Annotated in this window: 55 protein-coding genes (2 of these 55 cut by a window edge); 31 read left to right on the top strand and 24 right to left on the bottom strand. The window is 48.5% G+C overall.

The genetic code is table 11. The features are described from left to right. From Q0882_RS14170 to Q0882_RS14140, 7 genes are all read right to left on the bottom strand, one after another. On the bottom strand, window positions 1-1050 hold part of the coding region annotated (locus Q0882_RS14170) for an MMPL family transporter (RefSeq protein ID WP_299182965.1) (this coding region is incomplete at its 3' end). The annotated region extends 989 nt beyond the left edge of the window; 1050 of 2039 annotated nt are visible. A gap of 12 nt (window positions 1051-1062) precedes the next feature. Next, window positions 1063-2064 carry a YCF48-related protein gene (locus Q0882_RS14165; RefSeq protein ID WP_299182964.1) on the bottom strand — a complete coding sequence of 334 codons (1002 nt, stop codon included), beginning with the start codon at window positions 2062-2064 and terminating at the stop codon, window positions 1063-1065. Between the two features lie 72 nt (window positions 2065-2136). Then, entirely contained in the window at window positions 2137-2730 is a 594-nt protein-coding gene (locus tag Q0882_RS14160) for a nucleotidyltransferase family protein (protein ID WP_299182962.1), read from the bottom strand. Then, complete coding sequence (locus Q0882_RS14155) at window positions 2727-3731, bottom strand: XdhC family protein (protein WP_299182960.1); 1005 nt, start codon at window positions 3729-3731, stop codon at window positions 2727-2729. The genes Q0882_RS14160 and Q0882_RS14155 overlap by 4 nt, the downstream gene beginning before the upstream one ends. Window positions 3732-3789: 58 nt before the next feature. Then, a complete protein-coding gene (locus tag Q0882_RS14150) occupies window positions 3790-6150 on the bottom strand; it encodes a molybdopterin cofactor-binding domain-containing protein (protein ID WP_299182958.1) in 2361 nt (786 codons plus the stop codon). After that, entirely contained in the window at window positions 6147-6671 is a 525-nt protein-coding gene (locus Q0882_RS14145) for a (2Fe-2S)-binding protein (protein WP_299182956.1), read from the bottom strand. Before Q0882_RS14145 ends, Q0882_RS14150 begins: the two co-directional genes overlap by 4 nt. Before the next feature lie 10 nt (window positions 6672-6681). Beyond that, a complete protein-coding gene (locus Q0882_RS14140; RefSeq protein ID WP_299182954.1) occupies window positions 6682-7560 on the bottom strand; it encodes an FAD binding domain-containing protein in 879 nt (292 codons plus the stop codon). A gap of 49 nt (window positions 7561-7609) precedes the next feature. Between Q0882_RS14140 and Q0882_RS14135 the strand changes: the two genes are divergently transcribed. From Q0882_RS14135 to Q0882_RS14110, 7 genes are all read left to right on the top strand, one after another. After that, window positions 7610-7843, top strand: a complete 234-nt coding sequence (locus tag Q0882_RS14135; protein ID WP_299182953.1) for a hypothetical protein — start codon at window positions 7610-7612, stop codon at window positions 7841-7843. A 235-nt stretch (window positions 7844-8078) separates the two neighbouring features. Beyond that, window positions 8079-9809 carry a sigma-54-dependent Fis family transcriptional regulator gene (locus Q0882_RS14130; RefSeq protein WP_299182952.1) on the top strand — a complete coding sequence of 577 codons (1731 nt, stop codon included), beginning with the start codon at window positions 8079-8081 and terminating at the stop codon, window positions 9807-9809. Between the two features lie 163 nt (window positions 9810-9972). Further along, window positions 9973-10392, top strand: a complete 420-nt coding sequence (locus Q0882_RS14125) for a cytochrome b562 (RefSeq protein WP_299182951.1) — start codon at window positions 9973-9975, stop codon at window positions 10390-10392. 181 nt (window positions 10393-10573) lie between these two features. After that, entirely contained in the window at window positions 10574-11005 is a 432-nt protein-coding gene (locus tag Q0882_RS16765; RefSeq protein ID WP_366915934.1) for a GFA family protein, read from the top strand. A 98-nt stretch (window positions 11006-11103) separates the two neighbouring features. Beyond that, entirely contained in the window at window positions 11104-11703 is a 600-nt protein-coding gene (locus Q0882_RS14120; RefSeq protein WP_299182949.1) for a trans-aconitate 2-methyltransferase, read from the top strand. A 62-nt stretch (window positions 11704-11765) separates the two neighbouring features. After that, the gene (locus tag Q0882_RS14115; RefSeq protein WP_299182947.1) at window positions 11766-12059 is read left to right on the top strand and encodes a DUF1330 domain-containing protein; all 294 of its coding nucleotides are present in this window, start codon (window positions 11766-11768) and stop codon (window positions 12057-12059) included. An 80-nt stretch (window positions 12060-12139) separates the two neighbouring features. Then, window positions 12140-12550 (top strand): hypothetical protein, encoded by a 411-nt coding sequence (locus tag Q0882_RS14110; protein WP_299182945.1) that lies wholly within the window; start codon window positions 12140-12142, stop codon window positions 12548-12550. Window positions 12551-12590: 40 nt separating this feature from the next. Here the strand turns inward: Q0882_RS14110 and Q0882_RS14105 are convergent, their stop codons facing one another. Next, window positions 12591-12884: a helix-turn-helix transcriptional regulator gene (locus tag Q0882_RS14105; protein ID WP_299182944.1), complete on the bottom strand. Its 294-nt coding sequence runs from the start codon at window positions 12882-12884 to the stop codon at window positions 12591-12593. 108 nt (window positions 12885-12992) lie between these two features. On the opposite strand from Q0882_RS14105, the gene Q0882_RS14100 reads away from it, so the two are divergent. After that, window positions 12993-13904, top strand: coding sequence for a permease (locus Q0882_RS14100; protein WP_299182942.1), 912 nt, complete (start codon window positions 12993-12995; stop codon window positions 13902-13904). Window positions 13905-13970: 66 nt separating this feature from the next. On the opposite strand, the gene Q0882_RS14095 is transcribed toward Q0882_RS14100, so the two are convergent. Both Q0882_RS14095 and Q0882_RS14090 read right to left on the bottom strand, forming a co-directional pair. Further along, complete coding sequence (locus Q0882_RS14095; RefSeq protein ID WP_299182941.1) at window positions 13971-15296, bottom strand: acetylornithine deacetylase; 1326 nt, start codon at window positions 15294-15296, stop codon at window positions 13971-13973. Window positions 15297-15336: 40 nt separating this feature from the next. Beyond that, window positions 15337-16614 carry an amidase gene (locus Q0882_RS14090; RefSeq protein WP_299182940.1) on the bottom strand — a complete coding sequence of 426 codons (1278 nt, stop codon included), beginning with the start codon at window positions 16612-16614 and terminating at the stop codon, window positions 15337-15339. A 360-nt stretch (window positions 16615-16974) separates the two neighbouring features. Here Q0882_RS14090 and Q0882_RS14085 point away from each other — a divergent pair, with 360 nt between their 5' ends. The 14 genes from Q0882_RS14085 to Q0882_RS14020 all read left to right on the top strand — a co-directional run bounded on the left by Q0882_RS14085 (window position 16975) and on the right by Q0882_RS14020 (window position 32714). Then, window positions 16975-18033 (top strand): YCF48-related protein, encoded by a 1059-nt coding sequence (locus Q0882_RS14085; RefSeq protein ID WP_299182967.1) that lies wholly within the window; start codon window positions 16975-16977, stop codon window positions 18031-18033. 48 nt (window positions 18034-18081) lie between these two features. Further along, on the top strand, window positions 18082-20454 hold the full coding sequence (locus tag Q0882_RS14080) for an efflux RND transporter permease subunit (RefSeq protein ID WP_299182939.1): 2373 nt from the start codon (window positions 18082-18084) through the stop codon (window positions 20452-20454). Then, window positions 20447-22000, top strand: coding sequence for a DUF1302 family protein (locus tag Q0882_RS14075; protein ID WP_299182938.1), 1554 nt, complete (start codon window positions 20447-20449; stop codon window positions 21998-22000). Before Q0882_RS14080 ends, Q0882_RS14075 begins: the two co-directional genes overlap by 8 nt. A gap of 21 nt (window positions 22001-22021) precedes the next feature. Continuing rightward, complete coding sequence (locus Q0882_RS14070) at window positions 22022-23287, top strand: DUF1329 domain-containing protein (protein ID WP_299182937.1); 1266 nt, start codon at window positions 22022-22024, stop codon at window positions 23285-23287. 68 nt (window positions 23288-23355) lie between these two features. Further along, a complete protein-coding gene (locus tag Q0882_RS14065) occupies window positions 23356-24189 on the top strand; it encodes an alpha/beta hydrolase (protein ID WP_299182936.1) in 834 nt (277 codons plus the stop codon). 35 nt (window positions 24190-24224) lie between these two features. Beyond that, a complete protein-coding gene (locus Q0882_RS14060) occupies window positions 24225-25052 on the top strand; it encodes an alpha/beta hydrolase (RefSeq protein ID WP_299182935.1) in 828 nt (275 codons plus the stop codon). 20 nt (window positions 25053-25072) lie between these two features. Beyond that, complete coding sequence (locus tag Q0882_RS14055) at window positions 25073-25627, top strand: NifU family protein (RefSeq protein ID WP_299182934.1); 555 nt, start codon at window positions 25073-25075, stop codon at window positions 25625-25627. Window positions 25628-25739: 112 nt separating this feature from the next. Then, window positions 25740-27053 carry a Rieske 2Fe-2S domain-containing protein gene (locus Q0882_RS14050; protein WP_299182933.1) on the top strand — a complete coding sequence of 438 codons (1314 nt, stop codon included), beginning with the start codon at window positions 25740-25742 and terminating at the stop codon, window positions 27051-27053. Window positions 27054-27135: 82 nt separating this feature from the next. Beyond that, on the top strand, window positions 27136-28188 hold the full coding sequence (locus Q0882_RS14045; protein WP_299182932.1) for a 2Fe-2S iron-sulfur cluster binding domain-containing protein: 1053 nt from the start codon (window positions 27136-27138) through the stop codon (window positions 28186-28188). A gap of 93 nt (window positions 28189-28281) precedes the next feature. After that, window positions 28282-29160, top strand: coding sequence for a VOC family protein (locus Q0882_RS14040; RefSeq protein WP_299182931.1), 879 nt, complete (start codon window positions 28282-28284; stop codon window positions 29158-29160). A gap of 69 nt (window positions 29161-29229) precedes the next feature. Then, window positions 29230-30015, top strand: a complete 786-nt coding sequence (gene dmpE, locus Q0882_RS14035; RefSeq protein ID WP_299182930.1) for a 2-oxopent-4-enoate hydratase — start codon at window positions 29230-29232, stop codon at window positions 30013-30015. A 30-nt stretch (window positions 30016-30045) separates the two neighbouring features. Further along, entirely contained in the window at window positions 30046-30954 is a 909-nt protein-coding gene (locus Q0882_RS14030) for an acetaldehyde dehydrogenase (acetylating) (RefSeq protein ID WP_299182929.1), read from the top strand. Window positions 30955-31035: 81 nt separating this feature from the next. Next, window positions 31036-32064 carry a 4-hydroxy-2-oxovalerate aldolase gene (gene dmpG / locus Q0882_RS14025; RefSeq protein ID WP_299182966.1) on the top strand — a complete coding sequence of 343 codons (1029 nt, stop codon included), beginning with the start codon at window positions 31036-31038 and terminating at the stop codon, window positions 32062-32064. Further along, window positions 32064-32714: an NAD(P)H-dependent oxidoreductase gene (locus Q0882_RS14020; protein WP_299182928.1), complete on the top strand. Its 651-nt coding sequence runs from the start codon at window positions 32064-32066 to the stop codon at window positions 32712-32714. Before dmpG ends, Q0882_RS14020 begins: the two co-directional genes overlap by 1 nt. On the opposite strand, the gene Q0882_RS14015 is transcribed toward Q0882_RS14020, so the two are convergent. The 4 genes from Q0882_RS14015 to Q0882_RS14000 all read right to left on the bottom strand — a co-directional run bounded on the left by Q0882_RS14015 (window position 32706) and on the right by Q0882_RS14000 (window position 36595). Then, on the bottom strand, window positions 32706-33251 hold the full coding sequence (locus tag Q0882_RS14015) for a winged helix DNA-binding protein (RefSeq protein WP_299182927.1): 546 nt from the start codon (window positions 33249-33251) through the stop codon (window positions 32706-32708). The two genes, Q0882_RS14020 and Q0882_RS14015, sit on opposite strands and share 9 nt — an antisense overlap. A gap of 203 nt (window positions 33252-33454) precedes the next feature. Next, window positions 33455-34576 carry a hypothetical protein gene (locus tag Q0882_RS14010; protein ID WP_299182926.1) on the bottom strand — a complete coding sequence of 374 codons (1122 nt, stop codon included), beginning with the start codon at window positions 34574-34576 and terminating at the stop codon, window positions 33455-33457. After that, on the bottom strand, window positions 34573-35937 hold the full coding sequence (locus Q0882_RS14005) for a malonyl-CoA decarboxylase family protein (protein ID WP_299182925.1): 1365 nt from the start codon (window positions 35935-35937) through the stop codon (window positions 34573-34575). The genes Q0882_RS14010 and Q0882_RS14005 overlap by 4 nt, the downstream gene beginning before the upstream one ends. Further along, window positions 35924-36595, bottom strand: coding sequence for a GntR family transcriptional regulator (locus Q0882_RS14000; protein ID WP_299182924.1), 672 nt, complete (start codon window positions 36593-36595; stop codon window positions 35924-35926). The genes Q0882_RS14005 and Q0882_RS14000 overlap by 14 nt, the downstream gene beginning before the upstream one ends. Window positions 36596-36699: 104 nt before the next feature. On the opposite strand from Q0882_RS14000, the gene Q0882_RS13995 reads away from it, so the two are divergent. Together Q0882_RS13995 and Q0882_RS13990 are read left to right on the top strand one after the other, a co-directional pair. Beyond that, a complete protein-coding gene (locus tag Q0882_RS13995; RefSeq protein WP_299182923.1) occupies window positions 36700-38211 on the top strand; it encodes a malonyl-CoA synthase in 1512 nt (503 codons plus the stop codon). A 79-nt stretch (window positions 38212-38290) separates the two neighbouring features. Then, complete coding sequence (locus Q0882_RS13990; RefSeq protein WP_299182922.1) at window positions 38291-38743, top strand: PaaI family thioesterase; 453 nt, start codon at window positions 38291-38293, stop codon at window positions 38741-38743. 66 nt (window positions 38744-38809) lie between these two features. Here Q0882_RS13990 and trpB read toward each other — a convergent pair whose 3' ends face one another. Both trpB and Q0882_RS13980 read right to left on the bottom strand, forming a co-directional pair. Further along, complete coding sequence (gene trpB / locus Q0882_RS13985; protein WP_299182921.1) at window positions 38810-40012, bottom strand: tryptophan synthase subunit beta; 1203 nt, start codon at window positions 40010-40012, stop codon at window positions 38810-38812. 211 nt (window positions 40013-40223) lie between these two features. Continuing rightward, window positions 40224-40502, bottom strand: coding sequence for a hypothetical protein (locus tag Q0882_RS13980; RefSeq protein WP_299182920.1), 279 nt, complete (start codon window positions 40500-40502; stop codon window positions 40224-40226). A gap of 104 nt (window positions 40503-40606) precedes the next feature. Here Q0882_RS13980 and pdxB point away from each other — a divergent pair, with 104 nt between their 5' ends. The 5 genes from pdxB to Q0882_RS13955 all read left to right on the top strand — a co-directional run bounded on the left by pdxB (window position 40607) and on the right by Q0882_RS13955 (window position 44549). Then, on the top strand, window positions 40607-41743 hold the full coding sequence (gene pdxB / locus Q0882_RS13975) for a 4-phosphoerythronate dehydrogenase PdxB (protein WP_299182919.1): 1137 nt from the start codon (window positions 40607-40609) through the stop codon (window positions 41741-41743). 55 nt (window positions 41744-41798) lie between these two features. Further along, the gene (locus Q0882_RS13970; RefSeq protein ID WP_299182918.1) at window positions 41799-42506 is read left to right on the top strand and encodes a flagellar brake protein; all 708 of its coding nucleotides are present in this window, start codon (window positions 41799-41801) and stop codon (window positions 42504-42506) included. Then, window positions 42499-43611: an ATP-NAD kinase family protein gene (locus tag Q0882_RS13965; protein ID WP_299182917.1), complete on the top strand. Its 1113-nt coding sequence runs from the start codon at window positions 42499-42501 to the stop codon at window positions 43609-43611. The genes Q0882_RS13970 and Q0882_RS13965 overlap by 8 nt, the downstream gene beginning before the upstream one ends. Window positions 43612-43657: 46 nt before the next feature. Beyond that, window positions 43658-43909, top strand: coding sequence for a hypothetical protein (locus Q0882_RS13960; RefSeq protein ID WP_299182916.1), 252 nt, complete (start codon window positions 43658-43660; stop codon window positions 43907-43909). A gap of 70 nt (window positions 43910-43979) precedes the next feature. After that, on the top strand, window positions 43980-44549 hold the full coding sequence (locus tag Q0882_RS13955; RefSeq protein WP_299182915.1) for a hypothetical protein: 570 nt from the start codon (window positions 43980-43982) through the stop codon (window positions 44547-44549). 58 nt (window positions 44550-44607) lie between these two features. Here the strand turns inward: Q0882_RS13955 and Q0882_RS13950 are convergent, their stop codons facing one another. Both Q0882_RS13950 and Q0882_RS13945 read right to left on the bottom strand, forming a co-directional pair. Beyond that, the gene (locus Q0882_RS13950) at window positions 44608-45153 is read right to left on the bottom strand and encodes a winged helix DNA-binding protein (RefSeq protein ID WP_299182913.1); all 546 of its coding nucleotides are present in this window, start codon (window positions 45151-45153) and stop codon (window positions 44608-44610) included. A 355-nt stretch (window positions 45154-45508) separates the two neighbouring features. Continuing rightward, window positions 45509-46225 carry a YebC/PmpR family DNA-binding transcriptional regulator gene (locus Q0882_RS13945; protein ID WP_299182912.1) on the bottom strand — a complete coding sequence of 239 codons (717 nt, stop codon included), beginning with the start codon at window positions 46223-46225 and terminating at the stop codon, window positions 45509-45511. Between the two features lie 208 nt (window positions 46226-46433). On the opposite strand from Q0882_RS13945, the gene Q0882_RS13940 reads away from it, so the two are divergent. Both Q0882_RS13940 and Q0882_RS13935 read left to right on the top strand, forming a co-directional pair. Beyond that, entirely contained in the window at window positions 46434-48377 is a 1944-nt protein-coding gene (locus Q0882_RS13940; RefSeq protein ID WP_299182910.1) for an ATP-dependent DNA helicase RecQ, read from the top strand. A 244-nt stretch (window positions 48378-48621) separates the two neighbouring features. Next, window positions 48622-50322: an EAL domain-containing protein gene (locus Q0882_RS13935; protein WP_299182908.1), complete on the top strand. Its 1701-nt coding sequence runs from the start codon at window positions 48622-48624 to the stop codon at window positions 50320-50322. Window positions 50323-50469: 147 nt separating this feature from the next. Here the strand turns inward: Q0882_RS13935 and Q0882_RS13930 are convergent, their stop codons facing one another. The 6 genes from Q0882_RS13930 to Q0882_RS13905 all read right to left on the bottom strand — a co-directional run. Further along, the gene (locus Q0882_RS13930; RefSeq protein ID WP_299182906.1) at window positions 50470-52242 is read right to left on the bottom strand and encodes an acyl-CoA dehydrogenase; all 1773 of its coding nucleotides are present in this window, start codon (window positions 52240-52242) and stop codon (window positions 50470-50472) included. Between the two features lie 122 nt (window positions 52243-52364). After that, window positions 52365-53291, bottom strand: a complete 927-nt coding sequence (locus Q0882_RS13925; protein ID WP_299182904.1) for an FAD-binding protein — start codon at window positions 53289-53291, stop codon at window positions 52365-52367. 12 nt (window positions 53292-53303) lie between these two features. After that, window positions 53304-54053 (bottom strand): electron transfer flavoprotein subunit beta/FixA family protein, encoded by a 750-nt coding sequence (locus Q0882_RS13920; protein WP_299182903.1) that lies wholly within the window; start codon window positions 54051-54053, stop codon window positions 53304-53306. 73 nt (window positions 54054-54126) lie between these two features. Continuing rightward, window positions 54127-55791, bottom strand: a complete 1665-nt coding sequence (locus Q0882_RS13915; RefSeq protein WP_299182901.1) for an acyl-CoA synthetase — start codon at window positions 55789-55791, stop codon at window positions 54127-54129. A gap of 76 nt (window positions 55792-55867) precedes the next feature. Further along, window positions 55868-56794, bottom strand: a complete 927-nt coding sequence (locus tag Q0882_RS13910; RefSeq protein ID WP_299182899.1) for a branched-chain amino acid ABC transporter permease — start codon at window positions 56792-56794, stop codon at window positions 55868-55870. Window positions 56795-56803: 9 nt separating this feature from the next. Next, on the bottom strand, window positions 56804-57671 hold the 3' portion of the coding sequence (locus Q0882_RS13905; RefSeq protein ID WP_299182897.1) for a branched-chain amino acid ABC transporter permease. It continues 20 nt past the right edge of the window; only the last 868 of its 888 coding nucleotides appear in the window; its start codon lies off the right edge, out of view; the stop codon is at window positions 56804-56806.

Here is a 57671-nt window from a genome sequence, read left to right as displayed (position 1 = left end):
GATCGCGATCAACAGCAGACCGATCGCATCGGAGACCACGCCTAAGCTACCGGGGCGGAACAGGTTCTCAAAGGTACTGCGTGCCGCCAGATGATGATCCGCGTGCAGGTTTAGCTCCTGATAGTAGCGCTCCACAATCTGAATCCCGTGAGACATCGCGCGGGCTGAGATCAGGAAGGGGATCACCAATCCGAGTGGATCCAGATTATAACCAAACAGGGAGATGATACCGATCCCCCAGATCGAGGAGACGATCACCGCCGCCAGCGGAATCAGGACCCCGTAGGCTTTGCGGAAGTAGAAGATCAGCAGGGACACCATGATCAGTGCGGTGAACAGGAAGATCTCAATGATCTGATCCAGATACTGATAGGCCCAGCCCACCAACATCGGCTGACCGGTGACATGGATCTTAATCCCTGCGACAGACTCATCTGCCCGCATCTTCTGAATCTCATTAAAGGTCTTCACATAATCGAGCTGACCTTCGTTCAGCTGCGCTTTCACCAGCGCCATCTTCATGTCCGGTGACACCAGTGGACCATAGACACGGGGATCGGCAACCACATCGCTGCGGAGCTCGGTCAGCGCTTCGGGGTTCATCTCGCCACCCTGAGGATCGTAGTACGCCTCTGAGTTGACGTTCCCCTCCGGGGTCATCCAGACCTTACGGGAGTTACGGTGAGTGACACTGGCCACTAGGTTATGGTTGATCCCCGGCAGACTGTCCACTGCCAGCGTAATACGGTGGATCTTCGCCAGTGCTTCATTGGTGAAGATATCGCCGGACTCCACCTCAACCCCGACAATGATCACATTAGCGCCCCCGAAGGACTCCTTGATCTCATTGTGCAGTTCTATGTAGGTGTGCTCCTGTGGCAGTAGATCTGCAAAGTCGGAGTACATCTTCACGCTGGGGATCTGATAGGCGAAGAACAGCGTGACCAGCAGAATCAGGCTCAGAATCAGTTTAGGACGGGCAAACACGGCCTCATCCAGGTTATGTAAAAAATGGGTGGCCTTGTGGGCCTGTGCGGACTTTTTATCCATGACGAAGGCCTCTTATTTTTTAGATAGTTGAGTCGTATCACCGGACTGAATGTCCAGAGTGAACAGGGAGCCGGCCCCGCCGGCAAACAGCAGCTCGCCGTTACTGAGCTGAATCGCATCACGCAGATAGACCGGACGCCCCTGTGAGTTCACCCGGGCCCAGTCGCTACCGGTGTACTCCAGTACGGTGCTGTGATCACCAAAGGCAAACAGGCGGGTTCCGCTCTGATAGAAACCGTAGATCGGCGACTCGGTAGGCGTGGGTTGTTTGGTCCAGTTCTCACCGCCATCATCGGTGTAGAGGATCTGGCCACTGAGGCCACCCACCCAACCGGTATTGGCATCGGTAAAGAAAGCGGTCTGGGTATAGAAATCGTTCGGGATATAGCTCGGAGGGTTCCAGCTCTGGCCACCATCATTACTGCGGCTGACGACCCCAAACTCGCCGGTCATAATCGCGGTGGAAGCATCCAGAAACTGAATTCCGGTCAGCATCGCATCCTCATTGAGGGTATTTTCCTGCCAGGTTTTGCCCTGGTCTTTGGAGTGCAGTACGGTAGAGAAGCTCCCCACCACCCAGACACTGTTATCCGGTGCACAGGTGAGATCCAGCAGATCTTCCGGGGTAGGCAGCTCAGAAGCCTGCCAGCTGGCTCCGTTATCCACGCTCTGCCAGACCTGTTTATCCATACTCAGCGCCACAAAGCGCTGGTCAGGGCAGGCGGCGATATCAACGAAACTGGATTGAATATCGATGGACTGACGCTGCCATTTAAGGCTATCAGCAGGGGATCTCAGGATGAGCCCGTCATTACCGACAGCAACCAGCGCGTGTCCGTTTGCGGCGACCGCCTGAAACTGATCAGTCCGTCTTACAGACTTGGTTTTTTCTTCTTCTATGCCCTCTAAATTAAGAGGGGCTTCGCAACCGGTTAGCGCCACACCCAGCATAGAAATAAGGAGGCCTGGCTTAACCGCGAGTGCGATGAGCTTGTTTGTTTTTATTGATGCCATCGTCAACGTCTCTTATCGAATAACTACTAATTTCAATCGATAGTTAATATGTTATATGTTTAGTGTGCGCTGTTATATCAGCCTTTTGTACTTTCTCCACTCTAATTCTGTATTCAGGTTGCGATGTATCTCTGTAGCAGTCACTTCTACCGTTCCAATCTCTGTGTATTCAAGTTGATGTAACTGTTTATCGAGTCGAGCATCGGTCCTGCCGATATCAGTTGATCTGATCTTTCTGACCAGATCCTGACTGAGTAATAGGGGGTGTGCCCCTCTGCCTTGATGGCAGGGTTTAGCTGCCAGCTTGCCATGAAGCGCACAGCGTAGCTTGTGCATGACACCCGGTTTTGGAACGGGGGTGTCGATCGGTACCAACAACGTATGGCCGCTCTGGAAACCCCGTAAAGCGGCTTTAAGCGTACTGAAAGGGCCTTGTTCTGGTGTCGGATTGTGCATCTGCTTTAGCGATCCAACCTTTGCGATCAATCTGCGTGAGCGATAACCGGTCGCGATAATAATACGGCTGTATCCAGCGTTACGGAGTTGCTCTACCTGATGCTCGAGCCAGCTGTAACTTCGGTCTGTAGCGTTTAACTGGCGTAGCCCTTTATGGATACGTCCACTGCGGCTGGAGCGACCGCCTGCGAGAATGATCGCGGTACTCATTGGATCGCCCCGTTCTTACTGCGTTCGCGAATTTGTAACAGCTCAGCCACACAACTCACCGCCACTGCCATCGGCTCTTTACCCATATCAGGCAATCCAATCGGCATGTGAATATGGCTGTCATCAATCCCCTGATTATCCAGGCGGTGACGGAAACGGACCGCTTTGGTCTTGCTACCGATGACACCCAGATATCCCAGATCCCAATCGCTCATAAGCTCAAGCAACTGATAATCCAGTTTATGACTGTGAGTCATGATCAATACGGTGGTGTCACTGTCTGGTTGGTCTACAGATTCAGGCAGCGAACTCGGACGTACGTTGATCTCATTGGGGAACGCTTCGGGATCTGCCCATTGAGGACGGCCATCAAAAACTGAGACACGAAAATTAAGAGCACTGGCGAGTGGTGCAAGCGCGCGTGCAATATGTCCTGCACCGAACACCCACAGCTGTGGTGCATGCTTCGCTTTTCGTAACAGTGAATTATTATGCTGATCTGACAAGCGACGTTCGGATTTTTGTATCAGTTTTGGTGTCCATCCCTGAGTGTCGCCCAAGGCTTGCTGGCTTGCCGTATAGCCACCGGATAGTTGTAGGCGCTCATCTGCATCAACCGTGTATATCCGGTCCGCATGGTCATTCATCAATGCACTAAAATGTTTTGGCAGCATTAGTAGATGCGCTTCTACACGCCCCCCACAGCACTGGTCTGTATGGCATCCCAGTCCATGATCAATCTTCATTGCTGAGGCAGGGGGGAGTTTTTGTGTGTTTTGTAACCGCCACCAGGCCATCTGGCCCGCTTGCATCAACTTCCATTCCAGATTGCCTCCGCCAACGGATCCTGTCCACCGGCCATTACTGAGTAGAAGCATTGAGTCACCGACCTGGGTGGGCGCGGATCCTCTAACATCAGTAATAATCGCCTCCAGCACCGGGTAGGGCTGAGAGGTTTCAGTCAGCTGAAATGGAACAGTTTGTTCTGCATTATGGTTCATATCGATCTCCTAACGGCATAGAGTCAGGGGTGCTTCCTGAGAAGCACCCGCTATTGACTCAGGCGAAATTAAGGCCGTTTTCTTTGATCGCTTTAAGCACTTTCTCTGGAGTGATAGGTGCTTCTTTGAACTGGATGCCCAGAGCGTTATAGACCGCATTGGCAATGGCGCCTACCGGGCTGGTCAGTCCGGCTTCACCAACACTTTTGGCACCATAAGGTCCATGCGGGTCAGGATCTTCAACCAGAATGACCTTCATCTTGGGCATATCAGATGAGCCATACATTTTGTAGTCGGTGAAGCTGCTGTTGAGCGCTAAACCCTGATCGTCGTAATAGATCTCTTCGGTCAATGCCATGCCGATACCCTGTTGTGCACCGCCTACCATCTGACCCTCAGCCATTGCAGGGTGTAGTGTGCGGCCGATATCGTGGGTGTGAACCAGCTCCAGTAACTCAATCTCACCTGTCTCAGTATCGATCTCCACTTCAACAAAGCAGGCGCCGAATGGGGGGGAGTTATGTTTTGCAAAGTGGCTGGAGAAGCCAAAGATCTGTCCCGGTGCACCCTCAGGTTCACCTGTTTCAGGATCCATATAGTTATAGACACCCAGACGGCAGATCTCAGCGGTGGTAATACTGTTTTCCGGATTGTTCTTGGCGAATATCGTTTTGCCGCCAAATTCAAGATTTTCAACTGATGTATCCAGATGACGGCTGGCCCGATCTAGCAGCTGCTTCTTGACATCATCACTGGCTTCCAGAATTGAATTGCCACCGACATAAGTGGTACGACTGGCGTGTGATCCAATATCAAAACCGTTAGCATCGGAGTCACCGGTTTTCAGGGTTACTTCATGCATCTCCAGTCCGAGTGCTTCCGCCGCAATCTGGTGTAGAACGGTGTGTGAACCCTGACCCAGATCGGAACAAGCCGTTGAAACGACAGCACTGCCATCTTCATTCATCATGATGGTAGTAACCGTATGTTCAAGAAGCATCGGCATCGCGCCGGAGGTGTGGTTCATGACTGAGACCCCAACGCCACGGCGCTTAACACCACTCTGCTGTTTGTTAGCGGCTACTTTCTTATCCCACTCTATGGCCTCTGCACCCTGACGCAAGCACTCGGAAAGCTGGCAAGAGGGGTATTTAACCCCAAAACACCAGCCGTCATCACCAACGCCCTTATGCCAGTCAAGACGCCATTGCACCGGATCGATATCCAGTTGGGTTAGCGCGCGGTCGATCAACTGCTCTAATACGAAGTTGGTTTGAGGGTTACCATAACCGCGGTAAGCACCCGCAGGGGCCTGGTTAGAGAAGTAGGACTCACCCTGATAACCCAGCGCACCAAATTTGTACATGCCGCTTAACCAGGCACCGGTGGTGAAAGGTACCCCTGACGCATGGGTAAAATAGGCACCGGTATTCGCTTTAAAGCGTGCTTGGCAGGCTACAGGTGTACCATCTTTTTTGAAGCCGAGTTTCATCCAGTAGTCACCGGCATGACGGCTCTCGGAGATGATCCAGTCCTCTTCTCGCAGGGTCTGAACTTTAACGGGACGACCAGGCACCGCCAAAGCCATGGCGCAGGTCTCTGGCTCCGAAATGATACCCAGGCGGGCACCGAAGCCTCCACCAATCGTCGTGCTGTGGATCTTCACCATCGACATCGGCATATCAAACAGGCGTGCGATCTTCTGATGAGTGATCTTAGGCATCTGACCACTGCTCCAGCAGTGCAGGCGACCGCGTCCATCCACTTGTGCAATATACGCGTGGGGTTCCATCTGGCACTGCTTCTGTTTATTCACATAGAAGTTATCTTCTACGATCAGATCCGCTTCTTTCATCGCTTCTTCAGCATCACCCCAGCCGTAGCTGTTTCCAGGGAACATCGCATCCGGTAGCTGGAACGCCATATTGTTGGGCTTATCAGGATGAAGCTGATGGGTGCCGGTTTTTTCGGCTTCGCTCGGAGTCATGAACACCTGAAGGGGCTCGTACTCGACAATCACCTTGGCAGCGGCACGTTCGGCTATCTCCTCGGAGGTAGCGATTACGCCGCAGATAGCATCGCCCTGATGACGAACATGATAGGTGAAGATTGTCTGATCTTTCAGATCGCCCAGTAGGTGTCCCACTTTGTCTGACACCATCTCGTCGCAGGCGCCCGTGTTGTATGTCGTCTGGGTCACATCCTCCGGTCCCAGAATCTTGATCACTCCCGGAATTTTTAAGGCTTCGCTGAAGTCCAGACGTGTGACTCGGGCGTGGGCATGATCCATACAGCGAACGATCTTGCCATACAGCATGCCCTGCATCTTTAGGTCAGCCGCATAGATAGGCTGGCCGGTTACTTTTTCGAATGCATCAACTTTAGGTACGTTCTTACCGATGACTGAAAACTGGCTCATGAGTGTGCCCCCGTCTTTAATTCAACTGCGTTATCCCACTGGGTATTCTCTTCCGGAAAGCTCTGCGCGGCCTGTTGTACCGCTTTGACGATACTGTCATAGCCGGTGCAACGACAGATATTGCCTTCGAGTTCCTTGCGGATCTCTTCCTCAGTCGGATTGGGGTTTTTGCGAAGCAGGCTGGTACTTTTTACAACCATGCCCGGGGTGCAGTAACCGCACTGCACCGCTGTCTGATCGATAAATGCCTGCTGTACCGCGTTCAGTCCCTGCTCGGCAAGGCCCGCTGCGGTTGTGATGGAGCGGCCGTTCAGTGTGGACGCCAGTGCCATACAGGAGCAAAGGCTATCTTCGCCATCGATAATTACAGTACAGGCACCGCATTCGCCAGTGCCGCAGCCATATTTGGTATCGGTGAAGCCCAGCTGTTCACGCAGCGTATCCAGAAGGGTTTGGTGTACCGGCACAGAGATGTTCAGGTTAATGCCGTTTACGGTCAGTTCTATCATTCTCTCTTTCATGATTGCTCCCTCACTTCTCTGCTGCTGCAGTTGCAGCCTGTTCAATCAAACGCTTAATTACGACACCCGATACCATCAGACGGTATTCAGCAGTGGAGCGTTTATCATCGATAGGGGAGATCTCGGTAGGTACTGTGTCGATCACATGAGCCAGGAGTTCTGGAGTGATCTCTTCATTACAGAGAAGCTTTTCGGTTTTAGGCAGGCGCAGTGTTGTTGGGCCTACACAACCCATGGCAATCCGTGCAGAGGTGCAAATCTTGCCATCCATCTCCAGACGGACTGAACCGTTGAGCTTGGCCAGATCTTCATTGACTCGGGTCATCCGTCTGAAGGCTGATCCTGTACCGGAATGGGGCGCATCAATAATCATCTCGATGGCAACCTCATCATCGCGGCGCGCATTCTGGTTGTAACCGGTCCAAAAATCTTCAATGGCTACTTCACGGGTACCTTCGGCACTTTGTAATAGGATGCGGGCACCCAGTGCCAGCAGAGCGCAGCTACAGTCACCTGCAGGGGAGCCGCGCAGTACATTGCCCATAACTGTTGCCGCAGTACGAATCTGTGGCGTGGCAAATACATCGGCCGCCTGCCAGAGGGCAGGGTAATGTTCTTTAACCGCAGGATGCTCCAAAAGATTGGCAACAGTTGCTTTCGCACCCAGATGCAACCCGCTGTCAGGATTAAAGTCGATGTAATCTAATCCATCAATCTCAGATATTGAGATGAGAATCTCAGGGTGATGATTCATCTTCATCGCAACAACCAGGTCGGTACCACCTGCGATTAAAGCGGCACGATCCTTGTAGTGGGATAGTAGATTTACCGCTTCTGAAGTGCTGTTGGGCACTAGCAGATCGAAGTTCGGCAAAATACGACTACTCATAAAACAACCTACCTTTCTTATTGTGTTTATTTTTAGGTAACTGCTTCGATTGAAAGCACAATCAGTTATCAGTCAAAACGTGATATCTGCTTGGTTTTCATCTAAAAAAACGAAGCGTTTTTACTCTTTGATCAAACCTGATTTAAGGCCTGGAACAACGGTAATTACCGATTCACGTATGAGAAGAGAGATGGCAAGCAAAATGCCAGTTTTTATTAGTTCTTTTAAAACAATTGGTTACGAGTTTATTGGGTTTGCTTTTGAGGATATAGTGATTAAATGATCACTTATACTTTGTTTGAAAAAGTGATCATTTAATTACCCTTAAAAAATCAATTGATAATTATTAATTTCCATACTAGTGTGGGGTTAATTGGCCTGTTAAATGTGTATAGATGGGTGATCTAAGTTGGCAGGTTTTCAGGGTCTTTCAGCGGTTGTTTTTGCAGAGATGATGTTAAATGCTGCTATGAGACCAGATAAGAACAATAAAAATAATTTGTGAGGCGATAGTTACTATGTCTATCTCACCGGCATTGAAAAATAATAAGCCGTGGCCTGACTACAGTAATCTGATTGAAAGGATTCATTTTGACCGGGAGACCGGGCATATATGGTTAGATGAAAGTCAGATGTTGCTTCTGGATGCAACATTCTTCAGTGACATGCGCAAAGTGATGGTTGAAACTCTGGGAATGGAGGGAGCCCGCGCAGTTTTGACCCGTATCGGGTATCTGGGTGGCTACAAAATGGCTGACCTGGCGCGAAAGATGCACCCTACCAAACCGGATTCCGAAGCCTTTGTGATCGGACCTCAGCTAACGATGATTACGGGCATGGCGGCCGTTAAACTGTTAGAGCTGGATATGGATATCGATTCCGGAAAGTTTCATGGTGAGTTCGAAATTCTCAGCAGCTACGAATCTGATTCTTTTATCAAAGAGTTTGGTCACAGTGATGATCCGGTCTGCTGGCATCTGGTTGGTTTTGCCAGTGGATATAGTTCCCACTTTATGGGGCGGGAGATTATCTACCGGGAAGTCGAGTGTAGAGCAACTCACGATGATCACCGTTGCGTCGTAGTGGGTAAGCCTGCTGAAGAGTGGGAGGGCTATCAGAATGATCAACGTTATTTTAAGCCTCTTAATATTCAGGAAGAGATGCAGAATCTGCAGGATTGCATCGTTGGTTTAAAGCAGAAGATAGAGTCGGAACAGGATTCTGCTATCTCCTGTGGAACTATCGGTAGCTCTGAACGTTTTAAGCATGCCTGGACGATGATGGAGAAAGCCGCTGAAAGTCAGGTAACCGTGCTTATATTAGGTGAAACCGGTGTTGGTAAAGAGGTGTTCGCCCGCGGTCTTCATCAGTGCAGTGATCGCGCTGATAAAACCTTTGTCGCGATCAATTGTGCTGCTATTCCAGCAAGCCTGATTGAATCGGAGCTGTTTGGGGTGGAAGCGGAGGCCTACACTGGCGCGAGCAAGTCACGCCCAGGGCATTTTGAGCGGGCAGATGGCGGCACCCTCTTTTTAGATGAAGTAGGCGAGCTATCTCTTCAGGCGCAAGCTTCATTACTGCGTGTACTACAGGAATCGGAAGTGGTTCGGGTAGGGGGTGGAGAGGTTCGTAAAGTTGATACCCGGTTGGTCGCTGCGACGAATGAGGATCTGGAAACCGCTGTCGCAGAGGGGCGTTTTCGTGCTGATCTCTACTACCGACTGAATATCTATCCGGTCACAATACCGCCGCTGCGAGAACGTGTCGAAGATATCCCGCTTTTAGCCGATCATTTCCTTAAAAAGTACAGTGCACAGTACGGTAAACGTCTGAAAGGTATATCGGATAAAGCGATGCTGATGCTGAACTACCACCAGTGGCCGGGCAATGTCCGTGAATTGGAGAATATGATTGAGCGTGGGGTGATTCTGGCGGATAACAATGGTCTGATCGGTGTACCCCATCTATTTGCCAGCTCCGATGTTCCTCCTTCGGCGGCTGCCAGAGAGAGAAACCGTGAGCAGCAGCGTAAAGTGGCCAATAGCATCAGTAATGAAGACTGGGCGAGTGATCTGGTTGATTCTGGCATCGGAATGGAAGCGGTTGAGTCAGCTCTGATCAATAAAGCGATGTGTAAAGCTAACGGTAATGTAGCACGGGCGGCCCGATTACTCGGTCTCTCCCGACCTGCGCTGGCCTATCGTTTAAAACGTGGTGGCACCCATGGAGATGGAGCCTCAGAGGATTAATCCCCTGAATGGCAGTTTGAAGAAGCGGATCATAATTGATCCGCTTTTTTGTCTTAAGGTGTGTATCGACATAAGAGAGGCAATACGCATCCTCACTCTACGGTGGATTTGATATATTACTGCCTGGAATAATTCCCTGATTACAATGTAGGCCGATCTATATATGAAACACTCAGTTGTAAAAGCAACCATCAGTACCTTGCTCGTTAGCGCATTATTCATTACTGGAAGTTATGTTAGTGCCGGTGAGCCCCTGAGTTTGAAGCAAACGATGAAACAGATGAAATTGCAGTATAAGGAAGCGATGGATAGCCGTTCAGCTGAAAGTTTCAATCAGCATATGACCGCTTTCAAAACACATCTTGATAGTGCAAAAGGCTACGATTTTTCACCTGAGCGAAAGGTCATTTCATTAGAAGGTTTAAACAAGGTAGAGCGTTTAGTTGATGAGATTCCGCTTGCTACAGCCGATAATCTGGCCGATCTCAAGCAACAGCTTAGCAGCATTGATCAGTTGCGTAAGGAATATCATAAAAAAGCGAAGCCGGGCACCTGGGAGCTATTACTCAGTATTTTTAAGTAAGAGATATGGGTAGGTCTCACTACCCTGACGCTTTTCCCAGTCGTCGTTGAATACACTGAAGCGAGGTTTCAATGACGATCAAGCCGCTTGTCACAACAGTGTTAAATGGTATTTGGGTCTGTCTATGCTATGGCAATTGGGTTTATACAATTATTAATCACATGGAGTGAAACGAATAGTGATGAATGGTTCCTGTTTATGCGGTGACGTTCGATATGAGCTGAAACTCGATCATATTAATATGTACCAGTGCCACTGTGAGCAGTGTAGAAAACAAACCGGGACAGCATCCAGTTGTGGATCGGTGGTGCGAGATGAGGTGTTTGTCTGGCTCTCAGGGGAAGGGAACATAGGTGTCTGGGAAAAAGATTCAGGTTTTACATCTCATTTTTGCAGGTCTTGCGGCTCTTCAGTGCCCAACAAATTCAGAGGGTATCCCTACTATTGGATCCCTGTTGGGACTCTCGATAGTGCAAATGTAGTGACTGTTGCGAATCTTTACTCTTGTGAAAAAGCCAGATGGAGTAATGTTGTGTCTGGGGTTAATTCTTATGAAACCAAACCCTCAATTAAATCACTGGTTAAATTGCTGGTCGATACAGATTCCGAATAAAGCGGACGATTCTTTTTCAGCGCCACAAGATATTCTCTTTAAGCCACTTTAAGATTGGCTGTGAGTTGATACATCTTTATGAAGTTAGGGCTGCTTTCATGAATCCAGATAAAATAGGCAAGGCTTATGATGCGATCACCCATTTATGGGAGCGTAAGGATTTTAATAGACTAAACGGTGTCGAGCAGCATCAAAGGGCCTTAGCGTTTGTTAAAAACAAAGTAAACGCATTGGATGTGGGATGCGGATCTACCGGGCGGTTTATTGAGCTGTTGCGCAGAGCAGGATTCATCCCTGAAGGGATTGATGTTTCAGAGAAGATGGTTCACCTAGCCAGAAAAAGAGATCCGGATGTCACTATCCACCAGCAGGATATTTGTGAATGGGTGAGTGATAAAAAGTATGATTTCATAACTGCCTGGGACAGTATCTGGCATATCCCACTCGATCAGCAGGAGAGGGTTATCTCAAAACTAGTCTCCTGGTTAAACACAGGCGGTGTTCTGATCTTCTCTTTCGGTGGTACGCATGAGAAAGATGAGCATAGAGATAACTCAATGGGCCCTGAAGTTTACTACTCAACGTTGGGTACCACTGGTTTTCTTAAACTGGTATCGAACCTGGGCTGTGTATGCAGGCACCTTGAGTATGATCAATACCCTGAACTGCATGCTTATCTAATTGTAGAAAAAGTCTAGGATGATGCATCGATCAATGAACATCGAATTTGTAGGTAATGATTTAGACAGGAGTAGGAATTATGAAGCCAGCATATGTAGTTGGGCATATAACGGTTCTGGATCAAGAAAAGTGGGCTGAATATCGAAGTAAAGTACCAGCAACTTTAGCTGCCTGGGAAGGAGAGCTTGTTTTCCGTGGAAAGCAGTGTGAAGTATTAGGTGGTGAACATCACCATTCTGATACTGTAGTGATCCGGTTTCCGACTCTTGAAGCTTTGAATCATTGGTTTAGTTCTGAGGCCTACCAAGCTTTGATCCCCATCCGTGAACAGGCTGCAGATATGGATTTGATCAGTTATGAAGCGGATAGTTAGGCTTTCCTCACCATTATTTAAGGTGTAAAAGCCGGAGTGCTCGGCCATCATTTTCACTGTGATGATAAAGGGTTTCTAATTTGAAAGTTGTCATTCAGGAAGAGGCTACAGGATGTGGAATCGCATCGGTGGCCAATATATTAGGTAAAACCTATGCAGAGATGCGAGCCGTCGCCAATGCCATGGGTATCTATGCGACCGATCAATCGTTGTGGTCGGATACACAGTATGTGAGGCAGTTACTTTCTGCCTCGGATGTTCAAACCTCAGATAAAGAGATCCCTTTTGAAACCTGGTCTGCTTTACCAGATCTGGCTCTTCTATCGATAAAACATCATCAGGAAGATGGTAAGGATTACTGGCACTGGGTGGTGTTCAAACGCGTTGATGGAAAACAGGTCGTTTTTGATTCAGCGAGTTATCTACCCTCTAATATTCGAACCGATTTTGAAGCGATGAAGCCTAAGTGGTTTATCGAAGTGGATCTTTAAAGGATCAGTTCTTCCGAATACTCTTGCATCAGTATCGCAGTCAATTGTGTTCATCTGCGCAGCACTCATCCTGGAGAAAATCGATAACTCCTTTTAGCTGTGAATATTCAGCCACACAATAGAGTGTACGTCCTTCTCGACGCTGTGAGATCAAACCAGCTGATGCCAGGCTGGAGAGATGATGCGACAGTGTTGATCCCGGGATATTCAGGCTATCCTGGATGTTGCCAACTGAAATTCCCTGCAATCCCGCTTTTACAACCCGTTTAAAAATCCGAAGACGAGTTGGATGGCCCAGCTCTTTGAGCGCTTTGGCCGCGATTTCAATCTCCATCGATTATCCCTAGACGACTAATTATTTCGATAATACTAGAAATAAGTTGACTAAGCTAATCTTCTCAATATAATTCGATAAATCTAGAAATATGGTTTAGAGGGTTTTATGCTTGAATTGGAAGCGATTAAAGAGACATTAGATATGTTTCTCTTTTTGGCAGCGGAGTTAACCGCGCTTTTTTTGCTGATCAGTTATCTTGTGGGAGTATTGCAGCACTACGTTTCACCACAAAAAATGCAACAAATCTTGAGTAAAAAGATGGGGAGAGGTTATTTGGTTGCAGGATTTCTTGGGGCAATTACCCCTTTCTGTTCCTGCTCTACAATACCTTTTTTGAAGGGCTTGTTAAGGGCGAATGCTGGGTTCGGCACTATGATGGTGTTTCTGTTTGCCAGTCCGCTTTTGAACCCCATTATAATTGGCTTATTCGCGGTTACATTTGGGATCCAGGTCACAGTTTTCTATTTCGTTGTTGCGATGGGAGTATCGATAATGGCGGGTTATATCTTGGAGCGACTAGGTTTTGAAAGATATATTAAAGAGGAAGCGTATCTCGAACCGGTCTCTATGCAGTGTAAAAGCGAGTGTAGTGGGGTAAATGTTGAGTTGAGCTGTTGGCGTAGAATCTGGGATTCAACTTGGAGTGATTTTAAGAAAGTATTTCCCTACCTAATGGGTGGGATTACGTTAGGCTCAATCATTTACGGTTTCATGCCCACAGAGTTTGTCGCGGGTATAGCCCATGATGGTAACCCCTTTGCAGTGCCCGTCGCCGCAGTGATCGGCATTCCTCTCTATATTCGTGCGGAAGCGGTAATCCCTTTGAGCGCAGCGTTGGCTGCAAAAGGGATGGGGCTAGGTGCGGTGATGGCTCTGATTATTGGTAGTGCCGGGGCGAGTATAACCGAAGTGGTGTTGCTCAAATCGATTTTTCATAATCGTATGATTATGGCTTTTTTGGCAGTCATTATCACCATGGCGATAAGCGCAGGTTACCTTTACTCGGTTATTTTTTGATGCTACTTAGCCAAATAAAAAGCAGCCGTAAGGCTGCTTCTTGGTTATTGATCGTTACGATGCAGATCAGTCCAGATTGACCTCTTCACGTGTGCGGGTCATGCTGTCGATAATTGAGTAGATGATGTTTTCACAGGGTTTAATCAGATCTTCAATGTTACTCACACCCATACCGCCTAAGCCGCTACTGAACTCCTCAGGAACGGCTGCATCACCGATCCATGGGTAGCCTACACGGACCAATGGAATCCCCAATTTATTAATGATGGCGGCATCCGTTTGGCCGCTTAACATCGCTGCACCCGGATAGGGTTTCCCCTCCTGATTCTCCCATGCGGCTAATGCGGATTGTACGATCCAATGCTCTTTTGGTGTTGATGAACCCGGGCATGAGCCATACATCTCCCATTCGGCTTCAATCTCTGGATGGCGGGATAGAATCTCCTCCATAGCCCTATCAAACTGATGTTTTACATCAGCTGTGGTTTGATAGGGGTTACAGCGCATATCAATATAAAGATCGGTTGAAGCGGATGGGAAGGCTGGGCGGTTAGGCCAGCCCGATTCGATACCTGCAATCCAGCCTTCAGGTGCGATCTGTTCGGTGGTGTTGTTTTTGGTAAATTGTGGGAGCCACTCTTCGAGTTCCTGAATCAGTGTAGCTGCGGGAACAATTGAGCTACGAAACCCTGGTGTGCCACGTGGAATGCCTGAATACCCCAGATCACCTTTCACCCTAACCTTGAACCAGCACATACCGGGGTGTTCATGATAAACCTCATACCATGGCTTGAATATGATTCCGAAGTCAGCGGTGACGCCGTGGGTTAGCATGAAACTGACGCCGGTCGACATACCATAGTTATTCCTTTCCGGAACGACCGAAGGCATACCGCCTCCGGCAAAAGCGAGAACCAGATTGCCTTTAAGGGGAATCCCCGCATCGATCACTGCGTTCACCGCTTCGGTCAGCGTTGCAACCATCGCTTTGGGGTTGGATGCACCAAGGCCGAGTACCAGATCATCTCGCAGAATCCCTTCGGGTTTCATGTCATCACGTAGCTCGTCGCCGACCATTGGAAGGTCCGCATCGGATCCCTCAAGATGGGTATCGATCGGTGCGTAGAGCATCATTGTTGGACCTTCGCCACTACCTTTTAACTCACCGATTGCGTTTCCGCTAAGCTCATTAACCTCCTGGTAACGTGATTTCAGGCCGATCTGTTTCAAATGCTCAGCCATAAATTCACTGGCTTCACGTTCAGCACCTGTAGGGCTGTGAATATTCACCAGGTCAAGATTGAGTTGACGCAGACGTTCTTTCTGAATATTTGCGCAGGCTTTTTTAAACCACTGTGCGCGATCACCCGTTAATCTGTGTTGTTCATTCATATGGTGTTCCTTTTTATTATTGTGTTTTGCAGCGGAAGTATTAATTGGTTTGATCGTTGAGTTTGTCTGCAAAATCGATCAGGGCGTGGTCTGACCACAATGGCGCGATAACTTGAATTCCCATGGGAAGCCCCTGCTGGCCTTTGGCGATGGGGAATGTGATGCAGGGTACGCCTAAGAATGTCCAGATGCGGTTAAAAACCGGATCACCGGTTGCGTGGATTCCATCAGGTGCTTCTCCAACTGTTGCGGGCGTGATGATGAAATCAAACTGTTTGAAAATTTGAGTCAGTTGATAGTGGCAGCGAGCCAGCAGGTTACGACACTGTGCATTACGCGCTGGAGTAACTGAACTGCCTCGGGCCATCAGGTCCAGAATATGCTCACTCATCTGTGATCTATGCTCGGTAGCCTCTAGCCTCAGACAGTCAGCAGCTTCATGAGCCATGATATCGAACTGAGCATCTGCAAGGTCTGCAAAGGCAGGGCTCAGTTCATAATGTGTGGCGGTGAAACCCGCTTCGATGATCTTCTCACTGTAGTTATCAAACGCCTGCTGCATATCAGCACTTGCGTGTGACCAGAAAGGTGTTTTACAGAGTGCGATTTTTGGGGCTGTGGGACTGTTACTGATCTGCAGGTGGGGGGCTAGTGCAGTTAGAAGAATACGTTGATCACCGATGGTGCGAGAGAACGTGCCTAGGGTATCCAGTGAAGGTGAAAGTGATTTGGTTCCTGCATAGGGAAGGGTGCCATAGGTAGGCTTAAGAGCCACAATACCATTAAAGCTCCCGGGGCGGATCATTGAACCAACAGTTTGTGTACCTAATGCAAACGGCACCTGACAGTCTGCGACAGCTGCAGCTGATCCACTGGAAGATCCACCTGGGGTGTGTGCTGTATTGAGCGGGTTACGAGTCGGACCGGGAGCGTAGTAGGCGAACTCAGTTGTCACGGTTTTACCCAGGATGATGGCCCCGCGTTTTTTTAACTCGGTGACAATCGCAGAATCCTGCTCGGGTTGATGTCCGTTATAGATCTCAGAACCGTAGCCCGTAGGCAGATCTGCAGTATCGATCAGATCTTTGATCCCTACTGGTATCCCGTGAAGAGGGGATAAGCGTCGTGCTGATATATCACAAGCTCTGGCCTGCTCCAGCGCCAGATTCTCATCCACCACCGTCCATGCCTGTATCTCATCGTTACGTTGATTGATCTGATCCAGGCAATCTTGTACCAGCGCTTCCGATGTTATTTCGCCACTGGCCATTGCGAGAGTGGCTTGTGCAACGGATAGGGTGTTCTTCATATTTTTCATATTGAAAGTCTATTGATTTTTTATATTTGTTCTATCTTTATTAATTAATAATTATGAACAAGTCAAATAATAATCAATCCTTGTTCAACTTTAGTTAGATCCTCAGGTTCGAACAGTTACTAAAAATAAACAATTAAAACAGTAGGTTATTAAGGTTTTGTAGTGTCTGTGCTGGTTTTGTTAGCAAAAAAAGCGACGTTTACTCGCTCATAATTATTAATTAAAGGGTTGACATTGGATTGGCTGAAGCGATACTAAATAGAAATTCGATTGAAATTCAATTTAACATTTCATGTTAAGGATTGGATCGTTTTTAAGCTTGACCTAATTACAAGAACAAAAAAGGTGAAAGTAGTGAGTATGCTGAATCAACTGATGCGTATAGGTATCGGGGTTACCCCGTGGCTAGTTATTGCGTGTCTCCTCTATGTTGGTCTCTTCGTAAAACCAAAACCTGTTGGTAGTACTGTGATCCCCACCGCGATTGAAGGTCGGGATCGTTTCTATGGCATGGAATCTGTTGGTTCGATGCTGTGGGCGGTAGGTGCAGATGGAAAAATTGTTCGAAGTGAGGATCTGGGTCGCCACTGGGTGGTGCAGGATGTCCCCACATCAGTTCACTTGCAGGATATAGCTGTGTGGGACAAACAGACCGCCGTTGTTGTGGGTAATGGTGGTATCGCGCTCTTCACAAAAGATGGCGGTTTAACCTGGCAAGAATCAACAGTCCCTACCAATGATGTAGTCAATAAACTTCTGGATGTAAAAGCTTATGCGCAGGGTGAAGCATGGGCGGTTGGCGCATTTGGAACCATTCTGGTCAGTCATGACTTCGGCGCAAACTGGGAATATGCCCGAGAGCCAGAAGACTTTATTTTGAATGAGATTACCAAACGCAACGATGGTGGCCTGGTCGCTGTGGGTGAGTTTGGCAGCATTCTCATTTCTGATAATCGTGGTGTCGATTGGCAGTCGATTACTGCACCGGTTGAATCCAGTCTGATGGCGGTTGATTTCAAATCTGATTCTGAAGGAGTGGCTGCGGGGCTGGAAGGTGTTCTCCTGAAAACCACCGACGGTGGCTTTACCTGGACTCGTGTGGGTAACGCATTGGAATTTCCAAAGGTTGAAGCGAGCCCCGGTCTGGCTAATGACGGCGGCTGGAAGGATGTGACGACCGAACATATCTTCTCTGTAATCTGGCATGAAGAGATGCAGCGCTGGTTAGGCGTTGGCACTAAGGGTCTATGGCTGGAAGCTGAACCCACTGCGCTCGCATGGCAATCAGGTCGTCTGGCACCGAAAGATCTCGCTTGGCATACCTCGATTGCAAAGGTGAAAGACGGTGTTGTTCTTGCGGGGAAAAACCTCGGCAAATGGTCTGTTGATCATCAGTGGTCTGTCTTTCAAGGGCGTTAGCGCGCTTAGCCAAACAGAATAATAAAAATAAACACAAGGTATCGCTAAATGAGCAGAAATATTGCCAGCTGGCTGATTCGTTTTCGTATACAGGTGGTGAGTGTAATCATGCTGATTACATTGGCCCTCAGTTATTCCGCTTTTACTATTGAAGTTAAAACCGTATTTCAGGATCTCTTACCGAGCGATCATGAATACGTTAAAACCCATAATCAATTTAAAGATACCTTTGGTGGCTCCAACCTGGTGACGATTATGGTGGAGTCGGAAGAGGGGGATATCTTCCAGCCAAACGTGCTCGGCGCGGTGGATCAGATTACTAAAGAGCTGCAGAAGGTCTCTGCGGTTAATCCGTTTCAGATCGTTTCTCTTGCGTCGAAGAAACTGAAAGAGGTTAAAGCCTCAACATCGGGCATCGAGACCAAGCCGCTGATGTGGCCGGACCTGCCAGAAACCCAGGCTGATCTGGATGAGTTGCGTGAAAAGGTCCTACGTAACTCGCTGGTGTATGGCCCTTATGTCTCTTCCGACCTGACCTCTACGTTGATTACGGTTGATTTCATTGACCGTCTGCTAGATTACGAGACGGCGTTCAGTGAGATCTCCACACTGGTTAATTCTATCGATGTGCCGGGCGTTAAAGTGCGGGTTGTCGGTGATCCGATGCTGTATGGCTGGGTCAATTACTATCTGCCTGAGACGCTGAATCTTGTATTGATGGCCGGTTTGATCTTGCTGCTCATGCTGTTTGTGATAAACCGAACCTGGCGCGGGACCATTCTTCCGATCATTTCTGGCTTTGTCAGTGCGATCTGGGCGCTGGGTATTTCAAACCTTATCGGCATCCATTTTGATCCATTGGTGATCGTAATCGCCATGCTGATTACCGCGCGTGCGGTGTCGCATTCTGTTCAGATTATCACTCGGTTTAATGAAGAGGTTGAGAAGATTGAATCGGGGAAAGAGTCGGTTGGATTTGCTGCACATTCGACGCTATCTGAACTGATTCGCCCCGGAATTTTGGGTATTGCAACCGATGCTTGTTGTGTGGCGGTGGTCGCTTTGAGTCCGATCCCTCTATTGCAAAAACTGGCACTGTTGGCGGTTGTCTGGGTCTCTACTGTAGCGATCAGTTCCATCGTCCTGACACCTGTACTCCTCTCCTGGGTGAAGCATCCTCGTGGTTATGCACATCCAATTAATGTGAGTTGGTTGATCCATCGTCTGTTGGATCTCTGCCATTTTGTCTCCGTCAGTAGAGTTCGTTATTTCATGGCGGGTTGGACACTGTTTGTGTTCTTGGTGTGTGGATACTTCGCATTGGGCTTAAAGGTGGGAGATGCGAACCCAGGCTCGCCAATTCTCTGGCCGGAGTCGCAATACAATCAGGACTCAGCCGCAATAAACAGTAAATTCCAGGGAGCAGACCGGATGTTTATCGTCGTAGGTGATGATAAGCCAGATCTGGCCAAAACGCCTGAAATTCTACAGAGCTTGCAGCAGTTCCAGCGCTTTATGGAGGTTCAGCCTGAAGTAGGTGGCACGCTATCGATCAGTGATGTTTTACCCTCCGTGAACCGTACACTGCGTGAAGGTAACCCTCGCTATGAGGAGCTGGGAAGTTCGCAAGATATTAATGGTGAGCTGCTCTATATGTTTGAAGCCGGTGCTGAGCCGGGTGACATGGATCGTTATGTTGATATCGATCGCGGGAATGCGTCTGTCACGCTGTTCTTCCGTGACCGTCAGGGTGAAACCATCCGTACTGCGGTTGCTCGTATCAAAGAGTTTATAGCAGAGAACCCATTGGAGGTCGGAGAGTATCAACTGGCTGGGGGATTGATCGGTGTCATCGCTGCGGTAAATGAGGTGATTCTTTCGGGGCAGTTGCAGTCTATTGCGCTCGCCTTATTGATTCTGGTTGTTCTATGTACCGTCGTGTACCGCTCATCCATGGCAGGGATGTTCTTTATGGTGCCGGTGGTTCTGTCAAATACCGTTACGTTCAGCTTTATGTCCTATATGGGGATCGGGATGAACATTAACACGGTACCGGTGGCCGCTTTGGGCATCGGATTGGGGGTGGACTACGCCCTGTACATTGTCGATCGCATCAAGCAGGAGTTGCAGAGCGGTCTCGATGAACGGGGAGCGATTGAGAAAGCACTACACAGTGCTGGGAAGGGGGTAGTGATTACCGCGTTTGTTCTTATCGTGTCAGTCCTGTTGGTGTATCAAAGCTCGCTTAAGTTCCAGGCTGAGATGGGGATGCTGGTTGCCTTGTGGTTGACCGTATCTGCCTTTACTGCTCTGTTCGTGATGCCTGCACTGGTTTACATCTTCAAACCCGCATTCATCTATGGGGACGCTAAAACAAGTGTGCCTGTTTCTCAAAAGACCGCTGAGGTGATAAATGGCTAATAAGAAAAATTACAGTTCATTATCAATCGCGCTTGCCATTGCTGCGGGTTCCATGGCCCCGCAGGTAGGTGCAGTTGATTTAGGTCCGGTACAGATCGACGGTTTTATCCGTCACCAGATGTCGATGAATCTGGAAGACCCGATTGGGCCTGCTGGGGAAATTGATGGCGAGGGTGATTTATCAATGAATCGCACCACTCTGCAGTTGGAGTGGAGTGCGGATCTACCGAAAGACATCCTGTTTAAAGGGGTGGCACGTAAGAGCTGGGAAACAGGTACTGACTATCTAGATCGATTAGATGCTGCTGGTGCTTTCGGTTCAGAAAGTGCGCGTGAGTATTATGAGAAATCTGAGATCCGTGAAGCGTATCTGGAGATTCCGGTGGGTGACCGGGTTCTGCTGTCTCTGGGTAAGCAGCAGGTTGCGTGGGGCGAGACTGATTTCTTCCAGGCACTGGATATGGTGCACGGGTTTGACTACACCTGGCGCTCTTTCCTTGAGCCAGCCAATGAAGATCTGCGCAAGCCGCTGATTATGGCTAATGCGCTGATCGACATTCCAGAAGCGGATGGACAGTTACAGCTGCTCTATCGCCCGGGTTGGGATAACGACCGCCAGATCGGTAACAGCTACGATATTGAAGGTGGCCGTTGGGCTAACACACCATGGAAAACGGTATTCTTCCCAGCTGCGGATCCATACGCATATGATCACCCGGAAGGGGATGCGGATGATGCAACCTACGGTGTTCGCTGGAATGGACAGTGGGGAGATTACGGATACTCACTGGCCTACTTGCACACACACAACCCTGATCCGGTTATGAACGCTAACCCAGCGTTTGGCGGTTCCGCCTATAAAGGGGTGTACACCAGTGACCCGGCGACCACGATTGGTGAAGTGATCTTCCCGATGATTGATGTTCTGGGCTTCACCCTGAATGGTTACTCAGAAGCGGGTGATTTTGTCTGGTCGACTGAGTTTGCCTATATCAAAGACGCCCCGTTTAACGTCAGTTCAGTGCCTGGTAACCCAGGTGCACTCTGTAGTCCGTTTGTTGCACTTCCGCATGGATTCTGTGGCATTCAGGAGAGTGATGTACTTCGTACGATGTTCCGTATTGATAAAAACCTGGCATTTACTCAGGACCTGTTAGGGACTGAAAAGCCTGCGTTCTTCTCTACTCAGCTGTTTAACACATGGTTACTCGACCATGAAGAGGGCATGAAGTTGCTGGTGGGACAGCCAGAGAATCGTAAAGAGCACTCCACGTTACTGACTTTCATTTTGGGTACCAGCTACATGAATGGTCGCCTGACACCTGAACTGGTGACCGGTTTTGACCTGACCTATGGCGGTGGTTTTGCTGTGCCAAGTGTGACCTACGCACCAGGCAATCACTGGCGTTTCAAAATTGAAGCGGACCTGTTCTGGGCTGATGGCAACATGGAAAACGGCGGCGACGTTTCACAATCTGATGCTTCACTGTTTGGTTGGTTCGAAGGTAATGACCAGCTAGCAGCGACCGTAACTTATCAATTCTAAGAACAATAATTGGGTGATGTTATGAATATGAGAAAAACTGTGCTGAATGGGCTGGTTGCATCTGCATTTATCTTGAATGCAGGCACCGCTTTAGCAGAGATAAAAGCGGGAACAGTGATCTCTGCAGCGAATATCGATTCGCTCTACGAAGATACGTTTGAGGGTCATAAGATCAAGGACCTTTTGACTGAAAAGATTGAGTGGCGAATCCGTGAAAATGGATTGCAGCTGCCATTGGTCCACTCTCAGAAGATTGAGATGGATGCGAAATGGATTGAGCGCTCTAACTCCAATATCGGTGTGGCCAAGCTAAATGAGCAGACCCGTCAGGTTGAAGGGTGGCAGGGTGGAATGCCATTCCCGAATATCGATGAGAACGATCCAAAGGCGGCAGAAAAGATCGTTTGGAACTGGTACTACGGTAACCCACGTGGTGACGTGATGAATGTACCTAATGTCTCCTATGTGATGATCGACGGTGACTCGGGTATCGAACGTTCGCAGAACTGGAAGTTTGTTCGCTATACGATGAAAGGTCGAATGACTGGAGAGCAGACTGAGGGTGATGGTGGTGAGCTGAGTCGTACATTGTTCTTTGCAACGGCTCCTCGCGATATCAAAGGGCTGGGGACTTATACCATTCGCCATGATAGCGATAAGGTGGAAGATGTCTGGGCATATATTCGTGCCGTACGTCGTACCCGCCGACTCTCGGGTGGTGCCTGGATGGACCCAATTGGTGGTACCGACCAGCTGCAGGATGATATCGAGATCTTCAATGCTAACCCATCCTGGTATGAGGGTTACAAGCTGATAGGTAAGCGTCATGTACTGGTTGCTGCCCATGGAAAGAACAGTGCGTGGAAGGTTGGCGCGAAAACTCAGGAAGAGGAATATCCTGTTCTGGATCTGAAAAACCCTCCTTACTGGAACTTCAGCAAGGATAACTACGAGCCACGTGAAGTTTACGTGATCGAAGCAACCACGCCAGAAGAGCATCCCTATAGCAAAAAAATCATCTATGTAGATACCCAATATCCACGCGTACATCTGGGTGAAGCCTACGATAAGAAAGGGGAGTTCTGGAAGATGTTCCAGTTCCACTCTTATCCAGGTACCGGTGATGATGGTTTCCGTGATATCCGTACCACAGCCGGCGTAACAATCGACTTTAAACGTAATCACGCCACTGTTTTCTTCCCGGATACCGAATCCTGGAGCACCAATCCCCCAGGTCTGGAGATGGATGATGTGAACCTTGCTGCGCTGCGCAAGGGCGCACGCTAAGCAAAGTAGAGTAAGACCCTTCAATAAGGCCAGGGATGGCCACTCTGTTGAGGGTTCTGACGGAGGTGATGATGACATCCCCAGAAATAGGTAAACAGATTCTTCTTGGTGATATCGAGGTTAATTATCACGATCAGGGTAATGGTCGACCGGTTCTTTTGCTTCATGGATCGGGTGCGGGCGTAAGCGCCTGGGCTAACTGGCGTTTGAGCATCCCTGTCCTTTCAAAATTCAGACGAGTTATAGCACCGGATCTGGTGGGTTTTGGTTATACCCGGATACCGGATGATTTTGAGTTCAAATTTATGCAGAGCTGGGTCGATCAAATCATCGACCTTCTGGATGCATTAGATATACAGCAGGCCGATTTTGTTGGTAATTCCTTCGGTGCTTCACTGACGTTAGCACTGGTAGTACGCCACCCAGAGAGAGTAGGACGCATGGTGCTGATGGGAAGTGGTGGTCAGCCCTTCGAGGTCAGCCCTGAGCTATCCAAGCTGTGGGGATATAAACCGTCATTCGATGCGATGAAAGAGATATTGCAGATCATGGCTCATGACCAACGAATTGCCACGGATGAGCTGGCAGATATGCGCTACAGGGCTACGTTGCGAGATGGAGCACAGGCTCTGTTCGAGAGAGTGTTTCCTGAACCCCATCAGCGTTGGGCAGATGCATTGGTGATTGAAGATGAAGCTCTGGCTCGGATCGATCAGGAAGTATTAATAATTCATGGCAGGGAAGATCGGGTTGTCCCTGTGCATGTCTCAGAAGCGTTGTTTAAGAAGATTAGGAATGCGCAGCTTCATCTATTCGGTAGTTGTGGGCACTGGACCCAGATTGAGCAAGCCGAGCGCTTTAATCATCTGGTAACCGGTTTTTTAAACGAAGTAGCAGAATAACGACAAGGCGCTAAGCCGAAGATTGAGGATATGAGATGAGTGATTCTCCAGAAATAGCAAATACACTGGATTTAGGTGATATCCAGGTGAACTACCATGATCAGGGTGAAGGTCAGCCCGTTATCCTATTGCATGGATCGGGTGCTGGTGTGACCGCTTGGGCAAACTGGCGCAATGCCATACCGATGCTGTCTGAGTTCCGTCGTGTCTTAGCACCGGATCTTGTGGGGTTTGGATATACAGAGTCACCGGCAGATTACGAGTTTAAGCACCTGGACACCTGGGTTGATCAGATTGTCCGGTTTATGGATGCGCTGGATATTGAGAAAGCCGATTTTGTGGGTAACTCCTTTGGTGGTTCACTCTCTTTGAGGCTTGCTGTTGAACACCCTAAGCGTGTCGGCCGCATGGTATTGATGGGTAGCGGTGGTCAGCCTTTCGATGTGAGCCCTGAACTCGCAAAACTATGGGGTTATAAGCCCTCGATGGAGGCGATGAAAGAGATCCTGGGCATCATGGCATTTGATCAGTCGATTGCGACAGATGAACTGGCTGAGATGCGCTATAACGCCACGACCCGCCCCGGCTTTCAGGAACGATTTGAACGAGTATTCCCACAACCCTATCAGCGTTGGGCTGATGCACAGGTTGTGTCTGATCAGGATCTGAGTGCCCTGGAGAATGAAGTTTTGATCATTCATGGTCGCGATGATCGTGTGGTACCGGTTCAGATTTCAGAAAACCTGTTCCGCAAAATCAAAAATGCACAGATGCACCTGTTCGGAAACTGTGGCCACTGGACTCAGATAGAACAGACTGCACGTTTTAATGCGTTAGTCCTGCAGTTCCTGCAGGAGTCTTAACGTCTGTTTCAGGAGGATTGATGATGCAACCAGAGATAAATATTAGTGATTCCGCCATTGATTATCTGACTCATGTGAGTGCGCAGGAGGGTAATTCGGACCTCAGGATTGGTGTGACAAACCCTGGAACCTCTTTGTCGCAGTGTTTTATCACCTTTAATTCTGAGCAGCAGGCTGAAGATAAAATATTGAAATATTCCGGTTTCACATTGGCTTATGAAGAGCGTTTAAGCTTATTCATCGACGGACTTGATGTGCACTACAGCAAGAACCGGATGGGAGGGCGTTTACGTATCAAAGCGCCCAATATTAAACATATGCCGGAGCTACCTGAAGATGCAAGTTTACATCTGAAGGCCGCGTCAGTACTGGAGTCTTACGTCAATCCTGCATTGGCTGAACATCAAGGTGGAGTTGTAGTCGATCGAACAGAAGGGAACCGGGTATTCCTTAAATTTGGTGGTAATTGTCTGGGTTGTGGTAACGCAGAAAAGACACTAACTGAGTTTGTAGAAACGACGCTGAAAGAGCACCTGCCCGAGATTGAGGCGGTATCTGAGGTAACAAAACACTAATTTTTTTGCATTATGATTTGAATTTCAATTGAAATTCAAACTAAAATGAATCCATATGCTCTTTAAAGCATAAAAGTGAAGCTCGCATAAAAACAAAAACGAGGAAACTTTAATGACCAAATTTAAGAACGCTCGCGTAGCAAACGATAAAAATACGAAGAAGCAGTATCAGCCCTATATGGAAGCTGAATGGGGTTTCATCAATCACTGGTATCCAGCAGCCTTTAGTGACGAACTACCTGAAGGTGAAGTCAAAGGTATTCAGATTGCGGGCATACCGATCGTGCTACGTCGAGCAAAAGGGACAGTGCATGCACTATTGGATCAATGTTTGCACCGTGGCGTACGTTTCTCCGCCAAACCCATGTGCCTGAACGATGAAACCATCACCTGTTGGTACCACGGTTTTACTTTTAATCTCGATGACGGTGAGCTAAGTACTATTGTTGCAGCGCCGGACGACAAACTGATCGGTACAACTGGCATTCAGAAATTTGCCGTTGAAGAAGTCAACGGCATGATCTTCGTATTCGTTTGCGAAGAGGATTGGGATGAAGAGATCCCACCATTGAAAAATGATCTGCCAATCCGCTTCCCAGAAAACAACGAAAAATTTCCGCACCCACTTTGGCCTGATACTCCATCGATTCTGGATGAGGGAGTGGTTATTCGTGGTATGCACCGTACTGGTAATGCCAACTGGCGTCTTGCGTGTGAAAACGGCTTTGATGCAGGTCACCTGCTGATTCACCGCGATAACGCAATTGTGCAGGCAAAAGAGTGGGCGGTTCCGTTGGGTATTAAGCCTTTGGATGATCAGGCGATTGCAATTATTGAAGATGAGGACGGTCCTCAGGGTTTCCTCAACCGTTACTTCACTGACTCCTATGAGCCTATTCTTGAAAACCCAATCCTGGATATCAAAGCTTACGGTCAGAACCCTAAATACTTCCGTACCTCTATGTTTATGCCTGGCGTATTAATGGTAGAAAACTGGCCTGAAGAGCATGTTGTTCAGTATGAGTGGTACATCCCAATTACTGATGATACTTACGAATACTGGGAAGTTCTGGTGAAGAAGTGCAACACAGAACAGGAGAAGAAGGAGTTCGAATACCGTTTCGAGAATCTCTACAAGCCGATGTGCCTGGAAGGGTTTAATGATTGTGACCTGATGGCGCGTGATGCGATGCAGAATTTCTATGCAGATGGTACTGGCTGGGATGACGAACAGCTGGCTGATATGGATGCCTCCGTGATCGTATGGCGTAAGTGTGCCTCTAACTTTAACCGAGGAATTGCTCAGCCACCTCGTGGCGTGAATGGCTCTAAGAAAGGGCAGAGTAAAGATCTGGCTGCAGCGGCTCTGGGTGATTGGCCAGGTATGGACGCTTACGCAACAGGTCGTAAGTACGATAAGAGCTAATCGAACTATCCAAAAGGGGCTGGCAAGCGGCCCCTCTTTCTCTGTAAAGAGTTACAAAAAATAATAATAAGGAGGACAGGTCATGTCTTCATCAGAAGCAGTTGCTGTTGAAATTGTAGAATCAAAAGTTACATTTCGTTTTAAAGACGGTGTCGAATATGAAGCGATCTCCAGTGAGGGTGAAACACTGCTGGATGTTGCTCGAAGCAATGAAGTACCTGTTATCCATCAGTGCCTGACCGGTAGCTGTGCCAGCTGTATCTGTAAGGTCGACGAAGGCGATGTCGGTATGGATTCAGATCGTCTGATGTCACTGTTACCCAGTGAACAGCGAGAAGGTTTTCGCCTGACGTGTACGTCGTATGCAGAGAGCGATTGTGTTGTTGATCTCGACTACCCGAGCACCTTTTCTGAAGATCACGCCGCCAGTCAGAGTGTGATTACTATTAATGAACTGGAGTGGGTGAACCACAACACGGTACGTATCGAAGCTGAACTGGCTGATGACGCTGAGATGGAACATTTCGAAGCGGGGCAATATGTGCAGCTTAAAGTGCCGGGCACAGAGGAGTGGCGCTCTTACTCAATGTCCAGTACTGAGCGTGAACTACCTGAAGTGACCTTCTACATCCGAGTACTTGAAGAGGGTGTGATGTCCAACTACTTGCGTGATCGAGCCGCAGTAGGGGATGAACTTGAGATCGATGGCCCCTATGGGGTGTTCTATCTGCGCGAAGAGAAAGTACCACAGATCATGATTGCTGGTGGAACTGGCCTGGCACCGATGATGAGTATGATCGATACGCTCCGATTGAAAAATTTCCGCCGTAAGCCCGTTATTCTCGCTTTCGGTTGTTCCTTTGAAAAAGATCTTTTTGCTCAGGATGAGCTGGAACTGCGTGATACCTGGATGCGAAATCTAGATATCCGTACCTGTGTCTCCCGCCCTGAAGGAGAATGGGACGGTTATAACTGCCGGGCACAACTCTCCATTACCCAAGATGATATCACCGATCCTGAAACGGTCGCTTACCTTTGTGGACCTCCTGCAATGAATGAAGCCGCGCGTGAGCATCTGGAATCTTTGGGTGTTAAAGGCGAAAACATCCACGTCGAGTTATTCGAAACCGCGTAATCAACAATCATCTCTGCACACCTCAACGCAATATTAGTTTGAGGTGTGACAGGGGGCGCTCTGCCAATAAAAAAAATAAGAGGGGTTAGAAGAATGGCTGCTGTAACCAAACTGGCCTATATGGGCTTCAATGTCGCAAATTTTAACGACTGGCACACAATACTGTTTGATATTCTGGGTCTTGAACAGCGAACAGATAGTCCAGATGGTCGTATTAAGCTTCGTTATGATCAATATCATCATCGTTTTACCTTTATCGACAGCGATGCTGACAGTGTTGCCTTTGTCGGTTGGGAGGTCGATACGATCGATCAGTTCAATGAGATGTACACCCATCTTGCGGGTATGGGGGTTGGTGTTGAACTGGCGTCAGATGCAGAGAAACAGGACCGGATGGTGCTGGAACTGATGAAATTTAAAGGGCCGGATAATGTCCCTTATGAGATCTGTTTCTCTCCTTTCCATGATAATCAGCCTTACACACCAAGTTGCCCGCGTTTCGATGGGTTTAATACTGGTGATCTGGGGCTGGGTCATATCCTCTATTGTCATGAAGATCCCAAAGAAGCGGTGGAGTTCTATCGTCAGGCATTGGGCATGAAAATTTCAGACTATATCCACTGGGATGAGGCCAAGGCAACCTTCATGCACTGTAACCCCAGACACCATTCTATTGCGGTGTGTAACCCCTGTTTTGGCACCGGGGCGGGTGAACTTAATCACTTTATGCTGCAGGCAGAAAATATTGATGATGTAGGTCGAGCCTATGATCGTGTAGAGGAGCTTAATGTGCCTCTGATACTGACGTTGGGTAAGCATACAAATGACAAAATGACCTCATTCTACATGATCACGCCCGCAGGGTTTGCCATCGAATATGGTTACGGTGGTGAAGAGATCCGTGACTATGACAACTGGGATATAGAACTCTATAACGCCCCTAAAATCTGGGGTCATAACCTGGTTGAATAACACTTAGCTTGCACTCTTGGCACCTTTCGGTGCCCTTTTTTTATCCCATTTGGGAATTTTGGGTGATCTATGGATAAAGAACAGATTCAGGGCTGTGCAAGACAGCTCTATGCTGCACTACGTGAACGCAAAGCGATAAAGCCTCTTACAGCAACACATCCGGATATCAGTATTGAGGATGCCTACCATATCTCGACTGCGCTGCTTGAGATGAGAAAGGCTGATGGGGAGGTGGTGATCGGTAAAAAGATTGGTATTACCTCAGACGTAGTACAAAAGATGCTCAATGTGGACCAGCCTGATTTTGGTTATCTGACAGACAAAATGGCATTCAACCAAGGAGAGGAGATGCCAATTAGTCAGGAGCTGATGCAGCCTAAAGCGGAAGGTGAGATCGCTTTTGTCCTCAAAAAGGATCTCATCGGCCCTGGGGTTACCACCTCCCACGTGATTGCTGCGACTGATTTTGTGGTGCCTTGTTTTGAAGTTGTAGATTCGAGAATTGAAAACTGGCAGATCAAGATTCAGGACACGGTTGCGGACAATGCGTCCTGTGGCTTTTTTATTCTGGGGGATACAGCGGTTAGTCCCAGAGATGTGGACCTACGTACCTGCGGTATGGTGGTCGAGAAGAACGGAAAAGTGATCTCGACAGGTGCGGGTGCTGCGGCATTGGGCAGTCCGGTCAACGCTGTTGCCTGGCTGGCGAATACCCTGGGTGAATTCGGCATTCCGCTGAAAGCGGGTGAAGTAATTCTCTCCGGTTCCCTGGTTCCCCTTGAACCGGTTCAGGCAGGCGACTTTATGACCGTCAGTATCGGCGGTATCGGCTCTGCTTCTGTACGTTTCACCTAAGCCGACCGAACTGATTGAAGGAATAGATTGATGAGTAAAAAATTAAAAGCGGTCATTATCGGCCCGGGTAACATCGGCACCGACCTGCTGATGAAGATGATGCGTTCTGAGTGGGTTGAACCGGTTTGGATGGTCGGTATCGACCCTGAATCCGAAGGCCTTAAGCGCGCACAAGAGTTTGGCATTAAAGTCTCCAGCACCGGTGTAGACGGCATGCTGGATCACGTGATCGAAGACGATATCCGCATCGCCTTTGATGCCACCTCTGCGTATGTTCACGCAGAGAACAGCCGCAAGCTGAATGAGCTGGGTGTGATTATGGTCGACCTGACGCCAGCCGCGATCGGTCCGTTCTGCGTACCGCCAGTCAACCTGAAACAACACGCCTCTCAGCTGGAGATGAACGTCAACATGGTGACCTGTGGCGGTCAGGCAACGATTCCGATGGTTGCTGCGGTCTCTCAGGTTCAGGAGGTCTCTTACGGTGAGATCGTTGCGACCGTCTCCTCACGCTCCATCGGTCCGGGTACCCGTCAGAATATCGATGAGTTTACCCGTACGACTGCCGGTGCCGTTGAAGCGGTCGGCGGTGCAGATAAGGGTAAAGCGATCATCATCGTTAACCCGGCTGAGCCACCGTTGATGATGCGTGACACGATCCACTGCCTGACCAAAGAGACACCGGATCAGGATGCCATCACCGAATCGGTGAAGAACATGGTCAAAGAGGTACAGAAATATGTGCCGGGCTACAAGCTGGTGAATGGTCCGATCTTTGATGGCAATAAAGTCTCTGTCTTTATGGAGGTTGAGGGCTTGGGTGACTTCCTGCCGAAATACGCGGGTAACCTGGACATCATGACCGCAGCGGGCCTGCGTACTGCTGAGATGTTCGCAGAAGAAGCACATAAAGGTGAAATTACACTTCCGGCTCGCTGATGCGCTATCGCGGTGCGGACAACGCTCCTGCTGCGTGTAGGAGGCGTGTCCCCACGCCGAGAAATACCTGAGGAAAGAATGATGGATTTGAAAGGCAAAAAAGTAACACTCCATGATATGAGCCTGCGTGATGGTATGCATGCGAAGCGCCATCAGCTCTCACTGGAGCAGATGATCGCTGTCTCTACCGGTCTGGACGATGCCGGCATCCCCCTGATCGAAGTCACTCACGGTGATGGGCTGGGCGGCTCCTCCCTGAACTACGGTTTCCCGGCTCACACCGATGAGGAGTACCTCAACGCGGTGGTGCCGAAGATGAAAAATGCCAAGATCTCTGCACTGTTACTACCGGGGATCGGTACGGTTGATCACCTGAAGATGGCGCGCGATTGCGGTGTGAATACCATCCGCGTGGCAACCCACTGTACGGAAGCGGACGTCTCTGAGCAGCATATCGGTATGGCTGCGAAGATGGAGATGGACACCGTTGGCTTCCTGATGATGGCGCACATGGTCTCACCGGAGAAGATTCTGGAGCAGGCCAAACTGATGGAAGGGTACGGGGCTAACTGTATCTACTGCACCGATTCTGCCGGCTACATGTTGCCAGATGAAGTGACCGAGAAGATCGGTATGCTGCGTGCAGAGCTGAACCCATCAACAGAGATCGGTTTCCACGGCCACCACAATATGGGGATGGCGATCGCCAACTCGCTGGCGGCGGTTGATGCCGGTGCCACCCGTATTGATGGCTCGGTTGCGGGTCTGGGTGCGGGCGCAGGTAACACGCCACTGGAGGTGTTTGTTGCCGTACTGGAACGGATGCAGGCCAATCACGGCGTTGATCTCTATAAGATCATGGACGTTGCCGAAGATATCGTTGTTCCACTGATGGATCAGCCGATCCGTGTGGACCGGGATGCACTGACACTGGGCTATGCCGGTGTTTACAGCTCCTTCCTGCTGTTTGCGCAGCGTGCGGAAGCGAAATACGGCATTCAGGCACGTGACATTCTGGTAGAGCTGGGCCGTCGCGGCACAGTGGGTGGTCAGGAAGATATGATTGAAGACCTGGCGCTAACGATGGCAAAAGAGAAAGGGCTGATCTGATGAGTAAAATATTGGTGATCGATTCCAGTAGTCGGGGCGTTGGCTCAGTCAGCAGAGCGATGACACAGCAGTTTATCAAAGCCTTTTCAGAGGGGAGTGAGGATAGCTGTATTGTCTATCGGGACCTGGTGAAGTCATCTCTGCCGCACCTGTCAGCTGATGCGATTGAAGGCTTTTTCTCCCCTGAACCCTCATTAAGGGCTAAAAGAGCAACGGTGGTTTCTGATCAGTTGATTGCAGAACTGATGGAGGCTGATCTGGTCTGTTTAGGGATGCCGGTATACAACTTCAACGTACCCTCTGCCATGAAAGCCTACATCGATCAAGTTGTCAGAATCGGGCGTACATTCCAGAAAGTAGGGGATGGTAACCTCGAAGGGTTATGTCGCGGGAAGCGGATGTTAGTTCTGTATTCGATGGGGGGGATCTATCAGGGATCTGAGATGGACTTTGTCCGCCCCTACATGAAGGTTATCGCTGATTTTATGGGGTTTGAAAGCTGTGATTTTGTAGCGATTGAGGGAACCTCACGCGGAGGTTTCAGCCTCGATGAAAGACTCGCTGAAGCCAGCGAGTCTATAGATCTGTATCTGGCAGAGAAAGGATTACTGGAGGCAAAAGACAGAGAGAAAGCGGCCTGTTTATCTTAACTCTTCCTCATCGATGGGGCTTGCGTAGGTTGCAGCAATTCTACCAGCCTCATCATAGATACCCGTCAGCAGGCTGATCAGCTTGGCTGCTTCAGCCATTTTCTCATCTACCCGATCGATGCTGGATGTCTGAGTGGTCAGGAGTGATTCACGTAGCTCAGCATAACGGTCAATTTTATGCCGCCCCTGTTCAGTCATTGAGTAGTTGTAGATCTTGCTGTTTGCTTCTTTGTCTTTACTAATGAGTTCCAATGACACCAGTTTACGTAAGCTGTACTGGATATTAGGGATATCATCACGGTTGAGAAGGCGGGCAATGATTGTAACGGGTTTAGGGCGATCCTGCATGCGGATAACATTCAGGATAATGAGCTCCTGATAAGTCAGATTGCCTAACCCAGCTGTGCTACCAATCTGTAGACAGTAGCGCTGGAAAGCTTCGTGAAATCTTAATAGCGACCATTCAAATTCAGTGGTAATCGCGTTGTGTTCGTTACCACCTAGGTGCCAGCTTCTGTAGAGACTAATATCATTCATTAGGGTGTTCTTTTTCATTATTAGTACCCATTAACGCGTAACTTAGACTGATATTCTATTAAAAATATGACTCTATAGAGATTAGCGTTAAGTGGTATTTAGGCAAGATTTTAGGTTAGCAGAGGATTATATAGAGGCCTTTGAGCTAGATCAAAGATTGTTAATCAATTGGTTTTTTATTTAAATTATAGATGTTTGTATGGTTATTGATGGTGTTTCCACTCAGCTCCTGTGAGGGAGTGATCCGGGAAGAAAAGAGAGACTGCATCTGCAGGGAGGGGGTAAATTTTGCAGTTCTCCCCGAGAGAGAGCTCATCAGCCATAAGCGAGAGTGCTATAAATGTGGCACCGCTACCGCCGGCAGAGACCTTAACCTGAAGCGTTTTTCCCTGAGCAGATAAAAGTCGCATGAGTCGCATACAGCAGGATAGGTAGCGGGAAAAACCACGCTGCTCATTGAGAAAGGAAAAGGCCTGATCGCAGTTACCATCGATAATCGGGACCGTTACCTCGCTGTCCAGATAGCGTTCTAGTCGGAGAATAAATTCAAGCAGTTCATCACAACCGACAAAGGATGATTCTGGGAACCCCAGCGATGGAGAGTCTGCTTCCAGCTTTTGATTAACAGGTATAGCAATAGAGGCTTCATCTTCCGCTGTGTGCTGGATAAGTTGCGCTATCTCCAGCTTTATAGAGGTCGTATCCAGTGTTTTATAGGGGAGGGATAAGAGAAGGTTGCGCTGCTCTTCGATCTGCTTTGGCAGGATGCAGAACAACTCTTTATTTACCCAGCGGTAGGTGGCTGCATAATAGGGATAGTGATCTTCCGTAGGGATATTATTCAGTGTAGCGATCACCTTAGCACCTGATACACCGCACTGTGTATTATCAGCAGCCAGCACGTATTCACAACTGGATGCTGTTAACAGTGCACCACCGTAGCACCCAACAGAATCTCCCAGAACGGCAATCGTTGTTGTTTGAGTATTAATCTGTAGCTGCAGCAGCCGTTTGATCAGTGCGGCGGTCTGCTGCATGACCTGCCAGCCATTGTTGAGATCAACCCCCGCTGAATCTAAGCATAGAACAAGTCGTTTTGTTGAGTGTTCTTCAGCGTAATCAATCGCCCGGTTGAGCTCTTCAGCTAAATCCAGAGTGAGGCAGCCTGCACTGATGGTTGCGTTATTTGCCCAGATCATAACCTGTTCACCGTCCGAGGTCTGACCGAACCAGGTTGAGCTATTACCCGCATCATGGAATAGCCCTTTATCTGAAATTGAAAGGGCTAACTGCTTTGCTCTTTGTAGATTTGAACACGACCTCATGATGCTAATGCCCGGATTTTTTTCTGCTGTTTTTTCAGGTTTCGGTGGATGTCGATGGCACCATTTTTCTTGAATGACTCATGGTTCATCTCTACTCGTTCCAAGTCATACAGGTAGTTGACCATTAATCCGGCGGAGCTTTTCAAACCATACTCTTTGCGATTTCCGAAGGGATTTATTCGGTAGATCGATGCCCCATTGCTTAAGTGGAAGCGGGCAACTGGGTCATAGGGCTCGATTCCATGCTTCAACTGGGTGAGATAATAAACCCCCAGCTCGTTCATAAACGAGACCGTATCGTCATGGGATTCATCGAGACGATCGTAGCGCTCGCAGATTAATTCTATTAACGGCATATCTGCGTAACGTTTTTGCAAGCTGGGTAGCAAAGGACCAGCGATCTGATGAAGCGTGTCTTCGGTGATGTAATTCTTTCTGATTGCACGTGTCAGCCCGGGCACTGGTGAAAGAGTGGAGAAACGGGTGATCTGAGGTCGCTCTTTCTGGATCTGCTGGACAACTTGTTTGATTAAAAAGTTACCAAACGAGATGCCTCGAAGTCCGGTCTGGCAGTTTGATATGGAATAGAAAATAGCGGTGTTAGTAGAGGATGAAGAGGTTACAGGTTGTTCATGGTTAATAAAGGGATCAATCCGGTCGCTGATCTCTTCAGTAAAAGCCACCTGTACAAAGATTAAAGGATCATCCAGTAGTGCGGGATGGAAAAATGCAAAGCATGACCGATCACCGGTTAAGCGTCGTTTAAGATCTGCCCAATCCTGTATTTCATGAACGGCTTCATAACTGATGAGTTTTTCCAGAACGTCTGCAGATGTATTCCAGTTGATCTCTCTGAACTCGAGAAACCCTCGATTGAACCAGGTTTCCAATGTGTATTTAAGGTCAACATCCACGACTGCAAATTCGGGATGTTCAGGAAGCAGATTCAAAAGCTCCGTTCGCATTTTGACTAAAGCCTGGGTACCGGTCCCGGGAATGTTGAGCAGTTCAAACAGCATCTGGCGACCGCCTTTGATCGAATTAAGCAGCTGTTTATATGCGTCGCTACTGTGCTCATGACTCAAGGTTGAGGCCAGTGTTGAAATCTCATCGAAGTCGGGCGAGAAATGGGTACTTAGGTGAGCGAAAAAATCTATTTTTTCCTCTTCTGAGGCACTGGAATAGCGGTTATGGATCTGTTGGGCCATCGCTAAAGCTGTTGCGTCACCACGATAGGAGAGGAGTGCGTTGCAATCTTCCGCTAACGTATATTTTCCACCGATCCTTGCTGGGTCTTCCGCGTTTAACAGCTCTTTGCCTTTATCCGTAACAGAATCGATTAAGCGATTAATCCATCTCATTTGGAGTGCTCTCCTTCAGTTTGGCTTTCAACGCTAGGTACTGGTTTTGGATATGAAGTGACATTGTCGCATTCGCCAGTTCACCGTCACGCGCTTCAATAGCCGCCAGAATATCGCGGTGCTCCTGTAGTGAATGCTGTAGTCGTGATCCCAGTTTTAACTGCTTCTGCCTTGCCAGACGAATAACGCGGGAGAGATCCAGTGTGAGACGTTCTAGCCAGGTGTTGCTGGAGATGTTTTTCAATGCATCATGGAAGAGGATGTTTTCTTCGTAATAACGGACGATATCTTCATCTGCTGCATGTTTCTCCAGATTCGCATGAATATGACGGAGTCTGATTAACTCCTGATCGGTGACATTTTCCGCTGCTAGTTTTGCACAGAACCCTTCAAGCAGCGCAACGATGGGAAATAACTCGTCAAGCTCCTCAGCACTGATCGTCTTTACAAAGCAGCCCTTTCGTGGAACCAGTTCGACCAGTCCGTCGGATGCTAGAACTTTCAACGCCTCCCTAAGAGGTGTACGGCTGATTCCAAGCTCGTTGCAGAGTTGCATCTCATCAATCCACTGCCCCGGCTCTAGCTGGCTGCTGTAGATCATCCTGGCGACAATTTCAGCCACCTCTTCATAAAGCACTGTTCTTTTTATTATAGGCATAGGCAATTGGCTTTAAATTAAATTTCAATTGAAATTGCATTGTAGTGTAATTATTAATTACAATCAAAATGATTAAAAAATAAAAAAAATATGAGGAAAAATCCGTGAATTTATATCAGGCCCTATCTGAAAAGTTCTCTGCAGCGGGTGATCGTGTTGCCGTGCGCATGCCGGAAACCGGATTACAGTGGACATTTAAACAACTTGCAGAACGTGCGGCACAATATGCTAACTTACTGACTGAGAACGGAATAAAACCTGGGGATCGGGTTGCCGTACAGGTCGAAAAGGGTGCAGATGCACTGGCCCTCTATCTGGGTGTATTACAGTCTGGAGGAACCTACCTCCCGATGAATACAGCTTATACCCCGAATGAACTTCAATACTTTGTGGAGAATGCAGAACCGGCGTTTGTTGTCTGTTCCACGGGACAATCCAGTGTATTCTCTTCGATTAATGACAATGTTAAATCCCACTTTAAGCTCTTCACACTTGATCAGGATGGTGTTGGAACGTTATGTGACTCTGCAGATTCCATGGCAAAGTCATTTGAAACGGTTGAAAGGGATGATAATGATCTGGCTTCTATCCTCTATACATCCGGCACCACAGGACGTCCTAAGGGTGCAATGATCAGTCATGGAAATCTCCTCAGTAATGGTAAAGTCCTGCTGGATTATTGGGGCTGGGAGGAGGGCGATACCCTGCTTCATGCGTTACCGATATTTCATGTTCACGGATTATTCGTTGCATGTTCCTGTGCGCTGCTAAACGCCGGTGAGATGATCTTCTTCAAAAAATTTGATGCCAGGATGGTGATGGAAGAGTTGCCTAATGCCACTGTCATGATGGGTGTTCCTACCTTCTATACACGTTTACTGACTGAACAAACGTTTACCAGAGAGCTTGCTGAAAATGTTCGCTTGTTTATCTCGGGATCCGCACCGCTGCTTGAAGAGACCTTCAATGAATTTGAGGCGCGAACAGGCAAGCGGATTCTTGAACGTTACGGAATGACAGAAACCGGAATGAATACCTCAAACCCTCTTGATGGTGAGCGTATTGCAGGCACTGTTGGTTATCCTTTGCCAGGCACTGAAGTTCGGATTATGGATGGTAACAACAAACCGATGGGTGCTGGTGAGGTGGGTAGCCTTCAGGTCAAGGGTCCGAATGTGTTCCAGGGCTATTGGCGTATGCCTGAAAAAACCGCTGAAGAGTTTACCGCAGATGGTTTCTTTATTACCGGAGATCTGGGCACGATCGATGCGAAGGGATATGTGAGTATTGTTGGGCGCTCAAAAGATCTGATTATCAGTGGTGGTTATAATATCTACCCTAAAGAGGTTGAGATGATTCTCAACGATATTGAAGGTGTAGATGAATCTGCTGTCTTTGCATTTGAGCATCCGGATTTTGGTGAGGGGGTTGCCGCCGCAATCGTCAAAACGGATAGTCAGGCTGAGTTAAACAAAGAGGATCTGATCGCTGCCTGTAAAGAGCAGATCGCAGGATTCAAGGTACCCAGGCGAATTGTCTTCTTAGAGGAGTTGCCACGTAATACGATGGGGAAAGTGCAAAAAAATGTATTGCGTGATCTCTATGGTAAACAGTAATTTTCCTCAGCGTCTGTAGATTAAATGTGAGTGGGGGGAGGTCACCCCCCCCGTTATCCATTTTTAGAGAGTCATGCTTATGAATCAGAAAAACAAACTACCCACCGGGCCTCATCAGGTGGAGTTAGATAGCTGGATCGCTCTGGCACCGTTTGAGAATCTCCTGAATATGGAGATTCAGACAGCGGCCTCGGGTAAGGCGGTTCTCACGATGCCCTTTCTGCATGAGTACTCTCAAGGTGTGGGTATCATGCATGGCGGAGCGGTAACGGCCCTGGCGGATACTGCCCTTGCAATGGCGGTGAAAAGTTTGCTTCCCGAAGGCACACATTTCGGCACGACCTCGCTCGACATCAAATTACATAGAGCAGTGAGGCAGGGATGGATCACAGCACATGCTGAGATTACTGAACAGATAGAGCGTGATCTGGTCGGTATCGTTAAGGTGTTGGATGAAGAGGGAGAGGTAGTATTTTCATGCTCTGCGAATTTTAAAATTGCACGCAAGCAGAGAAACCTGCAGGCAGAGTAACTACTTCTTTATAGGTTAGCAGGGATATCGGGGCTTATCTGTGATCAGAATAAGCCCCGATCGGTTTTACAGACCCAGCTTGTCTGCGACGTAGTCGGCGTCTTTGTCGCCGCGTCCAGACAGGTTAACCAGAATGGTCTGATCTTTAGATAGCGTAGCTGCTTTACGCATCGCCCAAGCGACGGCGTGAGAGCTTTCAAGCGCCGGGATAATCCCTTCAACCTGTGACAGCGTCATAAAGGCATCGAGGCACTCCTGGTCGGAGGCGGTTTCGTATTGAACACGGCCCAGCTCTTTCAGGTAGCTGTGCTGTGGACCTACTCCAGGGTAATCGAGACCGGATGCAATAGAGTGAACAGGCATAGGCTCACCGTTCTCATCTTCCAGCACATAGCACTTCATACCGTGAATCATGCCAGGCTTACCCAGAGTTAAGGTCGCTGAATGTTGATCGGTATCCAGACCTTTACCAGCAGGCTCAACACCTACGATATTCACCTCTTCATCACCCAGGAACGCGGTAAACAGTCCCATTGCGTTTGAACCACCGCCTACGCAGGCTGTGATGTAATCAGGAAGAGAGTTGGTCTTGGTCTGAAACTGTTCTCGCGCTTCAGTACCGATAATGCTCTGGAAGTCACGGACCATTTTAGGGAATGGGTGAGGGCCTACGACAGAGCCTATTGCATAGATGTAGTTCACAGGATCCTTCAGATACTCATCGAAAGCGCTGTCGACAGCATCTTTCAGTGTGGCTGTACCTCGGGTGACCGGGACCAACGTACATCCCAGGATCTTCATCTTAGTAACGTTAGGGTGTTCTTTCTCGATATCCACCTGACCCATATGGATCTCGCAGGGGATGCCAACCAGTGCACATGCGGTTGCCAGCGCAACACCGTGTTGTCCTGCGCCTGTTTCAGCGATCACCTTGGTTTTGCCCATGTACTTAGCAAGCAGGGCTTCACCGAGGCAGTGATTAATCTTGTGTGCGCCAGTGTGGTTCAGATCTTCACGTTTCAGATAGATCTGAGCACCACCCAGTTTCTCACTCAGGCGCTTCGCATGGTAAATCGGGCTTGGACGGCCTACATAATCAGCAAAAAGAAGATCAAGTTCCTCTTGGAACTCTGGTTTTTGACGGATCTCTTCGTATGCATCGTTGATCTCGTCCATGATCACTTTTAGTTCCGGCGGGATCTCCTGACCACCAAAATCACCGAAAAAACCTTCTTTATTAGGCATCTCTGCGTATTGAAATTTACTCATTATGTATCCTGCTGAATTACTCTAAAGCCCAGGCGGGGTGAACTCCCGCTTATATTAATATGTTAACCGATTATAAGGGTTTACACTGATAATGAAACTGCATCAAAAGTAATAGGAGCGCGATTACTTTAACTAACGAGTCTAATTTGATTTTGATGGGGAAAAAAGGCGAGGGGAAGATTTTTAACTCAGATCAGGCTGCTGTAGAGAGTTAAGTCTGCAGATCACTATCACTGAGGCAGGGAGCAAACTCAAAGCCTAATTGAGTCTCCTGACGAGCGATCAAACGAAACCCTTTTGATTTGAGTTGCTTACGGATTTCTCTAACTTGCAAACGGGCATCTTGGTATGATGGTGTCACGGTTTGAGTACAGGCATTTTTACATTCGGTGCTGTTGCCCCAGCTCTGGGCTACTATCCAGTCACCCACCAGATCCTGATACATCCTGACGATGTAAAATTCCTGATGTTTTTGCCAACGTATAATCAAACTTAAAATCCGTAAATTGCCGCAGTGTAGAGAGCCAGCATAGTTCGCTGAACCGCGCATTGAGCCTGATCTGGAAAGGTTTGTAAAGCCTGGAGATTGATAAATTGCAAAACAAAAAATTGAATATTCTGGCGGATGAAAACATGCCTATGGTCACTGAGATGTTTTCATCCATTGGTAATGTTGTACGCAGGTCTGGACGAGAGATTAGTCAGCAGGATCTGGTGGATCAGGATGTGCTTCTGGTGCGCTCAATCACTCAGGTGGATGCTGCATTGTTACAGGCGACATCGGTTCAGTTTGTAGGGACGGCAACGATCGGGACGGATCATATCGATCAGGAATATTTGGCAGAGCAGAGTATCGGTTTTAGTAATGCGCCAGGTTGTAACGCGGAGGCAGTCGTAGAATATGTATTAAGCGTGATTTTTCTGCTGGCTGAGAGGTATGGATTTGATCCTAAAACGCGGAATTTTGGGATCGTTGGGGTGGGCAATGTCGGTGGAAGATTGCAAAAACGTCTTGATAAACTTGGGTATAACATCCTTCTTAATGATCCTATTCGCGCGGAGCAGGAGCCCGGTTTCGTCGATCTCGACCAACTGATTCAGGAGTGTGATGTGATCTGTCTGCACACGCCTCTGACAGGTCAGGGGCCGTATCCAACCCGGCACCTGTTCTCGGCTAAGCAGCTGAACGCGCTGAAGCCAAATTGTATTCTGTTGAATGCCGGTCGGGGACCTGTGATCGATAACCAGGCGCTGTTAAAGGTGAGTGAAAAGAGGCCTGATCTGAAGCTGGTGCTGGATGTCTGGGAGCATGAACCGTGGGTTGATCCTAAGCTGGCGGAACGATGCGACATTATCTCACCCCATATCGCTGGCTATAGCCTTGATGGCAAGATACGTGGCACCTTTATGTTGTATAAAGCGCTGTGTCAGCATCTAGGGATAGTTTGTCAGCATACCCTAAGTGATTTTTTACCCTCTGCAGATCTGTCGGAGTTAGAGCAGGGCGATCATTCTGTTTTAGAGCTGATGCAGCGGGTTTATGATCCACAACAAGATGATCTACTTCTTCGAAATACGCTGACCCTTCCGGAACCTGAGCAGAAAGCAGCGTTCGATCACCTGCGTAAGCAGTATCGTATCCGCAGAGAATTTGCTTCGTTGAACGTGTTGCAAGCCAAAGACCCGCAGCAGCTTGAGGCTATCGGTTTTCAGCTCGCAGAGCCGGGCTAAATCACTTAAGCTATAGCCCCGGTTTTTTACTCTAAGAATGATAAGAACTCTCTGAATGGCAGAAGCGCTCGAACAACTCAAATCACTTCGTACCCTGGCGGAACTGAATCCGAAAATCGGAGAAAAGGTTCAGATTGAAACACGGGTGCCCCGCGGCCGCTACTCCGTGCAGCTTTTAGGATACCGTGAAAATAGTAGCATGATGGTGTCTGCTCCAAAAAAAGTGGGTGCCGTTAACGAGGGGGCCCGGGTGACGGTCAGATTGATGAGCGGAAATTATATCTGCGCCTTCAGTGCCCGAGTGCTCAAAATACAGAGTTCACCGTTTCCCTATTGGCATCTGGAATACCCCTCTGATACGGAGGTCAGACGTATTCGGAGCCACACGCGAGTACCTGTGAATCTGCTGGTTTCAGTTGATGAGTTTGAAGCGGATAGCGGTTTGAGACTGGATTGGCCTGTTAATGCCTATTGCTCTGATATCAGTCTCAATGGTGCCTGTGTAGAAGCCCCGGTTGTTCTGGGAAAAAAGAACGATAAGCTGTTTTTAACCACGCGTTTCAAAGTAGCGGGAGTCGATCAGGTTGTCTTGACGCCTGCTATTATTCGCAGTGTACAGTCTAGCGATGGCGGCATCACTAAAGTGGTGAGCCACGGTGTTGAGTTTCTTGAGATGGATGATGAGACCCATCTGATATTGGCTGGTTTTGTGTATCAGCAGTTTTTAGTTGAAACCGGTAATTTGGAGATTCTTGGTGTTTAAGCTTGGTCTGATTATTAACCCTTTAGCGGGTGTTGGTGGCAGTGTGGCTCTAAAGGGTAGCGATGGTGAAGACACAGCTAGGGAGGCACTTCAACGAGGCGCTGAACCCAAAGCGGGGATCCGGACCCAGCAAGCGCTACAAGTTATTCAGGGACTCGATATTCAACTGGTGACCTATCCTGCCGAGATGGGAGAAGATGTAGCACGGGCCGCTGGATTTTCACCCGTGGTGATCGGCAGTATTCAATCTGGGCAAACCACAGCGGAGGATACCCTGCAGGCAGCAAGGGATCTGGTAGCAGAGAATGTAGATATTATTCTGTTTGCCGGCGGTGATGGTACGGCACGAAATATTTGTGATGCTATCTCTGAAGAGGTGCCAGTCTTGGGAGTACCTGCTGGAGTAAAGATCCATTCCGGTGTTTACGCGGTGACCCCAAAAGCGGCAGGTGAGATCATTGCAATGCTGGTGAAAGGCGAATTGGTCACCTTAGGAGATCAGGAGGTTCGCGATATTGATGAAGATGCTTTCCGTGAGGGGAAAGTTCGTGCGAAATATTATGGCGAACTTCTGGTACCACAGGAACATCGCTATCTTCAGCACGTAAAAAATGGTGCCAAAGAGTCCGAAGAGTTGGTGTTGGATGATATTGCTGCAGATATTATCGAACGGATGGAAACTGACCAATATTACATCATGGGCTCCGGCTCAACCGTTGCTGCGGTGATGGAGCAGATGGGCTTAGAGAACACCCTGCTGGGAGTTGACCTGGTGAAGGATGGAGAGTTAGTTGCGTCTGATTGTACTGCGGAACAGCTGCTTCAGCTCACAGAGGGTGAGGCGTGTCAGTTGGTGATCACACTGATCGGTGGTCAGGGGCATATCATCGGTCGCGGTAATCAGCAGCTTTCCCCAGCGCTTTTAAAACGGTTGGGTAAGCAGAATATCAATGTGATTGCGACGAAGACAAAACTTCAGGCTCTGGATGGTCGCCCGTTGATTGTTGATAGTGGCGATCCGGAAGTGAACAAGCTTCTTTCAGGCGTCATCCCCGTGATTACCGGATATCATGATTCGGTACTTTATCGCGTGGCGGATTACTAGTTCATCCCCTATGCTGAACTAAAGCAGTGCTGTAAAGGACGTTGCTGTGTTCAGACACCTATTGAATTTCTCTCTCTGGTTGCTCGCCCCCTGCTGGATGCGCAACCGGACGCCTGATGAAACCCATTTTTATCGCCGTTTATTTACCGCGAAGCATCGCGCCAAGCGCAGTAAAGCCAAACTTCTATGGATCTCTGTACTGACGGTTATGCTCTTTTTCCCCTATCCACCGGTAGTCTTTACTCTCTTCTTATTCACCACTTTTCTGACCTTTAGTTTGATGGATGAGTCTAATTGAAATAGTTCTGTCATACAGTCTGAGTAGAGTACTCATCTGTTTTTAGATATAAGCAGATGAGGCTTCCCCCATGAAAAAATTGATCGCAGGTGCCGTTGTTGCGGGCGCAATGTTCGCGCTGACTGGTTGTCAGTCAAATCAAACTAAAATTGAAGAGACTAAGCAGGCCGCGACTGCGGAACTGAATAATGAGGATCTTTATGAAGTGATGCATGAGGGGCGTTACTATGTGTTTGATGACTTTTCGACTTACCAATCTTTCCTTGAAGTGGGTGAAACCTCATACCGCAAAGTGTATATCGGCGGCGGGCCTCACAGCGAAACACTTGTGTTTGGTCTGATGGGTAAAGATAAGAAGAAAACATCCGGTATCGCGGCTATTGATATGTATAACGGTAAGCTGGAAGCAGCAGAGTCATTCTATGGAGAGATGCGAGGTGAAGATGGCCGCCTTTACGTATTCAGCACACTGGAAGATATGGAAGATATCCGTGTGGTAGGGGAAGCGCCTTACCGCTTTACGCAGATTGCAGCAGGCCCGCAGGGTCAGACAGTTGTGTTCGTGCTGAATAAGAGCAACAAGAAACAGCAGCCTGATGCTCTGATTGCTAAGTTCAAGCAGATGAACAATATGCACTAGGAACTATGATTGAAAAAGCCCGCTTATATGCGGGCTTTTTGGTTGATGTGGGTAAGTACTATTCTGGGGTCGCATAGGTTGCTGCGATTCTTCCCGCTTCATCATAGATCCCCGTCAGCAGGCTGATTAATCGGGCTGATTCAGCCATCTTTTCGTCAACTTTATCAATACTGGATGTCTGAGTTGTCAGGAGTGCTTCCCTGAGTTCGGCATAACGGTCGATCTTTTCTCGCCCCAGAGATGTCATCGCATAGTTGTGAATTTTACTGCTCGATTCCTTATCTTTTTCGATCAGGTCCAGACTTGTTAGTTTACGCAAGCTGTATTGAATATTGGGGATATCATCCCGGTTGAGAAGGCGGGCGATAATCGTCACCGGTTTAGGCCGATCCTGCATACGGATTACGTTGAGAATAATCAGCTCCTGGTAAGTTAAATTACCTAAGCCAGCGGTACTACCGATCTGTAAGCAATATCGTTGAAAGGCTTCATGAAATCGGAGCAGAGTCCATTCAAATTCGGTAGTGATATTATTGTGATCATTACCGCCAAGATGCCAGCTACGATACAAGCTATTGTCATTCATCAGGGTTCTCTTTGTCATTATTAATACCCGAGGACGTTCATGGTTTCTGTCGAAAAATGCCGGTGACTAGAGTAGAACGGATCGAAGAGTTTGACAAACGGTCGTTCAAAATGTCTGTAGTTTTCTATAGGGCGGGGTGAGCCAGAGGGAATTGTATTTTTTTCTTCGTAAGAGGGAACTAACCGGTTAAGTCAGGGTCAATCTATTATCCTGTAAGATGGACAGGTCTTTCGGCAAGCATCTGGGGATTTTGGGTTCTGTAACACAACTGCTGATGGATCTTTTTGGGCGCTACTTTTTAGTAGCGCCTTTTTTATTCCTATTCGAGTATAAAAAAGCCCGCATGTAAGCGGGCTTTTGAGTCAGATAAATATTACAGTTCAGCGTTATGGTAGACGTTCTGAACATCATCAAGATCATCTAGCATATTGATGAACTTCTCGAACATCGGCAGATCATCTTCAGAAACAGGGGACATGTTATGTGGAACGAACTGGATCTCATCAACGTCCAGATCCAATCCCTCAATATTATCCTGCAGCGCTTTCTTCGCTTTGAAGTATTCGGTATGGGGTGCAAAAACGGTGATTTTACCCTCTTCGCACTCGATGTCGGTAACATCTACATCTTCCATCATCAGCGCTTCGAGCACGGCATCTTCATCATCACCGTTAAACACAAAAATAGCGCTGTGGTCGAACATATGACTCACACTGCCTTGTGAACCGATCTTGCACTTAGTTTTGTTAAAGCAGTTACGAACATCACCAAATGTACGGTTTGGATTGTCAGTTAGACACTCAACAATAACCATGCAACCGCCCGGACCAAAGCCTTCGTACCGCGCCTCAGAGAAATCCTCACCGCCGCCACCTTTGGCTTTATCCAGGGCTTTATCAATGACATGTGCAGGTACCTGCGCTTTTTTGGCTCGCTCAATTAAGTTAGCCAGTGCAAGGTTCCCTTCAACTTCGATGCCACCGGATTTAGCTGTTACATAGATTTCACGGCTGAATTTGCTGTAAACCTTAGCCTTGGCATCTGATGTTTTTGCCATCGACTCTTTACGGTTTTGATAGGCTCGACCCATTACGATATTCCATACACTTTGAAAAGAGGAAAATTCTACCGTGTCATGCGGCGAGTTAAAACCTTATCGGCCCAATTACATCATAATCAATATGACCGTAGTGGGCTTTGTATCAGCGTAAATTGATTCGGTTCCGGTTGATTGCTGTATGATTCTTAGGATACCTATCTATTCACCGTTAAATGGATTTAACGCCAAGGAAAAGACCATGGATCTGCAAAACTCACTGCAACAACATTTTGGATTTACCCATTTTCGTGAAGGGCAGGAACAGACGATCAAACAGCTGTTGTCTGATTGTTCGACGCTGTCGATCTTCCCTACTGGTGCCGGGAAATCACTCTGCTATCAGATGGGGGCGCTGCATCTCCCACATCTGACGCTGGTCGTTTCACCGCTATTGGCGCTGATGAAGGATCAGTTACGGTTTTTACGAGAGAAGGGCATCCCCGCGGCGAGTATCGATTCGACCTTGAGCGCGGAGGAAAACCGGGAGGTTATGAATGCCGCTCGAGCAGGGCAACTGAAAATATTGATGGTCTCGGTTGAGCGATTTAAAAATGAACGCTTTCGTGCATTCATAAGCTCTGTGCCACTCTCTATGCTCGTTGTCGATGAGGCACACTGTATCTCTGAGTGGGGGCATAATTTTCGTCCAGATTACCTCAAGTTACCTCTCTATCGAGAGGAGTTAAAAATCCCTCTGGTTCTACTGCTGACGGCCACAGCTACTCGTCAGGTAAAGCGGGATATGGCTAACCGTTTCGGTATACAGGAGGCGCATATCATACAAACCGGTTTCTATCGCAGGAATCTGGATTTGAGTGTTATCCCCGTTGGCGCTGATGAGAAGCAGATAAGCCTGTTACAGCAGATCAGGGCGCAGGGAGCCGTAGCGGGAATTGTCTATGTCACCCAGCAGCAAACCGCTGAACAGGTTGCTGAATATCTGCAGAGAGAAGGTGTCGATGCGGTGGCCTATCATGCCGGTCTAGAGAATGAACGCCGTCACCAGATCCAAAATCAGTATATGGTGGGAGAGGTCAAGGTCGTAGTGGCCACGATCGCCTTTGGTATGGGGATCGATAAAGCCGATGTGCGTTTTGTGATTCATTACGATCTGCCTAAGTCGATTGAAAACTATAGTCAGGAGATCGGCCGGGCAGGTCGTGACGGCGGTGAATCTCACTGCATCACGCTGGCAAACCTGGATGGAATCCATACGGTTGAGAACTTTGTCTATGGGGATACCCCTGAACGGGGCAGCATTGAAAGGCTGATCACAACACTCAGAGAGGAGGTGTCAGAGGGGCAGTGGGAGATGCAGATAAATCCGCTATCGCGGGTTTGCAACATTCGTCAGCTTCCGCTTAAGACGCTTTTGGTTCAGTTAGAGTTACAGGGGGTCATTCAGCCGCAGTACGCCTATTTTGCAGAATTTAGATATAAGTTTGTCGTGGATCAGGGCGTTATTATTTCCCGATTTGAAGGGGAGAGGCGCAGTTTTATTGAGGCTATTTTCAATCACACACAGTTTAAGCGAGTTTGGGGGGCGTTAGATTTTGAGGCGCTGGCTCAGCACTATGGTTGTGAGAGGCAAAGGGTTGTTGCGGCTCTTGAGTATCTTCAGGATAACCATCTGATCGTGATGGAGAGTAAGAAAATCACCGAAGTATTTGCGGTGAATCCTCAGGCACTGCGTAAACCTGAATTAGTGGAAACGCTGGCAGAATATTTTGCGGATAAGGAGCAGAAAGAGATTCGCAGAATCGCTGCATTGGTTCGCTTTTTTGAGTTAGACCGCTGTTTGAGTGCCAATCTGGCACGCTATTTCGATGATCAGGAGGTGCCTGAAACCTGCGGCCACTGTTCTGTCTGCCGGGGTAAGGCTGCTGTGCTCAACTATTCCTCTGAGCCGTCTCTGCCGGAAGATCATAAATTGATCGAACTATTAAAATCGCTCAAACTACACTGTCCTGATGAAGCAATAGGTCTGTTGACAGCTGGGCTTTGCAGTCGTTTTCTGGCAGGTATAAATCTTCCCCTGTTCAGTCGTAACAAAATAAAGCAGCTGGAAGGGTTTGGTTATTGTGAAAAAGTTCGCTTTAAGCAGATCCTGAAAAAGGTAGAGATTCTGATGGATGCTATATGAGAATTAAATCAGATGACTCACTCTGGGATCGATGTTGATTTCTTAGCTCCAACCGCAGGTTTTAAGCAAGCGCAGGTATACACCCCTTAACTTTGTAGGAAAACTTGTGGTTTAAAGGTGAAATTTTGCCCGTTTTGTATAAAACTTAATCATAATGGTTAGCGGTTAAGTCGTTTTAGCGGATCGGGGCGTGGGTAGTTTGCGCCTGTCAGTTGTAATCAGTAGCGACCAACAGGGATGTAAGATGTTATCAATTAGGAAGGCCTGTAGTGTTCAGGCAAAAAAGGATTTTATTCGCACCGTTCTGGTGACCTCTGTTCTTGGCATTCTGGCCATCTATTTTGACCTGTTCGACAGTTTATTCCGCTCTACTCGTTCAATGGGACAGTGGCAGTTGGATGAAATCCTTATCGTTCTTTTCATCTTGCCAGTTCCTCTGGCGTGGTTTACCTATCGTCGTTTACAAGAGCTTCGGGCGAATGTTGTGCGTCTTCGAAAGCGGGAAAAAGAACTACTGGAAACAAAAGACCGATTATCCTTTATCGCCAGCCATGATGTTTTAACAGGGCTTCCAAACAGGGCTCTGTTAACCGATCGCCTGGTTCAGAGCATGGCCAGATCGGTACGAGCCAATGAGAAAACCGCGGTCTTGTACGTGGATGTGGATGGATTCAAGGCGATTAATGATACCTATGGGCATCTGATGGGGGATCGCATATTGATCTCTCTGGCAAAAAGAATGCGTGGGGCCTTACGTAACACGGACACTCTAAGCCGTTTTGGGGGAGATGAATTTGTAGTAGTGCTCTCAGACCTCACTGAAGAGTCCGAGGCTGAACCGATTATAGAGAGGCTCCTCGAAGCATGCCACCTTCCCCTATTTGTCGATGGGCTAAATCTGAGGTTGTCTGCCAGTATTGGGATCACCTTCTACTCAGGGGATAACACCAACAGTGATACAGAAAGTGCAGATCAACTGGTGCGACAGGCCGATCTGGCAATGTATCAGGCTAAGCTCAATGGTAGGAATCAGGCTTATCATTTCGATACTGAACAGGAGATAGAAGCGATACAAAGTGCATCCCAACTCAATGAGGTGGGACGGGCGTTGGATAATAATGAGTTTATTCTTTTTTACCAGCCGAAGGTAAATATGAATACTGGGGAGCTGGTGGGTGCCGAAGCGTTGGTACGTTGGAATCATCCTGAAAAAGGAGTGTTACCTCCTGCCGATTTTTTGCCGATTATCGAAAGCCATCCACTTGAATCGGCTTTAGGTGAATGGGTTATTCAGGAAGCTTTGCGGCAGATGGCAGAGTGGATAAATGAGGGAGTGTTGATAAAGGTCAGTGTTAACATCAGCCCTCAACAGCTTTCGCAATATGACTTTACAGATAAACTCGCACTCTTTTTAAGAGAGCAGCCGGAAGTGGATCCTGAGAACCTCTTCCTTGAGATTCTGGAAACTTGTGCACTGGAGGATGTTGATAAGGTTGCTTCAGTCATGCACCGTTGTCAGGAGCTCGGTGTTAAATTTTCACTGGATGATTTTGGTACAGGCTATTCATCACTGACTAATATGAAAGCGTTGCCGATTGATGAGCTGAAAATAGACCGGAGTTTTGTGAACGATATTTTGACCGTACGAGAGAATCAGCTGATTTTGGGTAATGTCATCGGTCTGTCAAATGCCCTCAATATAAAAACGGTGGCAGAGGGTGTTGAATCTCAACAGCATTGTGATGCGTTACTGGCTTTAGGGTGTACTGTGGGTCAGGGATATTTTTACGCAAAACCGATGCCTGATTGTGAATTCATTCAGTGGATCGATCTTCGTGATAATCAGGCGCTTGCTACCTCAACGAGACAGACGTCTGAACAAGAGGCCCCTTTGCAGTTGGGATCGGTAATATTTAACCCTGAGGCAAAAAAAAGCCCTCTGTGACGAGGGCAAAGGCATCGAGCCTTAATGGAGTCGTCCAGGACTCCGGAGTGGTCATTACCACCATCGTGAATAGGGCTCGTTAGTTGCCGCCGTGAAACGACAATCGCCTACCTGCGCCAGAGGTATTAACAGGCAGGCGGTAAGAGATCACAACAGATCAATATCGAGTGCAAAGGTATGGCGCAGGCCTGTCAGAATAGTTTCTGAGTGCTGGCCTACCCGTGGCAGGTAGTGATCGGCAAAGAACTGTGCCGTTGATATTTTTGCGTTAAGGAAAGGGGCTCCATAGGCATTATCAGTCTGTTTGAGCTGTTCCGCCTGAATCGCACTTTTTGCCAATAGCCAGCCTCCAGTTAAGTAACCCATCATCATCAGGTTATCAAAGCTGACATTACCCATAAGCTCTTTGTCTTGAGCTGCGTTATCCAGGATCCAGTCACCGGCATTGCAAGCCTGTTTAAGTGCTGTCTCCAGTTTACGACCGAGCTGTTGCAGGCTTTCACTCTCACTGTTGCGAAGAGTATCAACGGAGGCCTGAATCTCCTGCTGAAGATGTTTCAATGCAGTGCCATTATCAAACAGAGTCTTACGGCCGATCAGATCCAGCGCCTGGATGCCTGTGGTTCCTTCATAGATCGGCAGGATACGTGCATCACGATAATGTTGTGCCGCGCCAGTTTCTTCAATAAAGCCCATACCCCCATGAACCTGAACGTTCAGCGAGGTGAGTTCCTGTGCGAGCTCAGTCATCCAGCCTTTAACAATAGGCGTGTAAAGCTCTACACGGGATCTGCTGGCAGCATCACCGTGATGTGCACGATCGATATCAGCTGCAGCTGAGTAAGCGAGCGCACGCATCGCTTCGTTACCCGCCTTCATTGCCATGAGCATACGGCGCACATCGGGATGATTGATGATCGCGATTTTACTGCCGTCTCGGTTGCTTCCCTGAAAACGTTCCTGACTGTATTGAACCGCTTGTTGATATGCGCGTTCGGAGATAGACAAACCCTGTAAACCGACAGATTGACGAGCATGGTTCATCATTGTGAACATGTAGCTCAGGCCCTTGTTCGCTTCGCCAACCAGGTAACCAATTGCACCTTCATTATCGCCAAAGCTCATCACACAGGTCGGACTACCATGTATCCCCATCTTGTGCTCAAGGGAGACGCAACTGACATCGTTCTGTGCTGCTGGCTGGCCCTGTTCATCCAGTAGATATTTGGGGACGATAAACAGAGAGATCCCTTTGACCCCTGCAGGCGCATCCGGGAGGCGCGCCAGTACCAGGTGAACGATATTTGAGGTCATCTGGTGATCACCCCAAGTGATAAAAATCTTTTGACCGCTGATCCGGAACTGCTCACCATCCGGTACAGCTTTCGCTGAGACTGCTGCAAGATCAGAGCCCGCATTCGGTTCGGTCAGGTTCATGGTACCCGTCCATTCGCCACTGATTAACTGTGGCAGGTACTGCGCTTTGAGTTCATCGCTACCGTGAGCGATCAATGCTTCAACAGCACCCTGACTCAGCATAGGGCAGAGCGCAAAGGCCATGTTGGATGAGTGCCAGAGTTCATTAACAGCGGTACCCAGAACGTTCGGTAGTGCCTGGCCACCAAACTCCTCCGGACCGGTCAGAGTCGCCCAGCCATTCTCCACAAATTGCTGGTATGCATCTGAAAACCCTTGCGTTTCAGTTACGGCGCCTTCGCTGACGGTAGCGCCGTTCTGGTCTCCCACTGAATTCAGGGGGGCGAGCACTTCAGAGGCCAGTTTACCGGCTTCCTCAACAATAACGCTGGCCAGTTCGCTGTTCACCTCATCGAGCTTGAGGTCGTTACACATCTGGTCCAGACCGATCAACTGGTCTAATACAAAACTGGCATCCTGAAGAGGGGGGTTATAGGTGCTCATCTTAGTCTCTCTTTAACTTCTTAGAACTGGGCGGTAACAGTTTGTTGCGATCCCAATTCCGTACGATTGAAATAAAAAAATGCGGGCAGGGCGGCAGAGTGACGCCCTGACCCGCGAGGGAGCTACAGTTTCTCTTGCAGCTCTGGCATCACGTCAAACAGATCAGCGACAAGGCCGTAGTCTGCGACGGTAAAGATCGGTGCTTCTTCATCTTTATTGATAGCAACAATAACTTTTGAATCTTTCATGCCTGCCAGATGCTGAATGGCACCTGATATTCCCACGGCAATATAGAGTTCTGGTGCGACAATTTTTCCGGTTTGACCCACCTGCATATCGTTAGGTACGAAACCAGCATCGACAGCCGCGCGGGATGCTCCAACCGCAGCACCCAGTTTATCCGCGACCGTTTCCAGTAGAGCGAAGTTCTCTCCGTTCCCCATTCCACGACCGCCAGAGATAATCACTTCTGCTGCAGTCAATTCAGGACGGTCAGACTCAGCCATGACCTCGCCGATAAAGCTGGATAGTTTGGCGTCATGTGAGATTGAGATCTCAGAGATCTCCGCAGAGCCCTTGGTTTCGACCGGATCAAAAGCAGTTCCACGGACGGTAATAACTTTAATGGGATCCAGTGATTCCACTGTCGCAATCGCATTGCCCGCATAGATTGGGCGTTGGAACCGGTTTTCAGCTTCAACAGCGGTGATGTCTGAGATCTGAGCAACATCTAACAGCGCGGCTACCCGCGGCAGGAAGTTTTTACCTGAAGTTGTCGCAGGGGCAACGATATGGCTGTAATCTTTACCCAGCTCTGTAACCAGCTTGCTGATGTTTTCAGCCAGTTGATGCTCATATGCGAGGTCATCTGCCAGTAGAACTTTGCTAACACCATCAAGTGATGCCGCTGTGACTGCGACCGCTTTGCAGTTGCTACCGGCGACAAGAAGATGGATCTCTCCCCCCATCTGAGTTGCCGCTGCAACGGTGTTAAAAGTGGCACCTTTAAGGGTGCGGTTGTCATGTTCTGCAATTACCAGAATAGCCATCAGATCACCCCCTTAAATTACTTTGGCTTCGTTTTTAAGTTTCTCTACCAGCTCATCAACGCTGGCTACTTTGATACCTGCCTGACGCTCTGCAGGTGGCGTCACCTGTATCAGCTTGCTATGTTCTTTCAGTTCAACGCCGAGATCCGCAGGTGTTTTGACTGCCAGCGGTTTGCGCTTGGCTTTCATGATGTTGGGTAAAGAGGCATAACGGGGTTCATTCAGGCGCAGGTCAGTCGTAACGATCGCTGGAAGATTGAGTTCAACGGTCTGCAGACCACCGTCCACTTCACGGGTTACCTGTGCTTTACCTGATTCTAGTTTCAGTTCAGATGCGAATGTGCCCTGTGGCATATCAAGCAGGGCGGCCAGCATCTGACCGGTCTGGTTGTTATCGCTGTCGATCGCCTGTTTACCCATAACGATCAATTCTGGCTGTTCCTCTGCAATCACTTTTGCTAACAGCTTGGCTGCATTGAGTGATTCTGGCATCGAATCTGTTTCAATCTGGATACCGCGGTCTGCACCCAGAGCCAACGCTGTCCGGATCTGTTCCTGACACGCTTTAGGCCCTATGGAAACCACAACGACCTCTGTTGCAACGCCGGCTTCTTTGAGTCTGACCGCTTCTTCAACCGCGATCTCACAGAACGGGTTGAGCGCCATCTTTACGTTAGCCAGGTCAACATCGGTATTGTCGGATTTAACACGTACCTTAACGTTGTAGTCGATCACGCGTTTTACGGTGACAAGTATCTTCATGTCGGTACCTCATACTCCCTGAACCAGAAGCTCAGGGAGTTTTCACTCTGTTTATAATTAGTTGTATCTATTGTTATTGGTCTTGCTCTTCAACGCCGTTAGCGCGGTCACGCAGCAGGAACTTCTGAATCTTGCCGGTGGAGGTTTTAGGTAGTTCACCAAAAACGATATCTTTAGGTGCCTTGAAGTGAGCCATATGTTCACGACAGAAATCGATGATCTCTTTCTCTGTGATATCGCGATCCTGCCCCTCTTTTAATGCGACAAAAGCGCAAGGGGTCTCACCCCATTTTTCGTTGGACTTCGCTACAACGGCAGCTTCCTGAACCAGTGGGTGACGGTACAAAACGTCTTCGACTTCGATTGAGGAGATATTTTCACCACCTGAGATGATGATATCTTTGGAACGGTCTTTAATTTCGATGTAACCATCTTCATGCCAAACCGCTAGGTCACCTGAGTGGAACCAGCCACCCTCAAACGCTTTCTCAGTAGTGGATGGGTTTTTCAGATAGCCCTTCATAACCAGGTTGCCCTGCATGAAGATCTCACCCATTGTCTCGCCATCTTTAGGGACCGGTTTCATCGTCACAGGATCCGCAACCATCAAACCATCCAGCATCGGTGCACGAACACCCTGACGTGATTTCAGACGCGCTTTATCTTCCAGAGATTTCTCATCCCACTCGTCATGCCATGCACAGACGACGGATGGGCCGTATGTTTCAGTCAGTCCATATACATGAGTCACGCTGAAACCCAGTGATTCCATACCCGCAATAACAGCAGCAGGGGGCGCAGCACCGGCAGTCATCACTTTAACGTTATGTTCGATACCCGCTTTCAATTCATCATCAGCTGAGTTGAGCATGTTCAGAACAATCGGTGCACCACAGAAGTAGCCGACTTTCTCTTTCTTAATCGAGTTAAAGATGTCATCAGCGCGAACATGACGAAGGCTGACACTGACACCAGCCATCGCAGCAATGGTCCAGGGGAAGCACCAGCCATTACAATGGAACATGGGCAGAGTCCAGAGATAGACCGGGTGCTGCTCCATCCCCCAGGAGATCGAATTACTGATGGCATTCAGGTAAGCACCACGGTGGTGGTAGACAACCCCTTTAGGGTCCCCGGTAGTTCCAGAGGTGTAGTTCAGTGTAATTGCGTTCCACTCATCCTTAACCTGGTAGGGTTCGTAGTCTTCGTCACCGGTTTCCAGGAAGGCATCAAAGGTGGTATCACCGATCAACTCACCTTCGGTCCAGTATGGATCGTCGATATCGATGACGTAGGGTTTTTCATCTACCAGTTCCAGAGCCGCTTTAACAATGTGGTTAAATTCACGGTCTGTAATCAGAACTTTAGTACCAGCATGCTTGAGGATGAACGCGACCGCTTCAGCATCCAGACGGATATTAATTGAGTTAAGTACGGCCCCACACATCGGTACAGCGAAGTGGGCTTCAAAATGTTCCGGCAGGTTTGGGGCCAGAATAGAGACTGCATCGCCGGGATTAACCCCCTTTGCTTGCAATGCACTCGCCAGTTGTTTGCAGCGTGTATATGTTTCGGACCATGTACGACGGATCTCTCCATGTACTGTCGCTGTCCGGTTTGGATAGACCGTAGCGGCACGTTGCAAGAAGGTCATGGGTGTCAGGGCGGAATAGTTCGCCTGATTCTTATCCAGATCTGTTTCAAAAGCAGAAATTGGGTTAATCACCTGGTTGTTCACGTTGTTTCCCTCGTTGTCAGTGCCGGCAGTTTTCACCGCTGCCGGCGTCTATCATCCAAATCTTGATTCAGTCTGATTAACTGAAGTTATTGCGTTTAAATTTAATGAGTTGTCCGACGATACCGCTGCGGAAACTCAGAACGCAGACTACAAAGACCACACCCATGATGATGTGAATGTAGTTGCCCAACTCTCCGCCGGAGAGGTAGTTCTGCATCGTGACGATGAAACCTGCACCCAGTACCGGACCGAAGATGGTTCCAACACCACCAACCAGCGTCATCAGAATCACTTCTCCGGACATGTGCCAGTGAACATCAGTCAGAGAGGCGAGCTGGAAAACCAGTGTTTTAGTCGAACCGGCCAGAGCAGCCAGAGCAGCTGAGATGACAAAGGCGATCCACTTGTAGCGGTTAACGTCATACCCCAGAGAGGTCGCTCGGTCTTCATTGTCACGAATCGCTTTCAGTATCTGACCAAATGGCGAGTGAACCGTACGGTTGATCAACCAGTAACCGAAAACAAAGATCGCCAGAACGAAGTAGTACATGACCAGATTGTCACTCAGATCGAGTGCACCGAATGCATGGCCACGTGGTACACCCTGCATGCCATCTTCACCATTGGTGAAGGGAGCTTGCAGATAGATAAAGAAGACCAATTGAGCCAGGGCAAGCGTCACCATCGCGAAGTAGATCCCTTCACGTTTGACTGCCAGTTTGCCAAAGATCGCACCAAGAGCCGCGCCTGCCAGAGTACCCAGGAGAATGGCAATTTCAGGTGTCAGGCCGCTGTTGATCATCAGGTAGCCGGTGATATATCCACCAGTACCGAGGAAGGCTGCGTGGCCGAAAGAGAGCAGGCCAACAAAACCGAGCAACAGGTTAAATGCACAGGCAAAGAGCGCAAAGCAGAGCACCTTAGCCAGAAATACCGGATACAGTACGGCTGGGGCCAGTAGAGCCAGTGCAAGCAGGAATATATTTAGTTTTAGATTATTCATGTGATTCTCCTAGGCTTCCTTACCAAACAGTCCGGCAGGTTTAAGCAGCAGAACGATAACCATCACCAGGAATATGACAGTGGTTGAAGCTTCAGGATAAAAATACTTGGTCAGCCCCTCGACCACTCCCATCCCCAACCCTGTCAGAATGGAACCTCCGATCGAACCCATACCGCCGATGACGACGATGGCGAAGACCACGATCAGTATATTGGAGCCCATATCGGGAGAGACTGAGTAAACCGGCGCTGCCATTACGCCGGCAAAGCCTGCCAGAGCTACACCGAAGCCGAAGGTCAGGGTGACAATCAGAGGCACGTTGATACCAAACGCCTGCATCAGTTGTGGGTTCTCAGTGCCTGCACGAAGATAAGCACCCAGTTTGGTTTTCTCGATCATGTACCAGGTACCAAAGCAGACCAGTACTGAAGCGACAATAATCCAGGCACGGTAGTTAGGCAGATACATAAATGGCAGACGGTTACCCCCTTTAAGCTCCTCAGGGATCGCATAGGAGAGACCGGATGAGCCAAACATATGGGTGAAAGCGCCTTGGATAATGAGTGCCAGACCAAAGGTCAGCAGCAGACTGTAGAGGTGATCTTCATTGGCAATCGGACGGATCAGGAAACGTTCCATCATAATGCCTACCAGGCCTACGGTGATGGGAACGATGATCAGTGCAGCCCAATAGTTGATACCCAGGTATTCCAACGCCAGAAAGGCGATAAATGCACCCAGCATATAGAGGGCGCCCTGAGCAAAGTTAATAATCTTCAGCAGGCCGAATATGATCGCCAATCCCAGGCTCAGAAGAGCGTAGAATGAGCCGTTGATCAGACCGACCAGCAACTGGCCAAATAGGCCAAATAAATTA

This window comes from uncultured Neptuniibacter sp., from assembly GCF_947498015.1.
Taxonomy (GTDB): Bacteria; Pseudomonadota; Gammaproteobacteria; order Pseudomonadales; family Balneatricaceae; genus Neptuniibacter.
Note: the sequence above shows the minus strand (reverse complement) of the source record. Positions and strands in the feature narration are given on the sequence as shown.

What these genes read in the sequence shown, in the direction of transcription:
- Q0882_RS14055 (WP_299182934.1), top strand. Translation starts at nt 25,073, where the DNA reads ATGATGCAACCAGAGATAAATATTAGTGATTCCGCCATTGATTATCTG.
- Q0882_RS14100 (WP_299182942.1), top strand. Translation starts at nt 12,993, where the DNA reads ATGCTTGAATTGGAAGCGATTAAAGAGACATTAGATATGTTTCTCTTT.
- Q0882_RS14020 (WP_299182928.1), top strand. Translation starts at nt 32,064, where the DNA reads ATGAGTAAAATATTGGTGATCGATTCCAGTAGTCGGGGCGTTGGCTCA.
- Q0882_RS14010 (WP_299182926.1), bottom strand. Translation starts at nt 34,576, where the DNA reads ATGAGGTCGTGTTCAAATCTACAAAGAGCAAAGCAGTTAGCCCTTTCA.
- Q0882_RS14060 (WP_299182935.1), top strand. Translation starts at nt 24,225, where the DNA reads ATGAGTGATTCTCCAGAAATAGCAAATACACTGGATTTAGGTGATATC.
- Q0882_RS13955 (WP_299182915.1), top strand. Translation starts at nt 43,980, where the DNA reads ATGAAAAAATTGATCGCAGGTGCCGTTGTTGCGGGCGCAATGTTCGCG.
- Q0882_RS13940 (WP_299182910.1), top strand. Translation starts at nt 46,434, where the DNA reads ATGGATCTGCAAAACTCACTGCAACAACATTTTGGATTTACCCATTTT.
- Q0882_RS13970 (WP_299182918.1), top strand. Translation starts at nt 41,799, where the DNA reads ATGGCAGAAGCGCTCGAACAACTCAAATCACTTCGTACCCTGGCGGAA.
- Q0882_RS14095 (WP_299182941.1), bottom strand. Translation starts at nt 15,296, where the DNA reads ATGAATGAACAACACAGATTAACGGGTGATCGCGCACAGTGGTTTAAA.
- Q0882_RS13920 (WP_299182903.1), bottom strand. Translation starts at nt 54,053, where the DNA reads ATGAAGATACTTGTCACCGTAAAACGCGTGATCGACTACAACGTTAAG.
- Q0882_RS14085 (WP_299182967.1), top strand. Translation starts at nt 16,975, where the DNA reads ATGCTGAATCAACTGATGCGTATAGGTATCGGGGTTACCCCGTGGCTA.
- Q0882_RS14115 (WP_299182947.1), top strand. Translation starts at nt 11,766, where the DNA reads ATGAAGCCAGCATATGTAGTTGGGCATATAACGGTTCTGGATCAAGAA.
- Q0882_RS14015 (WP_299182927.1), bottom strand. Translation starts at nt 33,251, where the DNA reads ATGAATGATATTAGTCTCTACAGAAGCTGGCACCTAGGTGGTAACGAA.
- Q0882_RS14090 (WP_299182940.1), bottom strand. Translation starts at nt 16,614, where the DNA reads ATGAAAAATATGAAGAACACCCTATCCGTTGCACAAGCCACTCTCGCA.
- dmpE (WP_299182930.1), top strand. Translation starts at nt 29,230, where the DNA reads ATGGATAAAGAACAGATTCAGGGCTGTGCAAGACAGCTCTATGCTGCA.
- Q0882_RS14150 (WP_299182958.1), bottom strand. Translation starts at nt 6,150, where the DNA reads ATGAGCCAGTTTTCAGTCATCGGTAAGAACGTACCTAAAGTTGATGCA.
- dmpG (WP_299182966.1), top strand. Translation starts at nt 31,036, where the DNA reads ATGGATTTGAAAGGCAAAAAAGTAACACTCCATGATATGAGCCTGCGT.
- Q0882_RS13930 (WP_299182906.1), bottom strand. Translation starts at nt 52,242, where the DNA reads ATGAGCACCTATAACCCCCCTCTTCAGGATGCCAGTTTTGTATTAGAC.
- Q0882_RS14065 (WP_299182936.1), top strand. Translation starts at nt 23,356, where the DNA reads ATGATGACATCCCCAGAAATAGGTAAACAGATTCTTCTTGGTGATATC.
- Q0882_RS14040 (WP_299182931.1), top strand. Translation starts at nt 28,282, where the DNA reads ATGGCTGCTGTAACCAAACTGGCCTATATGGGCTTCAATGTCGCAAAT.
- Q0882_RS14030 (WP_299182929.1), top strand. Translation starts at nt 30,046, where the DNA reads ATGAGTAAAAAATTAAAAGCGGTCATTATCGGCCCGGGTAACATCGGC.
- Q0882_RS14145 (WP_299182956.1), bottom strand. Translation starts at nt 6,671, where the DNA reads ATGAAAGAGAGAATGATAGAACTGACCGTAAACGGCATTAACCTGAAC.
- Q0882_RS14000 (WP_299182924.1), bottom strand. Translation starts at nt 36,595, where the DNA reads ATGCCTATAATAAAAAGAACAGTGCTTTATGAAGAGGTGGCTGAAATT.
- Q0882_RS13950 (WP_299182913.1), bottom strand. Translation starts at nt 45,153, where the DNA reads ATGACAAAGAGAACCCTGATGAATGACAATAGCTTGTATCGTAGCTGG.
- Q0882_RS13910 (WP_299182899.1), bottom strand. Translation starts at nt 56,794, where the DNA reads ATGAATAATCTAAAACTAAATATATTCCTGCTTGCACTGGCTCTACTG.
- Q0882_RS14140 (WP_299182954.1), bottom strand. Translation starts at nt 7,560, where the DNA reads ATGAGTAGTCGTATTTTGCCGAACTTCGATCTGCTAGTGCCCAACAGC.
- Q0882_RS14070 (WP_299182937.1), top strand. Translation starts at nt 22,022, where the DNA reads ATGAATATGAGAAAAACTGTGCTGAATGGGCTGGTTGCATCTGCATTT.
- Q0882_RS14045 (WP_299182932.1), top strand. Translation starts at nt 27,136, where the DNA reads ATGTCTTCATCAGAAGCAGTTGCTGTTGAAATTGTAGAATCAAAAGTT.
- Q0882_RS13935 (WP_299182908.1), top strand. Translation starts at nt 48,622, where the DNA reads ATGTTATCAATTAGGAAGGCCTGTAGTGTTCAGGCAAAAAAGGATTTT.
- Q0882_RS13990 (WP_299182922.1), top strand. Translation starts at nt 38,291, where the DNA reads ATGAATCAGAAAAACAAACTACCCACCGGGCCTCATCAGGTGGAGTTA.
- Q0882_RS14050 (WP_299182933.1), top strand. Translation starts at nt 25,740, where the DNA reads ATGACCAAATTTAAGAACGCTCGCGTAGCAAACGATAAAAATACGAAG.
- Q0882_RS14125 (WP_299182951.1), top strand. Translation starts at nt 9,973, where the DNA reads ATGAAACACTCAGTTGTAAAAGCAACCATCAGTACCTTGCTCGTTAGC.
- Q0882_RS16765 (WP_366915934.1), top strand. Translation starts at nt 10,574, where the DNA reads ATGAATGGTTCCTGTTTATGCGGTGACGTTCGATATGAGCTGAAACTC.
- Q0882_RS14130 (WP_299182952.1), top strand. Translation starts at nt 8,079, where the DNA reads ATGTCTATCTCACCGGCATTGAAAAATAATAAGCCGTGGCCTGACTAC.
- Q0882_RS14160 (WP_299182962.1), bottom strand. Translation starts at nt 2,730, where the DNA reads ATGAGTACCGCGATCATTCTCGCAGGCGGTCGCTCCAGCCGCAGTGGA.
- Q0882_RS13925 (WP_299182904.1), bottom strand. Translation starts at nt 53,291, where the DNA reads ATGGCTATTCTGGTAATTGCAGAACATGACAACCGCACCCTTAAAGGT.
- Q0882_RS14165 (WP_299182964.1), bottom strand. Translation starts at nt 2,064, where the DNA reads ATGGCATCAATAAAAACAAACAAGCTCATCGCACTCGCGGTTAAGCCA.
- Q0882_RS14155 (WP_299182960.1), bottom strand. Translation starts at nt 3,731, where the DNA reads ATGAACCATAATGCAGAACAAACTGTTCCATTTCAGCTGACTGAAACC.
- trpB (WP_299182921.1), bottom strand. Translation starts at nt 40,012, where the DNA reads ATGAGTAAATTTCAATACGCAGAGATGCCTAATAAAGAAGGTTTTTTC.
- Q0882_RS14080 (WP_299182939.1), top strand. Translation starts at nt 18,082, where the DNA reads ATGAGCAGAAATATTGCCAGCTGGCTGATTCGTTTTCGTATACAGGTG.
- Q0882_RS13945 (WP_299182912.1), bottom strand. Translation starts at nt 46,225, where the DNA reads ATGGGTCGAGCCTATCAAAACCGTAAAGAGTCGATGGCAAAAACATCA.
- Q0882_RS14005 (WP_299182925.1), bottom strand. Translation starts at nt 35,937, where the DNA reads ATGAGATGGATTAATCGCTTAATCGATTCTGTTACGGATAAAGGCAAA.
- Q0882_RS14105 (WP_299182944.1), bottom strand. Translation starts at nt 12,884, where the DNA reads ATGGAGATTGAAATCGCGGCCAAAGCGCTCAAAGAGCTGGGCCATCCA.
- Q0882_RS14075 (WP_299182938.1), top strand. Translation starts at nt 20,447, where the DNA reads ATGGCTAATAAGAAAAATTACAGTTCATTATCAATCGCGCTTGCCATT.
- Q0882_RS14120 (WP_299182949.1), top strand. Translation starts at nt 11,104, where the DNA reads ATGAATCCAGATAAAATAGGCAAGGCTTATGATGCGATCACCCATTTA.